Origin of the sequence: Pseudoalteromonas obscura, assembly GCF_030135505.1 — a bacterium.
GTDB classification, from domain to species: domain Bacteria; phylum Pseudomonadota; class Gammaproteobacteria; order Enterobacterales; family Alteromonadaceae; genus Pseudoalteromonas; species Pseudoalteromonas obscura.
Genome location: NZ_JASJUT010000008.1, coordinates 230687 through 286624 on the forward strand (window position 1 = coordinate 230687; position 55938 = coordinate 286624).

At 42.3% G+C, this 55938-nt stretch carries 28 protein-coding genes; 15 read left to right on the forward strand and 13 right to left on the reverse strand.

Annotated elements, in window-relative coordinates; all coding sequences use genetic code 11:
- Window positions 1–19: 19 nt before the first annotated feature.
- The 3 genes from QNM18_RS18155 to QNM18_RS18165 all read right to left on the reverse strand — a co-directional run bounded on the left by QNM18_RS18155 (window position 20) and on the right by QNM18_RS18165 (window position 10306).
- Complete coding sequence (locus QNM18_RS18155; RefSeq protein ID WP_284138060.1) at window positions 20–6817, reverse strand: non-ribosomal peptide synthetase; 6798 nt, start codon at window positions 6815–6817, stop codon at window positions 20–22.
- Window positions 6818–7124: 307 nt separating this feature from the next.
- On the reverse strand, window positions 7125–9659 hold the full coding sequence (locus QNM18_RS18160; protein ID WP_284138061.1) for an ABC transporter permease: 2535 nt from the start codon (window positions 9657–9659) through the stop codon (window positions 7125–7127).
- On the reverse strand, window positions 9656–10306 hold the full coding sequence (locus QNM18_RS18165) for an ABC transporter ATP-binding protein (protein ID WP_284138062.1): 651 nt from the start codon (window positions 10304–10306) through the stop codon (window positions 9656–9658). Before QNM18_RS18165 ends, QNM18_RS18160 begins: the two co-directional genes overlap by 4 nt.
- A gap of 380 nt (window positions 10307–10686) precedes the next feature.
- Between QNM18_RS18165 and QNM18_RS18170 the strand changes: the two genes are divergently transcribed.
- The 4 genes from QNM18_RS18170 (at window position 10687) to QNM18_RS18185 (ending at window position 15209) form a co-directional block, all read left to right on the forward strand.
- Window positions 10687–11046: a DUF805 domain-containing protein gene (locus QNM18_RS18170; RefSeq protein WP_211008355.1), complete on the forward strand. Its 360-nt coding sequence runs from the start codon at window positions 10687–10689 to the stop codon at window positions 11044–11046.
- 286 nt (window positions 11047–11332) lie between these two features.
- Window positions 11333–12352: a hypothetical protein gene (locus tag QNM18_RS18175; RefSeq protein WP_284138063.1), complete on the forward strand. Its 1020-nt coding sequence runs from the start codon at window positions 11333–11335 to the stop codon at window positions 12350–12352.
- 171 nt (window positions 12353–12523) lie between these two features.
- Complete coding sequence (gene dbpA, locus QNM18_RS18180) at window positions 12524–13924, forward strand: ATP-dependent RNA helicase DbpA (RefSeq protein WP_211008353.1); 1401 nt, start codon at window positions 12524–12526, stop codon at window positions 13922–13924.
- A 397-nt stretch (window positions 13925–14321) separates the two neighbouring features.
- Window positions 14322–15209 carry a helix-turn-helix domain-containing protein gene (locus QNM18_RS18185; protein ID WP_284138064.1) on the forward strand — a complete coding sequence of 296 codons (888 nt, stop codon included), beginning with the start codon at window positions 14322–14324 and terminating at the stop codon, window positions 15207–15209.
- 34 nt (window positions 15210–15243) lie between these two features.
- On the opposite strand, the gene QNM18_RS18190 is transcribed toward QNM18_RS18185, so the two are convergent.
- Window positions 15244–16140 carry a response regulator gene (locus QNM18_RS18190; protein ID WP_284138065.1) on the reverse strand — a complete coding sequence of 299 codons (897 nt, stop codon included), beginning with the start codon at window positions 16138–16140 and terminating at the stop codon, window positions 15244–15246.
- A gap of 220 nt (window positions 16141–16360) precedes the next feature.
- On the opposite strand from QNM18_RS18190, the gene QNM18_RS18195 reads away from it, so the two are divergent.
- Complete coding sequence (locus tag QNM18_RS18195; RefSeq protein WP_284138066.1) at window positions 16361–17023, forward strand: chromosome partitioning protein ParA; 663 nt, start codon at window positions 16361–16363, stop codon at window positions 17021–17023.
- 90 nt (window positions 17024–17113) lie between these two features.
- Here QNM18_RS18195 and QNM18_RS18200 read toward each other — a convergent pair whose 3' ends face one another.
- From QNM18_RS18200 to QNM18_RS18215, 4 genes are all read right to left on the reverse strand, one after another.
- Window positions 17114–17995 carry a DUF2306 domain-containing protein gene (locus QNM18_RS18200; RefSeq protein WP_211008349.1) on the reverse strand — a complete coding sequence of 294 codons (882 nt, stop codon included), beginning with the start codon at window positions 17993–17995 and terminating at the stop codon, window positions 17114–17116.
- A gap of 665 nt (window positions 17996–18660) precedes the next feature.
- Window positions 18661–21783: an efflux RND transporter permease subunit gene (locus QNM18_RS18205; protein ID WP_211008348.1), complete on the reverse strand. Its 3123-nt coding sequence runs from the start codon at window positions 21781–21783 to the stop codon at window positions 18661–18663.
- A gap of 5 nt (window positions 21784–21788) precedes the next feature.
- Entirely contained in the window at window positions 21789–22868 is a 1080-nt protein-coding gene (locus tag QNM18_RS18210) for an efflux RND transporter periplasmic adaptor subunit (RefSeq protein WP_284138067.1), read from the reverse strand.
- 307 nt (window positions 22869–23175) lie between these two features.
- A complete protein-coding gene (locus QNM18_RS18215; protein WP_284138068.1) occupies window positions 23176–24207 on the reverse strand; it encodes a S66 family peptidase in 1032 nt (343 codons plus the stop codon).
- A 340-nt stretch (window positions 24208–24547) separates the two neighbouring features.
- Between QNM18_RS18215 and QNM18_RS18220 the strand changes: the two genes are divergently transcribed.
- Window positions 24548–27988 carry a PKD domain-containing protein gene (locus QNM18_RS18220; RefSeq protein WP_284138069.1) on the forward strand — a complete coding sequence of 1147 codons (3441 nt, stop codon included), beginning with the start codon at window positions 24548–24550 and terminating at the stop codon, window positions 27986–27988.
- 109 nt (window positions 27989–28097) lie between these two features.
- Window positions 28098–28733: a hypothetical protein gene (locus tag QNM18_RS18225; protein ID WP_284138070.1), complete on the forward strand. Its 636-nt coding sequence runs from the start codon at window positions 28098–28100 to the stop codon at window positions 28731–28733.
- Between the two features lie 49 nt (window positions 28734–28782).
- On the opposite strand, the gene QNM18_RS18230 is transcribed toward QNM18_RS18225, so the two are convergent.
- Window positions 28783–29409 carry a LysE family translocator gene (locus QNM18_RS18230; RefSeq protein ID WP_211008343.1) on the reverse strand — a complete coding sequence of 209 codons (627 nt, stop codon included), beginning with the start codon at window positions 29407–29409 and terminating at the stop codon, window positions 28783–28785.
- Between the two features lie 276 nt (window positions 29410–29685).
- On the opposite strand from QNM18_RS18230, the gene QNM18_RS18235 reads away from it, so the two are divergent.
- The 8 genes from QNM18_RS18235 to QNM18_RS18270 all read left to right on the forward strand — a co-directional run bounded on the left by QNM18_RS18235 (window position 29686) and on the right by QNM18_RS18270 (window position 39697).
- Window positions 29686–29970, forward strand: a complete 285-nt coding sequence (locus tag QNM18_RS18235; protein ID WP_211008342.1) for a hypothetical protein — start codon at window positions 29686–29688, stop codon at window positions 29968–29970.
- Between the two features lie 733 nt (window positions 29971–30703).
- Entirely contained in the window at window positions 30704–31000 is a 297-nt protein-coding gene (locus tag QNM18_RS18240) for a hypothetical protein (RefSeq protein ID WP_284138071.1), read from the forward strand.
- Between the two features lie 329 nt (window positions 31001–31329).
- Window positions 31330–31647, forward strand: a complete 318-nt coding sequence (locus QNM18_RS18245; RefSeq protein ID WP_023398189.1) for a hypothetical protein — start codon at window positions 31330–31332, stop codon at window positions 31645–31647.
- Window positions 31648–31666: 19 nt separating this feature from the next.
- Window positions 31667–32359, forward strand: coding sequence for a helix-turn-helix transcriptional regulator (locus QNM18_RS18250; RefSeq protein ID WP_211008340.1), 693 nt, complete (start codon window positions 31667–31669; stop codon window positions 32357–32359).
- A 277-nt stretch (window positions 32360–32636) separates the two neighbouring features.
- A complete protein-coding gene (locus tag QNM18_RS18255; protein ID WP_284138072.1) occupies window positions 32637–35090 on the forward strand; it encodes a TonB-dependent receptor in 2454 nt (817 codons plus the stop codon).
- A gap of 248 nt (window positions 35091–35338) precedes the next feature.
- Window positions 35339–35965 (forward strand): hypothetical protein, encoded by a 627-nt coding sequence (locus tag QNM18_RS18260; RefSeq protein ID WP_284138073.1) that lies wholly within the window; start codon window positions 35339–35341, stop codon window positions 35963–35965.
- A gap of 261 nt (window positions 35966–36226) precedes the next feature.
- The gene (locus QNM18_RS18265; protein ID WP_284138074.1) at window positions 36227–38446 is read left to right on the forward strand and encodes a DUF6351 family protein; all 2220 of its coding nucleotides are present in this window, start codon (window positions 36227–36229) and stop codon (window positions 38444–38446) included.
- A gap of 498 nt (window positions 38447–38944) precedes the next feature.
- Window positions 38945–39697, forward strand: coding sequence for a hypothetical protein (locus QNM18_RS18270; RefSeq protein WP_284138075.1), 753 nt, complete (start codon window positions 38945–38947; stop codon window positions 39695–39697).
- 574 nt (window positions 39698–40271) lie between these two features.
- Here QNM18_RS18270 and QNM18_RS18275 read toward each other — a convergent pair.
- The 4 genes from QNM18_RS18275 to QNM18_RS18290 form a co-directional block, all read right to left on the reverse strand.
- On the reverse strand, window positions 40272–44513 hold the full coding sequence (locus QNM18_RS18275) for a collagen-like domain-containing protein (RefSeq protein ID WP_284138076.1): 4242 nt from the start codon (window positions 44511–44513) through the stop codon (window positions 40272–40274).
- A gap of 29 nt (window positions 44514–44542) precedes the next feature.
- A complete protein-coding gene (locus QNM18_RS18280) occupies window positions 44543–44857 on the reverse strand; it encodes a hypothetical protein (protein WP_211008335.1) in 315 nt (104 codons plus the stop codon).
- An 81-nt stretch (window positions 44858–44938) separates the two neighbouring features.
- Entirely contained in the window at window positions 44939–46600 is a 1662-nt protein-coding gene (locus QNM18_RS18285) for a DUF5957 family protein (RefSeq protein WP_284138077.1), read from the reverse strand.
- Between the two features lie 525 nt (window positions 46601–47125).
- Complete coding sequence (locus tag QNM18_RS18290) at window positions 47126–55816, reverse strand: tandem-95 repeat protein (RefSeq protein WP_284138078.1); 8691 nt, start codon at window positions 55814–55816, stop codon at window positions 47126–47128.
- Window positions 55817–55938 lie beyond the last annotated feature (122 nt).

Genomic DNA, 55938 nt, shown 5'->3' on the forward strand with positions numbered 1-55938 from the left:
AGGACCCGAAGGTCCTTTTTTATTCGATGCTTTCAATGGCATCGAAATATTGCGCTATCATCACGTCCGTCAACGCAGGCATTGGCAAATTGAGCTTTTCCAACGACTGCCAAGTTTTAGTAGCATCAATTGGCGCGAAAACACTCGACTCATCTTTATGATGCTCAGCTGATACTTGCCGCATATCATCAGTAAACAAGTACTCTCCGGTGATTGCTTTTCCTGTTTCTTTGAGTGCAACCAATGCCGCAATAAAGTCCTTATAACTGGTCAATGATATGGGCGCTTCAAGCACTTTGTTGCGCGCGCGTACCAAATCGACAAAATAGAGCTCTCGAGAGTTTGATAGATGATACACCGGTAATAGCTTTGATTGGTATATCAAGGTACCAATGGCTTGTGCAACGTAGTTCACAGGTATAATACTCGTTTGAAAACGCTTATCATCAAAACACAGCCCAAGGTGTGAGGTTAATTTCATCAACATGGTTAGCCACTGTTCGTGGTCGCTTAAGCCCGTATTAACACATCCAGATATTAACCCCAATCGAATCACACTGATGTCAAAACCACGTTGCTGGGCTTGCTTAATCAGCAACTCTGATGCCCATTTAGTGGATACATATCCCTCACACGCTGTGTGACTTTGTAGCTCCAAAGGTGTTAGTTCATCTGCAACTTCTCGCTGTTTAAGTACCGCGGTCGTTGAAATGTGCAGTAAGCGCTTAGCCTTTCGGTGCTGCTGCAAGGTGATCAGTTCTATCGTACTATCAACGTTAGCTGGTTTCATTTGCTCAAATTGTGCTAGGTGATCCATGTACGTCGCCGCATGGATAATTAAATCAACTTGTTCGGCAACACGAGTATAACTTTGCTCGCTCATACCCAGCTTTGCTTGTGATAAATCACCCTCAACCGCATTGATCCGACCTGTAAATTCGTCGCGCCACAAATGAGCCTGCTTTAAGCTCTGCTCTATTCTCGCTTTGCCATGTATGCTATCTGATGCTCTCACTAGACAGTAAATTATTGCATCGGGAGCAGTGAGTAACTGTGCCAATAAATAACGTCCAACAAATCCAGTGGCACCCGTTAAGAATATCGTTTGTACACACTCTATATTGCGCTTGAGCGGAGATAAATGTACAGGCAATGCAAATTGCGAAGGCTCAACAAAACGCTTCGTTTTGGGTTTGAACTCTGACAGCTGGCGCACGGTTCTGTGGCTATATAATGACCGTAATGAAAAGGCTTGTCCGGTTAAGTGTTCAATCTTGTGTGCCAATTGCATCGCCAACATAGAGTGTCCACCCAGTTCAAAAAAGTCATCATCTATGCCTACTTTAGGCGCTCCCAATAGCTGCCTAAATAAAGCGCATAGCTGTAATTCAAATTGATCTCTTGGTGCTACGTAATTGCGTTGCGATTCAAAATGGACCTTGGGTAAGCGGTTTTTGTCCAACTTTCCATTTAATGTATAGGGGAGATTATCAATTTGAATATATTCACTGGGGTGCATAAACCTCGGAAGCTGCTGCTCCGCATTGCTGCGAACACCTGTGAGTGAGAGCTGTTGATTAGTGCTACAGATATAAGCGACCAAATATGTGTGACCGTGGTGCTCTACATCAACAACCGCAACACTGTTGATGTCCGAATTTTGCAATAAAACGTTTTCTATTTCGCCAAGCTCTATTCTATAACCGTTGATTTTAACTTGATTGTCATTGCGTCCTAAGTATTCAAGGTTTCCATCTAATCGCCAACGTACCAAATCCCCAGTTCTATACATTTTGCCATCTTCACTGTCACTAAACGGATCAGGCAAAAAACGTTCATTTGTAAGTTCAAGGCGATTTAAATACCCGTCAGAAACACCTTCCCCCGCCACATAGAGCTCTCCGATCACCCCTATTGGTACTGGTCTTTTATGCCTATCCAGCACATAGACGTTGCGCGAATTAGCAGGTTTTCCAATAGGTACATTAGTCCCCGTAAACCCATGACAACAGTGCGTCGTCACTATGGTACTTTCAGATGGACCATATCCATTTATTAAGTATTCAGGGCAACTCTCAGATGCCTGCAATTTAGCGACAGTATCACAATTAGCTGCTTCCCCGCCAAAAATCAGATACTTTAGGTTCGCAAAACAACTGGGATCATAGCTATGTAGTCCATCAAATAACGACGTAGTTAGCCACAATATCGTTATTGATTCACGCCGCAATAATGCGCGGATATCCTCGAAACTGGGTTGCTGCTGCTCGGGAATAACCAAAGTTGCACCATGACATAGCGCGCCCCAAGTCTCAAATAAAGCCATATCAAAATTCGGATTGGCTAGCTGAACTAGTCGATCTTGAGAGGAGAATTCAACATATCCATTATTTTGGATCAGAGACACCACACCACGATGAGATGTTTTCACTCCCTTCGGAGTCCCCGTTGTGCCAGACGTGTAAATCACATAAGCCATGGTATCAAGGTTTACAACTGACGCTAGATTATGAGCTAAGTTTTGCTTGCTCATAACTTGCTGGAAAATAACGCAACCGCAACCCAAATCGCGGATCTTATCTACATGATGTTCGTCGGTGATTACACAAAGAGGCTGACAGTCCTGCAACATAGTGTCAATCCTATGTTGTGGGTAGTCTGGTGACACCATAACCACAGCCGCACCTAATTTAAGGACCGCAAGCGCACTGACAACCATGTCGATACCGCGAGTTTTAAATACCGCAATATGTGCCTGCTGTGGTAAATAGCTACGGTTAAAACAAGCCAGTAAGCCGTGTGCAAGCTGGTTTGCCCGGCTATTTAACTGATGATAACTCAGTGACTCACCTTTATACCTCAGTGCCGTTTGTTCTGGATGAATATTGGTTTGTTCTTCAAATAAAGCTGGCAACGATAAATCGCGCAGAGGCTTTGAGTTCTGTGGCCTGCCCCATACATCTAAAAGCAACCTCTGTTCTTTTTCATCTATGACATTTAATTCGCTGAGCTTGGTGCTCGACTGCTCTGTAAACTGCGTCAATACACGCTTATACATTTGTGCAAAACGTGTCACCGATTCACACTTAAACAAGGCACTTGCGTAGTTCCAATCTATTTCGATCTCTGTTTTGCTGTCATCGATAAGAATGGTCATGTCGTACTTAGCGGCCGTATAAGCACGCACATGTTCAAGCGTCATTCCAGAGGGCAGGTCTTTTTGAGCTAAAAATGCTTGTACACTAAATAACACTTGAAATAAGGGCGCGCGCGATGCGTCAAACTCAGTGCCTGTCGCCTGTACAATATCATTGAGTGGCAACGCCTGGTGTTCACGCACTTCAGAAACACTGTTAATTGTCAGTTGAAGCAACTCTCGTAATGAGACATCGTCATTTTGCAATACAACTCGAATTGGTAAGGAGTTAACAAAGAAGCCAATTAATGACTGTGTTTCAGGTTCATATCTATTTTCAAATGGCGTACCAAGGATCAAATCATGTTGCTGAGAAAGTTTGTGGCTCAGAGCAAAAAAGGTGCTTAACATCACATGATACAGCGTTGTGCTATGGGCTTTTGCACTTTGCCGAAGGGCTTGAGAAAGTGACTTATCTAACTTGATGTATTGACTCTTACCTTTGTAATCAAAGCTTTTCCCTCTTGGTGCATCATAGGGCAATAACAAGGTATCATTTCCAGCCAAATACCTTTGCCAAAAAGCGGTTAAATCCGCTTTTGTCGTTCCTTTAAGCTCTTCACGTTGCCAACTGGCATAATCTCTATAGCTGATCTTAAGTGGTAATACCTCCCCTTTACCCGCATAAAAATATGTCAACTCATTGAACAGAATGTTCAACGACCAGCCGTCAATCACAACATGGTGAATATTGAGCAGTAATTGTCGGCTGTCAGTTTTTTCCAATAGCACGAACTTAACAGGTAATTCCTCGCTCAAGTCAAAAGGTTCATTGGCAAAATACTTGAGACGCATTTGCAGCGCTTGTTCTGAATCCACTTTTTCATGGTGCAACGCATACTTAGATTCTGATATTTTCGGGTATACTTGCCGCGCGTCATTCCAACGATATTGGGTTTTTAAAATAGTGTGTCGCGCAGCGACTTGCTCAAACGCAGACAGGAATTTATCACAATCAAACTCGGGGCTTAGTTCAAACAAAAAAGGCGCATTGTAAGCACATTCGGCTTCCTTTATTCCTTGAATAAAAAGCAAACGCTCCTCGGCAAATGACAGCTGTTGCTCACTTGCTTTTGTGATAGCAAGCGTATTTTTACGACGTGCCAAGTGCGAGATCGCTGCAATATTTGGGTTGAGTAATAGCTCATTTAGGGTGATCTCCAGTTGCAACGTTTCTCTGCAAATTGCCAAAATGCGAAGAAACATCAACGAGTTTCCCCCCAGTTGAATCAGATCGTCCGCGATACCGAGGCGTTTGACATGTAATACTTGCGCAAATAACTTGCACAGCTCAATTTGCAAAGGCGTGGTTGGTGCCACGTATTGTGATTGGCTTTGTTGGGTAAACAGCTCAATGAGAGACTGTTTATCCAATTTACCATTTAAGGTCAGTGGAATGTGAGTTATAAAACAAAGACTGCTCGGTACCATATGCGCAGGTAGCTCTGCTTCAAGGTAATGCACCAGCACACTTTCACAATTTGCGTCGTTTTGATGGTGAGGCTCATTAAGCTGAATAAAACTTACCAGCTTATGTCCATTTGCAGCCGCAATGGCAAGTGTATGTGCATGCTTTATTTCTGGAAGTGCCTCTAGCGTTTGGTCTATCGCCTGCAACTCTACTCGATACCCGTTAATTTTCACTTGCGCATCTCGTCGGCCAATAAACCGTATATCCCCTTGGCTATCAATAAAGCCCAAATCGCCAGTTTTATACACCCGCAGTGGCTTGTCTCCACAGTCCATCGAGACAAACCGCCCCGACTCTTGTGATTTGTTCAAGTATCCTAAAGCCAGCCCAGAACCTGCTGTAACGATCTCACCTACACAACCATGTGGTAAGTACGCCCCTTTGTCAGACACGATGGCTACCGCAGTGCCATTAATCGGTAGTCCAATGGGCAATGGCTGGTTGCTCGACCAAGTTTTTGGAATTAAAAAGGTGCTTGTAAATACGGTATTTTCTGTAGGGCCATAGGCATTTACAATCTGTATATCTGAATTGTTTTGGTACACCAGTTTTACCTTTGAGGGTAATACTACGTCCCCCCCGACCAGCAATTGCTCTAATCCAGAAAACAGACAAGGGTCAATATCGACTAGGGTATGAAATAATGCGGCCGTTAAAAAGCTGGTATTAACCTGCGTGCTAAACAATGTGCCTAGATTTTCAGGTGTTACACATGCCTCTTCCAGCATATAAAGGCAACCACCGTTTAGCAGAGCCCCCCATATTTCAAACGCAAACGCATCAAAACTTTGGTTGGCAATACACAGCATATTGGTGTTCTCATCGAGCACAGTAAAGTTTGGATTAATGACTAACCTCGTGATCCCTTGATGTGAACACACGATCCCTTTAGGCTTTCCTGTCGAGCCCGAAGAAAAGTTGATATAAAAAGGGCTGTCAGCAGCTAACTCTGCACCTTGATAAGCTTTATCCGAACGCGAACGCAATTGCTCTAAGGTAAACTGCCGACAAGCCAATGTCGAATTGAAATCAAGACAGATCACTGCCTTGGCGCCACTTTGTTCAACAACAGTGTTTACTCTTTCTTCAGACTCTTTTGGAGAAACAGGGATATACACAGCCCCCGTAAATAATATCCCCACTATTGCCAGTAAAAGGTCTATATTGCGGGGCAGGATCACTACAATACGGTCCCCAGCGAGCATTCCAGCTGATTGCAATGAAGCCGCAATACTTTCTGCCTGCTGCTTTAGCTCCCGATATGTTAGCTGCCGCTCTTGGCAGCGCACAGCCACTTTATCGGAATAAAGCGAGGAAACCTGAGCAAATAACTGCAAAGCACTTTTATCTTCTTGATAGCTGTGTTTTATTGCTGAAAATTCCGGGATGCTGGCAGGCGTTCCCACTAGATAAGACGCAAAGATTTCTGAGATAACTTTAACGGACCGTTCACTTATTAGCTGGCCATTCCAGCGCCACGTGAAAACAACTTTTCGATCTAAAAGCCGAATATCAATACCTATTTTTTGTTTTTCTGTGAGGCTCGGTGAGTGATTTTCCGCTTCCTGCAAACCCTGCCATACCACCTCACATTCAGATTCTAGATTGTAGGAATTCAAAGCGCTTGTATCTAAGTATCCAACTTCAATATCTTGACGATATAATTTGGTAAATTGCTCAAGCGTTAATGACTTTCCCTGTGCGGTACTTCGGACAGGACATACTTGAAAGCCATCGGCTGAGTCCTCTGGTAAAAACACTTTAACTAGGTTATCAGCTTGGCCTGAATATGTTGAAAGTGCCTGATTTAACGCGTAAAGAACCCGGCTTTGTAATAGAAACTGTGCTTGTTTTGTGCTGACTTTCGGCTGTTTTAACTCACTATATTGCCAGTATTGAGTAAACACTCCTCGCTGCTCACAAGGCAAGCACATGCTATGCAGAATCATAGGTTCATACCCAGACAACCGCGTTCGCCAATGCGTATCTTGCAACTTAATGTAATCGATTAGCCGCTGTTCATATTGATTTATCAATGTAGCTTGTTTGTCGGTGGGAGGGGTGTTTGACTTAGTGACAAGTCGCTCGTTTTCAAGAATCAAATCAATGCCTGATGCATAGAGTTGCTTTAACACATTTTTAGCTTTCATAATTAATCACTACGTTTTTTCCTTGTTAATTTCTGTCCATTGCCGATTAAGGAATGAACACCTCAATATGCCAACACATTAAAATAATAAAATTTTTGCAACAAAATAATAACTGTAAGATTTCAATTCAATGGAGCAGGTCACTCGATGATTTGCGGATAAATGACTAGTTGATGAGTAAACAAAGCATGTTTAAAGAAGCGAGCATAGACTTACTCTTATGCTGGATTGGCGAGGCAGTGGCTAATTTTGAGGGAGAAAAGAAGATTTGCAATGTAGCGTGCTTGCTACATTGCAAAATTTGTATTTAACCGCGCTGCTCTAACAGGGTAACAACGCTTTGCTTGAGCTGCTTTCGGCTAAGACATATTCCACCCAAAGCAATTGTCATCACTATCGCAACTGACTCAAGGAATAACATAAAGTCGTTAGGTCGATATGCGAGGCCGAAACCCTGCTGATAAATTTGACCAATGAACAGATAAACTGAAGCCAATGCACATGCTACAGGTATCACGGTTAATATTGCCCACTCCGTGATCAGCATGTTTCGCCCCTGCTTTTCTGTCAGGCCAAAACTTAGCAGTAAGCCGTTTTTCAGTTTGTCGCGCTGCAAATGTGTCTGTATGGAAGCAACCACCAGCAAGTTGCTCATTATTGCGATGAATATTCCGTATGCTAGCGTCAAGTACATAAATGTCTGAACAGTATTACGTACTCTTGAGATCAATTCTTCGACCCGCAACATACGAATACTAGGATGCGCTTGCCAGATCTCACCTAAGCTATCTAAACCTGATTGAGGTAAATCTACACTGCCCATATATAGAGTCGGCTCACTCGCAACCGGCACAGCATCCTGATGAACCACAAACCAAAACGTGATCATGTCGGAGCCAGAGCGGTAGTGATGCACTGATGCTATATTAAACTTTTGGCTTTGTGTGCCCACTTGCAAGGTCAACACATCTCCTAACGCAAGATTTAACTCATCGAATACCTCTTGCTCCATTGAAATTGACGGTAAACCTTGTTCATTCGATGGTTGCCACTCCCCACTGACAACATTGATATTGTCAGGCTGACTTACTTGCCAATGTAAATTGATATCACGCTCGAGACGCGTTTTAGAGTCACTTGATGGCGCATCTATTTGTGCCAGCAATACGTCATTCACATGGGTTACTCTCGCACTTTGAAATGCTTTAAATTGCTTAACTTCACCACCATGTTGTATAGAGAATTGAGAAATTGCTTGTTTTTGAGTGAAATTAGCTTGTGTGACAAATACATTACCTTGATCTTCAAACAGCGCTCGATCTAGCACCCGATTTACATCTTGACCGACCCTCAGACACAATAGTAAGAGTGTTGCGCTGAGTCCCAGAGCCAGAATTTGGATGATTTTTACACTCATTCGCTGTTTCATCAAAAGCAATACAAATGCAAACACGCCACCCCTACCAACCAGGCAGCGATTTGCAAGACTTAGTATTCCCCAAGTTAGGGTGAGTAACAACACTAAGCAGACCCCAAGCCCAGCCAATAACAAGCCAGTCAAAATCCAATTGTCGGTATTGAGCAAAACAACAGCCAACAGTGATAGCAAAGGACACAAGCCGCTAACAACAAAAGCAACAGCACCATCTTCTCGTTTTTCCAATAGGTCCCGCACAGTGCTTTTAAGTAATTTAATCCAATTGGGAATTGTCAGCAGGCAGTAGAGTAATACACTCATTAGCAGCGCATGACCTATTCCTGTCACTCCCCACATCAGCTCAAAAGTCTCAAATACATTCTGTTGGATTAACTGCTCAATAAAAGTTGCACCAATCATTGCGACCAATAGGGCTGGTACAAAACTGAGCAACAAAATTCCAATCATTAAGACCATCACTAACAGAGGTACGTGCTGGCGTTTCACGCCATTGGCCAACATAACCGCTAACACGCCTTGTATTGGCTCTATATGACTTCTTTGGCTCAACCACAGACACAAACATGTCAGCAACACGATAACAAAGCTAATAAGACCCATGAAGTTTTGTACTCTTTGCCACGCATGTGCCATTGGATAGTTATTCAGCAGCTTGCTGGTAACCTTTAAGTCGGCGCTACTTGTCTGCAGTTGTTTGAGATGAGTTGATTTAAAATCGCTATCGTGATTGACCAAAACCTGACGCTCTTCTGGCTGCATGTTGAGTGCGACCAAGCTCCGCTCGGACACCAATGCTCGCCTGTCGCTACTATAACCTTGAATGATCCTATCAGGCTCATTCAGTAAAAGTGCGCTCACAATCAAGGTTTCACTTCCTAAACGGATCTCATCGCCAATGCGTACATCAAGCGCTCGCGCTAAATGCGGTTCTAGCCAGATCTCCCCGAGCTCCGGCCCTTTAGATATCTGTGACGTAGTAAGTTGCTCATTGGTTGAGATAGTCACTTGTCCAGTTAATGGGTAAGCACTATCGACCGCTTTTAATTTCGCATGACTATAAGCACCGCCTTGGCTTAGTGTCACTTGGTAACTTTGTATAAATGTTTTTGAGCTAGCATGATTAGTCACCCATTGCGTTTCAGAATCGTGCCAATCACGAGTTACTGAGAGCTGAGTATCTGCACCCAACATGGTTTGCAGATTGTGATTAAGATATTTGTCTACACCTTGTCCAAGCAAACTTGTCAGACTTAGATATAAAAAGAGCAAAGCCAAACTCAATAAAGTAACAAGGTGCTTGCCTTGGCGAACCTGCAAAAGAAATATTTTGATAAGCATTATGCTAGAGCGACTCAGGCTAAGTTTGGACTCGCGCTCAGCATTTATGGTATGCGCGTCAATCATAGCTTTAAATCTCCACTTTCAAGATGATAGATTTTGTCTAACTTTGCTGCCAAATTCAGATCATGAGTAACCACGACCATGGTGGTGCCTGTCGACCTTGCTCCATTTTGCATATGTGAAAAAACCTGCTCAGCCGTGTTTTTATCTAAGTTGCCAGTCGGCTCATCTGCAAAAATAATTTGAGGCTCGCTGCAAAGTGCACGCGCTATCGCCACGCGCTGTTGCTCTCCGCCACTGAGCTTGGTAACTGGCTGATGTGCTTGCGCTTCCATTTGTACGAGCTTCAATTTCTCAAGAGCTTGTTGCTGTGCACTTTTTTCACCGCGTAATAATAAGGGCAACGCCACATTTTGCAGTGCATTCAACTCTGGTAATAAGTGAAAGTGCTGAAACACAAAGCCCGAAACGCTATTAATTTCAGCCACATCCTGATTTCTTTCTTGATAGCAGATCTCCCCAGTTTGCAGCGTCTCAAGCCCTGCCAGTAAAGAGAGCAATGTTGACTTCCCTGAGCCAGAAGCTCCCACAATAGCAATCTGCTCTCCTGCTTCTACAGACATTGAAACCGCTTTTAGCAAGTGTAATGGCTCACCGTTTACCAACTTAATGGTGTGATCTAATTGACGTACGTCTAACTTAACACCCATGCCCACTCCTTAAATACATTCGTTGTAATTTTGATAAGTGGAGTTTGCGTCAGGACATGTGAAATGCCTGTGAAATAACCGTGGCCTTTTTTATCGTCCACACTTTGAAAATGAACAGTCAAGGCATTGAGCTGGCAATATAAAAGCACCTAGTAAAACATTTCTATAACCGCCAAATTAAAATAAATAATTTCATATAGTAATAATTATTTATTATTACCTCTTGTTACAATTCATTATTTGATTTACTTTCTCTACCTGAGAGAGCTAGAAGCTTGAATTGTAAGCCCAGAAAAAACCGCTGCATTCAATGAAATGTGATTGGATATGCCACATTTCACTCTCTTAAATACAAATAAAATATAATTAAGGAACCAAAAATGGAATGGTATATATCCGTGTTGAAGAATTACGTGGTATTTAATGGACGAGCGAGAAGAAAAGAGTATTGGATGTTCTTTTTATTCAACTTTATTTTTTCTATCGTATTTGGCTTTTTAGATGGCGTGCTCGGCACATCATTTCTAAGTATTATTTATGCTCTAGCAGTACTTGTACCTAGTATAGCAGTCTCCATTCGTCGTTTACATGACACAGGTCGCTCGGGATGGTGGATTCTGATAACTCTATTACCACTGATAGGTGCCATTGTGCTAATTATTTTTGCGATTCAAGAAGGCGATCAAGATAGCAACGATTACGGCCCCAACCCTAAAGGTGTTGACCAAGCCTTAGCCTAAAGCTAGGCCGCGCCGTTTGCTAAATAGATGCAAGTGGCGCAGTAAAATCGCGCCATGAATAATTTAAGCTAAGTATAAAACGACCTCAGTTCCAACTCATGCCAATACACCTGCCTAAAACTCCAGATAATAAGTTTTCTTCCCCAATTAAAAAATGGCACTCATAGCGCAAATTAAATATTGCGTAAATAAGGACTTTTAGTACTTTCTTGCTATCATGTTGCGTATAAAAATTTGCGTCATACCACTGCGTAAATAATGTCACTTGGAGTTTGGAGCAATACTAGTGTCCTACGATGTAACTTTTCATTGCATTTCGAAAAAAGAAATACAGAGGTATGTTTTTGATATTCTTGAACACCCTGGGTTGCTGCAATCTAGAGCGACAGAAGTGAGTTCAGATAGCAAAGTTCAAGAGCAGTTTCTTGAACTCTTTAATGAGTTCATTATTCCTTGGTATATGGATGAATCGACTCCCTCCGGTGAACCAATAACGGCTGAAAACTTTGCGGCTTATTTCTCATTTGCTATTGCCAGTGTCGCAGGTTTTCTGCATCCATATTGGTATGCTCGAAATTCAGCGATTTGCTTCTTGGCCGAGGAAATACCTTCTATACACACACTTTTCCAAAGCTTTTCTTCTCTCGAAGACTCTCCGCTAGCGAAATTCGATGCCGATACATCGATGCTTATGTCAGGTAATTACAGTGCAAGTGGGGTACTACAAAATGTCGGCGCATTTAAAGGGTGGCTGCTGGAAAATCAGAGCAATATTGCAGAGCTAATTGATGAAGACGGTTTAGACTCTTTATTGAGAACGCTAAATTATTGTATCGACAATGGCTTATATCTTATTGAAGCAGCAGAAATAATCGAGCCAATATCTGGAGAGTGTCAATCAAACTATGGTAATTTGAGAGCACATTTTTTAAAGAATATAGATTTGCCAGCAGCGCCCAGAACAACTCGCTCAGATGAGCATTCAACGAACACTTGCAAAAAATGTGGCAGTAACATTGGTTTCATCGATGTATTTAAGGCTGGTTTACCCACAATGATTACATGTGGTAAATGTGGAAATTATGTAAAATTCAATATCAATCCGTATATTGATTACCCTATTATCATTTGTCTACTTATTGCTTTCGCAGCCATCACTTTTGTTAGCGGAGACTATTTAATCACCAACCAAGTGCTGCCATTCAAAGAAAAATATATCTTCGCTGGCACAGGCATCACTTTTGCGGTCATTTTTGAGATATTGTTTGGCGTTTGGCTATTGAAGTTCAAAAAAGTTATTGGGTAAACATCACTCATACAGCTGCAAATTTTTTACTAAACACAAACAGGCTAAGGCTAGTAGGGTTTCTCTTATCGCAAACCCCATTGTTTCACCTTGACTGAAAAACAAACGCCACCATGTAAAGATTCTATCGGCACATAGTGCGTGGTATAATTCGCCTTTATTTCTAAATAGATGATACTTGTTTTGTCTCAGCCTCTTTTTTCTAGTTTGTCACTTTCAAACGCCCTATTAGATAACCTAACCTCTCTTGGCTATACAGCCATGACGGAAATTCAAGCTCAAACACTGCCTAAGATCTTGGCAGGCAAAGATCTTATCGGACAAGGAAAGACAGGCTCGGGGAAAACAGCTGCGTTTTCGCTTGGCTTGCTGCATAACCTCAACGTAAAACGTTTTCGTGTACAAGCGCTCGTTGTTTGTCCTACTCGCGAACTGGCAGACCAAGTTGCGGTCGAAATTCGCAAACTCGCCAGAGCTATCCATAACATTAAAGTACTCGCCTTATGCGGTGGTGCACCTATGGGTCCTCAAATAGGTTCATTGGAACATGGCGCTCATATCGTTGTTGGCACTCCAGGTAGAATTGAAGAACATTTACGAAAAGGCAGGCTATCTCTAGAAGAGGTAAATACTTTCGTCTTGGATGAAGCTGATAGAATGCTCGAAATGGGCTTCGAAGATGCCATTAAATGTATCCTAGAGCACTGCCCTACAAAACGACAAAACTTGCTATTTAGTGCGACCTACCCACCTAGAATAGAGCAGCTAGCAAAGCATATTATGCAAAACGCTGAAAAGGTCACTGTTGAAGCAACCCATGATCACAGTTCAATTGAGCAATACTTTTACGAAGTACAAGATAATGATGCACGACTGGTTGCTGCGCAAAAGTTACTACTGCAATTTCAACCAAGTTCTGCTGTCATTTTTTGTAATACTAAGGCCGAATGCCAATCTGTTTGCGATAACCTCAAACAAATAGGGTTTGATAGTGCAGCTCTTCACGGTGACCTTGAGCAAAAAGACCGAGACCGTACCCTAGTACGATTTGCAAACAAAAGCCTGACGATCTTGGTTGCCACAGATGTCGCAGCCCGCGGAATTGACGTTGATCATGTCGACATGGTGCTTAACTATCATATTGCACACGATCCAGAAGTGCATGTTCACCGAGTCGGTCGTACTGGACGCGCAGGGAATTCAGGTGTGGCATGCTCTATAATGAGTTACAAAGAGTCTCACAAAGTCAACGCATTGGAAGACTACTTAGCGCAAACCATTGATCCGATTAATCTACCCAATGACGATGTATTTGGTAATCAAATCGCACGAGCTCCGATGGTTACATTACAGATTGACGGTGGAAAAAAAGCCAAATTACGACCTGGAGATATCTTAGGGGCTTTGACAGCGGACAAATCAATACAAGGCTCTCAAATCGGTAAAATTAAGGTAACAGCAATCACCTCGTATGTCGCCATTGAGCGTAAACTCGCCAATAAAGCCTTGAAGATTATTTCAGAAGGGAAAATGAAAGGTCGTCAATTTAGAGCAAGGAAAGTGACTCAATAACTCTCATTACTAATAGCGATACGCCGCGGTAATAATACCCATATCGCGCCGTATCTCTATTATTCATAAGTATTTACCACTCAAACTCTTTTATTTATTGCTGATTATTTACTGGGATAAACTGATATTAAACAGAAAATTGAACAAATAAATTATTAAAATCAACCCCTTTTCTTATGCAAGTTTTGCAATTGAAACCAGCTACTCCCAGTCATAAAATAAAAACAAATATGTAGTAGAGAGTTTCATGGTTTTAGATGCCACCACTTTTTTGTTCTTCTTGAGTGCCATCGGCGCAGTCAATTCGTTGTCTTTAAGCATTTACTTATTCAGGTTAAAACCCCTTAATCTAGTTAATAAATTATTGGTCGGTGTGTCCCTCATGGTTTGTATTCGGATGAGCCAACCTTTATTCTTTTATCTAGAGCAAAGCAAAACATTCTTGCAACTGGGCTTAACGAGCTATTTTTTAGCAGCTCCCTTATTGTTTGCGTACATAAAGCAAACTTTCAAGCTAAAAACGTCAAAAAATATTAACTGGAAAATTCATCTACTTCCCCCAACTAGCCTTGCTCTTATTATTGGCATCACTTGGCCGTATGACTATTACACCTTGTTATGGAGTGCACACATTTCCACTGTTATTGGGTATATCTGGTTTGGCTATTTATTTGCCTCTCTACTGGCTATTACTCCTGTAGTTATAAATAAATCTTTAGATATCACGGCAGATCAAAATGGTCGAGTTGCAATCGTTGTTTTGTGCTGCACTACTGCACTTTGGCTAGCGTATATTTTTAGCACTTACACATCCATTTTTGTAGCCATCGTATGCTTTTTACTCTCTACTTACCTCAGCCTTGAAGTTTTGATGGCAAGAAAACTCAACACAACAAAAGAAAAATACGCCAGTAAAAAAATACCGCATGATTTGGCAGCCCCTATATTATTGCGGCTAGAAAAAATGATGGAAGAAGACGAATTGTATAAATGCCCAAACCTTAGTTTGTCTCAAGTTGCAAATAGACTAAAGGTCTCTGTGCCGCACCTTTCGCAAGTTTTAAATGATAACTTGGGTGTTTCATTTACATCCTATATTAATCAGTATCGAATAACACTGGCAAAACAACTTTTACGTAAAGACACGAGCATGAGTTTAAAACAAATATCTGAATTGTGTGGCTATAATAATCAGTCAACATTTTATATCGCATTTAAAAAGTTTTCAGATACAACCCCTGCTAAATACCGAAAAAAAGCCAAACAATCGAGTCCTATCGAATAAATGCTAGGTAGGTTGTTTAAAAACACAATTGAAGTCAGACACCCACAATCAACATTTTACCTTGTGCCATTCCCTCTCTTTCACAACATAGGTCAATACGGCTATCAAGTGGGTAGTTGTAGAGCATTTCAAGTTTTGGATGAAGGCTATTGACACACTTACAACTCCTCACAAACAAACTCATTTTGCTTTGATTATCTAAAAATGCGTAGGCAGTTTTTGCTAACGCCTCTTTGCAGGCATTCATAATTGACTCGTTTATTTGATTCATATGAATCGCTTTTTGCGCTTCCTCTTCTGGGATCACTTCAACACTACTGGCCAAAACACACGTGGCATATACATCAAGCACGCAGATCACACGTACTTTCTGGCTACCTCGCTCTGCATATACAACCATAACACAAGGTAATTTACTTTCATCCAAAGACTGAGAACGTATGGGTTTCAGTGTCAATGATGCATTGATATTTTTTTGCATCAATCGCTCCAAGAAATCCGTTTTAGGTAAAGCAAGCCCCTCTCGCAGCGGGGTCTCTTGCTCTACCATTAACTCTCGAACTTCAAGTTCCTGGACTATTGGCAGCAAAATTTCCCGCAGCTCACTATCAGCAAAAGGCTTAGATAAGAAAAATGCACAGCCCATCGACTTGGCATAATTAATTTGCTCTTCGTCATCAACCGTTGAGATCATACCCACAGGCAATTCAGGATACGTTGCGCTAACCACCTTAAGTAACTCAATACCTGACTTATCTGGCATATGCCAATCAGTTAAAATAATATGAGGTTGCCACAACTCTATGCGTTCAAGTGCATCATCAACACTATTTTCGCAAGAAATAAATAATTTCCGATACGTAAACTGCTGAAGTGCGCGCCTGATAATTTCGCATGTCGCGTGGCTATCATCAACTATCAGAACTTTCACATTCACCTCAAACTTAAAATTTCCTATTCAGTATAGGCAGAATTTCACAGTAAAACTAAACTTATCTTATTGATAATCAATGAAGCGATGAATAGCTGCCATGCTGCCGATAGAAGTTTACCAATATATAGCCTTAAATTTTGGTCTGCTAATTTTAGCGGCTTGGTTTTATATTTTGTTGTTGATTTTAAGAGAGTTTAGACAATTCGCAGCGGTATTTATGAGCGCTAACTCAAATAACCCAGGATCTGAAGAGGTGGTCGCACTGTGCAAAGATTCAGTGGAGCGCGCCACGCAGTTCAATCAACAACATGAACAAACCATTTCTGAGCTTTTACACGTACAAGCAAATCTAGAGCAGCAGCTTGCACAAATTCGCGCCTCTACCGCCGATCATATAACCAAAGAAGAGCAAGCTTCTATCAATGAACTCAATAAAAAACTCTCACGCTCTCACAAACTGATCAAGCGCCTTAAAGGTGACTTAACCATCAGTGGTAAAAAACTAAAATACGCCAAAACAAAATTGGAAGACCAATTCCAGTCTGTGGGTAGCTTGAAGGAAGAGAACAGCAACTTACATAAAGAAATCGCTCAATTGAAAACAGATATGAAATCGGCTCAAGTCAGTGGAGAATCGCCAAATGAACTAGAGATCCAAGCGTTAGTACAACAGTATGAACGCCAAATTGCCGAACAGAATCAGCTTATTGACCAACTTTCTGTCGATTTACCAGAGCAAAGCGACGGGGTTGACGCCAAGGCCATTGAAGCTGAACTACAACAAGCCAAACAAAAAATTAAACACCTGACTAAGGAAAATAAATTCATTGAAAGTCGTTATCTAGAAGCGGTTAAAAAAGTCGACGACATCAACAATTAATCAAACAGACAAACCGAAAAATACGCATAAGGCAAGCCTACGCTTGCCTAAACTTAGTTATGGTAACATCAAGTACGATTGATGTTACCTCTATATAGAGATCGCATCACCTGACATTACTTTTAATAAGAAAGGTGTAAAGCCCACGATCCCAACCAACATCAATAGTGTCAGCACACATAAACAACCCGCAGCCAACCATTTTACCTTTTGATTTTGCGTCTCACTGGCAAAGAAATACAATTCAGCCATTGCTAACGGGACCACAAAACAACCAAAAGTCCACATAGGGAAAAACGGGTCGCCAAACGCCGGGGCAAGGCCCATAGTTGTACCAGTGATTAAGTAGCTAAAGACACCGATCCTTAAAATCCACTGCGCATTTGACACCAAAAATAAACGAATTGCCCATTTCTTGTGATTTCGAATATCTTTTTTAATCGCTGTTTTGGCGCAAAAATAAGTAAAAGTAAGAATCAATATACCATTGATACTGGTCCCAATGCCGTCAAGAGTGATTGGGTGCTGATCTCTGATCCATACCAAATAGAATCCTGATATAGACAAAGCAAACACGGTTAACAAATATAGATAACCATTTATTTTGTGAAATTTTGGAAAGTAACGACGCATTTGCGGCATCAATTGCAATGCCCCACCAAACGCCACAACCCCGGCTCCAATAGCATGTGCTGCAAAAGCTGCGTTGCCAGCAAAGTCACCCGCTTTGTATGGTGTTTTACCAAACACTTCCCACACGTTCCATATCTCCATATTGTTGTTGATAACTGAAAACCCGTAAAACGCGATAATGTAGTAAAAGAAAAACCACTGACCCGCTAACACAGCAAGAAACCAAAAAGTCGTTGAGTATTTCAGCCATTGATTAGCCCGTTTTGAGCTTGCTTTACTGCCCTGTACAGTCGGAGATTGCGACGCGTTGCTTGATATATTTAAAGACGTATTTTCCATTGTGTTTGCCCTCATAACGTTGGAACTGAGTGCAATTTTGCACTGGCCATCACGTGAGTGCGCCCAAATGGGCCGATTAATACGTTTTTGTAAAAAAACATCGGAAGCCAAAAATTATAAGCTTTAAAAACAAACAGATAAAATTTTATAAATAGAAAGACATACGACGACCATACTCAATTAAAACTTTTTAATCGCCAAAGTTAATCACTAAAAACCATGAAAAGTACAACAATATTGGGGGTACAAGTGGCGTTTTGTAATTAGGGCAAGGTACGAAATTGACTAAAAGAAACAGAGCCAATAAAGCCTCGCCACTAATGTATCCATTATTTTCCAAACGCCTTGTTTGCCACGCCATAAGAGACGCTTAGATTTACGGGAAAAAATGTGTAGTTAGTAAAGTACTAGAGATAACTTGGTCTAATTAAACACCAAAACAATAAAGCACAGTGTCGAGATACCCTATCAAGACTCAAAAACCGGCTTGCTATTGTTTAAGCTTCTTTATAAGGAGGCAGCTTCACGCTGCGCTGTGAAGTTTATAAAGTGCTATCGCGACTCTATATCCATAGCACTGGCGTTTAAGAGGCATACTCAGGTAACTGAACTATCTTAGTTTTCAATTGCTCATAAAAAAGGAGCCGAAGCTCCTTTTTTAGTGTTTATCGCACCCGCTTGTTACTCAGCACACTGACCAGCAGCGCCGGTAAAAACGTCAGGCTAAGCAACATCGAGAACACTATGCCGCACAATACGATAATACCAACACCCCGGTATAATTCAGTGCCATCTCCTGGTATAAACACCAAAGGTGCAAGACCAAATAATGTGGTCGCAGTCGACATTAATATCGGTTTAAGTCGCGTTGCAACCGCCTGTTTGACTGCTGCAACAACTTCCATCCCCTGATCTACAATCAACTTTCGAGTTTGATCTACTATCAAAATAGGGTTATTTACCACAGTCCCCAATAAAATAAGGAAGCCCAACATGGTGATCATATCAAAGGGTTGGTGGAATGGTGTCATTCCAAAATTTGCCAGCAACACATTAACGCCATTTACGGAAATCAACCCCAGTAAGCCCCCTGCCATACCTAATGGCACAGTGGCTAAAATAAACAATGGGTAACTCCAATGCGTAAATATCGCCACTAACAACAAATAACTCAGTACTAAGGCCACAATAAAGTTGCTCGACAACGAGGCTTGTGTCGCTTCCAATTGGTCGGCCGCACCACTGATAGAAACTTTAGTACCTTGCGCAATTTTCCCTTGTTGCCAAAGAGTTGGTAGTAACTCGGTACGCACAATCTCTTCGGCGGTTTCCAATGCCACATCTCGAGGTGGAATGATATATACAGTCACCGTTCGCTTGCCATCTACACGGCGCAAGCTATCACTGTTTTTACTTTCCACTAAATCAGCCAATGCGCTCAGTGGCAACACATCCCCAGATGGCGTAACAATGGGTGAAGTGGCCAGTTGCTCAATGGTTTGCTTTTCCTTTTGATGACTGAAAATAAACATATCTATTTTGTCATCGTTCAAAATAAACTCATCAACATACGCACCGTCACTCAATGACGAAATTGTATAACCAAATTCATTTGGACTGATCCCAAGCTCAGCAAGCCTTTGCCATTTGGGTTTAATCTCAATAAGCGGTTGATCTAGGCTCAGTGCCCGAGGGTCTGAGTTAATTTGTGGGTTTTCAAATGTTACTTGAGCTTGCTCGTATACTGCTTCAGCTGCGCGGTACAAGTCCGTTAAATTGCTCCCAGCAATATCAACCGCTACTGCACGGGTGCCACCATCATTACTTGAAATAATTGACCCCCTAGCAGAGAAAGCACGCATATTTTCATAACTTCTGAACTTAGCCGTGATTGCATCCATCATAGCCTGGATATTATTTGGGTCCGTCGGAGCACTTAAAAACCAAATACGGCCAATAGATACTGACATCGAGTAGTAAGCCAGTGGCGGCATGTCCGTCTCGCCTTTATCAAATGCGTCACTCGATGCATTGATATGGCCATTAAAATAAACACGCAGCTCATCACCTATCTCTTTCATTTCTGACAGGTTATAACTTGGCGGTGCAATCATCATTGAAAACGCTTTAGGTTCTTCACCTTCAGGTAAATATTCAGCAGCGGGCATTAAGGCATATGCAGCACCAAGTGTCACAACCACAAAACTTGCAGTGATGGCTGTTGCTCTGGCTTTTGATGCCACGCAAAACGACACCAGTGCAAGCCAACGCTTTGAAAGTGTGACAGTTTTCATCTCATCTTTACGATTAGGTAAATTTGCCAATGTTGTCGGTACAATAAAAATAGCCACCAGCATAGAGGCAATAATTGCAGACGATACGGCAATCGCAATGTCGGAGTAGAGCTGACCAGCTTCTTGTTGAACAAATAAGATTGGCGCAAATACTAACACCGTTGTCGCAGTCGAAGCCAAAACCGCAGGCCAAACTTCTTTTACACCTTTAATTGCAGCGTGTAGTTTACTCGTGCCGCGCCTGTTTGCTTGCACTATGGCTTCAAGTACTACGATGGTATTGTCGACGGTCATACCAATTGCAAAGGCCACTCCGGCAAGCGAAATAACATTAATGGTACGGTCAAATAGCGTTAAGCCTAGGAAGGCTGCAACAGTACAAATTGGTATGCCCATCACGCCAACCAATGTGGCACGCCCTGAGCGTAAAAATAAAAACATCACCAAGGTTGCGAGCAATGCACCTAATGCCAAATTAGTCCACACATTTTTAAGTGAGCTTTCAACATATTGAACATCGTCACTCATTAGGATCAGCTCTAAGCCATTTTGCGCTAACAATTCTTGGTTAATTTGCTCAATCACTGGCAGCATTTGCTGCTTAATATCAATAACATTTGAGCCACTTTCACGACGTACTGACAACCTTAAAGTACGCTCACCATCTGAGTATGAAATACCACGTAATTCAAAATGGTCTAGCGACACAACGGCAACATCTCGGAGCTTGGTGATCACACCATCGCGCTCAGAAATAATCAAATCATCAAGCTCATTCAGCTGCTCAAAACGTCCAACCATACGTAATAAATAACGACTTGGGCCGCTTTCAATGTCGCCTGCCGATGCATCGCGATTGCGTGAACGGATGGCATTTCTTAAATCTGTTACACTTAACCCACGTTGGGCCAAGCGACTAGGATCAACATTAATCTGTACTTGTCTAGCTGCACCACCACCAACACCTACCTCTGACACACCGGGTATACTCTCCATTCGTGGCCTTACGAAATCTTCGGCAAAATCTCTGAGCATATCGACATCTAAATCAAGCGGATTTCCAGTTTGCGGCTTTAGCACAAAATGCATAAAAGCATTGGACGAAAAAGAGCTCGAATACAACCTTGGTTGATCAACGTTTTCCGGATAGCTGGGAACTTGGCTAAGGGCATTGTTGACACGAATCAAGGCGTCATTGACATCAACACCAAACGGAAACTCCAGTTGGATCCGTGCAGATCCCATTTGAGAATAGGACACCATGCGTTTGAGGTTTGGCAAACTGCGCAGATATCGCTCTTGCTCAACGAGGATTTCTTTTTCAACATCTTGTGGCGTTGCACCTGGCCAGCCTGTTTGAACCGTTATGGTTCTGACTTCAAGGTCGGGGATCATCTGTACTGGAATTTTTAACGCTGTCACCAGCCCCAAAATACAGATAATCAAAGAGATAACGGCAACTAAGGTACCGCGTTTAACGGCGCTTTCAATCATATCTGCTAGTCCTTACTCACCGAGATCTCACTGCCATTTTTTAGCAGTTGAACAGCAGTTATAATAATTGGTCCGCTTAGTACAGTGCTATCGCCTGACACAACTGAAATAAGTACTTGTTCACCGCGCTGCTCTAGTACTCTAACCGTATGGCGAGTAGCGGAGTTTCCATTGGCAACAAAGACACTCAATGCGCCATCTGGATGATACTTAAGTGCCGACTTTGGCACCCATACTGCTTGCGTACCTGTACTAGGCAATTCAAATTGCGCTTGCGCCGACATACCCGCAATAAACGATTCTTGCTTAGGTACTTCAACATGAACAACAAAACTACGAGTTTGCTCATTAATAACCGGCACAATTGCTTGCACTTTTGCCGCTATAAATTTGCTTTGATCGTGATCTGGCTGAATAACTAATTCATTTATATTATTGTTTGAAAAAGCATTTATATATTCTTGAGGTACCGCGACTTTGAGTCGTAAATCGCCTACAGAAACCAGTGTTAAAGTATGCGTCTGCGTTGTAACCCATTCACCTAAATCGACATTACGCTTCATCACAACACCGTCAAAAGGCGCAAACAGAGTTTGCCTTCTTAGCGTTTCCTTATCCATTGCTAAAGCAGCTTTTGCTTTTGCTAATGCTGCTTTTGATGCAGCGACATCAGCACGACGCTCTGCAAGTAAAGTCGGTGCTACAAATTGCTTTTTGGAGAGAGACTCAACCTCATCAAGTTGACGTTTAGACTCTAAAAGCGCAACATCAGCGGATTCAACTGACGCTTCACTTTGCTCCAATCTCAACTTTGCCAATGTCGGATCTAGTTTTAAAAGGGCTTGACCGCGTTTAACTACATCGCCTACTTCCACCAGCAACTCGTTGACAACGCCGGCCTCTAAACTCGCAAGTGTGGCATTTTGTTTCGCTTCAACGGTTCCGCTCAAAGTCAGTTTATTTTTATACTGAAGATCCTTGGCTTGAAAAACCGCAACTTCTACTGGCGTGCTCCATGTTGATGTTGACCAAGCCGCAAGAACGGATAAAGCAACAACGGATATAAACGCAGGAATACAACGCATTTTTGCACCTCAAATGATAATTGTTTTTAAAGAAGATACTATGAAAGCGTTTTACAAACGCTTAAATTGCGACAAACCCACTAATCTAGCAGATGATAGCCTTCAATTTATCCAATCATCGGTATATTAGTGCGCTCACCAATATAGTTGCTCGATGTGTCAATTTCCGTGTCTAAAAGAAAACAATTAAGTTTTAGAAGTGCGATATATCGTAAGATGGTTAGCTATTTTCACCACAAAAATAGCTAACTTGCATTTAAAAACACATAGAGAAATGAGGCGAGGACTTGAGGTGCCTGAGGCGCGGTTAAATCAACTTTTGGCTAATTTCTCCCAACCCATTTTTCAATTTAACATTTGCCAAAGCGCCATTAACCATAGTGAGATTGGGCGCTTGGTGGCTGACATCAACATCATACAGTACAGGAATTTCAAGCTCGCCCAATGATTGCTGCAAAGCGATTAAATCGTCGTACCCTTCTCCACGTGTCACTTGTGCTGCATTTCGGCCGACTAAAATACCCGAGGCATTGTCAAATGCACCTTTGAGTTTCAAACTTTGAAATGCCCTAAAATACTGTGTCGGGGTTAGCTCCCCATTCTCAAAATAGTATATAACTTTATCTTCTCTACTGATTAGATTTTTGTGAGGCAAGAAATAATCAGAGCCATACAACACCATATGCGTATCTATGCACCCACCGATTAATCGACCTGTAAATTCAACTTCATCATGGTGCGCTTGATTTAAAATTTTCCACTGGCTTGGTTCTGATAGATTAAAAGCAGCTGTCGGATCCTTACTATAGTCTGCATGGCGTCGTTCAAAAAATTGCGCAGCCGCTTGCTTGAATTCACCGCCAATGGGGGTGGCCAAATGCTCGAATACTTTAGCTGTTAATTCGTCAGTTTGATTCAGTCCCAACTGCATTAAGTTAGTGCAGTGGCACGTTGCCCAGCCTAGTTTGCAACTGATTGATGTTAGAACTGTACTGATATCTGAAAAGCCCATAAGCCACTTTGGTTTAGCGCTTTTCAATCGTTGCCAATCTAACCTGGGTAATATATCCATCGCAATTTCTCCACCCCAAGGCGCCATAATTGCGTCGTTACTATCGTCGCATAAAAATGCCATAAGCTCCGCTACCCGCGCTTCAAGTGGTGCACTGACATGCAGTTTATCTTCTCGCAAACATTGGCCTTCCAGCACTTCAAACCCACGATTTTTCAGATCTTGTAAGACGATATTTAACCTCGGGTGACAAGGTGCAGCAACACCCGACGAAAATGCGGTGACAGCAATTTTGCTGCCTGAAGATAACGGAGATGGATACAACATTTGAATTCCTATTGCTTGTTATTAAAAATGAACACCTAGCTCAAGCTACTTAATAGAGCCAACATACTGAGTTTTAAGAATATACGCAACTTGATATTGTATGTTTCGGCGGCTTTGTGGTCCCCTCCAATTCAACGCTCATTAAAAAGCGTCCTGACAGCCAAGTCGGGTCTGCAACTTCTCACCTGACTTTTGTAAATTAGCGAAACACCGACAACTTTTTCTCCTCATTTTAGCAATTCAACTGTACGAATTTCACCCATTTACTATGCTTATTGAACCCAATACTGATTCAGAAAACCTGCACAGTTTGTATCGTGTGTTTCGGAGGAACAAGAACATGTTTTATTCACGTAAACGGATGCACCTTATACTCACTTGGGTGTTAGGTATATCGATCACCGGATGCGGAGGGGGTGGTTCTGATAGCTCCCCTTCCACACCTTCTACACCAAGTACCCCGCAAAATAGTGCACCAACAGTCACTATCAGTGGTGAAAGTTCTGTACAAGAAAAAAAAGAAGTTACGCTCACAGCCCAAGCCTCTGACAGCGATGGCACAGTAAACACATTTGCATGGCAAATTGTTGCTGGACCAACAACAACGTTATCGAATGCTGCCACCAATACTGTCACTTTTACAACCCCTGATATTTCTGAAGACTCCACAATGACGTTGCGTGTTACCGTTACCGATGATGACAACGCATCGACAAGCGCGGACTTCAACCTAAGCGTCGCTAGAATTGTGAAGTCCGTAACCATCACTGGACTTGTTACAGATGAACCGATCCCCAACGCGGCACTGACAGTATACGTGGGAGATCAAAGTTTTGAACTCGCAGCAGATGCAACTGGTGCCTATACCTATCAACTCGATGTTGACGAGTCTATGGTAAATGATTTGGTGAGGATCCGAGCCAAAGGCGGTAGCACACAATCAGACGTCGAATTTTACTCGCAACTGCCGAGTTTTTCGGCGATTGAAAGCCAAGCTGGTGAAGATGGAGTCTTAAATAAAGATGAAAATTTCGGTGTCAATATCACCAACGTCACCACTTCTGAATATGCGTTAATTACCCGAGAAATCGGCACGCCTGAAACCGAATCAGCACTCAATAACGTATTGGTTGGGATTGATGCGGATGAAAAGCTCACACTCGCCGCACTGATAAAAATTGTGGTAGACGGAGAAGGTGAAAACCAATTTAGCCTACCTTCAGGCGTAAACTCTACTTTTGAGCTGGTGTCTTCGCCAACCGCCGTCACCGAATTAACAGACACCATAAATGATAAAAATCCAACACTAATTGAAAGCACTAAAAATGACATAAAACAAGATGGTGATTTAGTTGATAACAGCCAGTCAGACTTTAATGGCGACTACTTACTTGGCTCTACCAAAACGTTCAGTGAGCTATTTTTTGAAGCCACGTTTAACCAAGACAATACAGGTACATTCGCCGATTATTCCAGTGGTGATATGACATGGAGCCAAGATGACAATGGTCTTGTTTCCCTCACATTCGCGCCGGGTGTGATGAGTAAAACCTACTCATGCAAAGACAGCAATGGCAGCTACTTCTCTTGCCAATACAAATACAAAAGCGCCTCGTTCACTGTGTATGATGAAAGCCCGGTTGCAAAAGCCATCAGCATCACCTTTATTGGCGATGAATATTCCACTGATAGTACTGGTAACGAGGTCTTGGTAAACAGCGATGTAAGTCGCGCTATGGATCTCTCAATGATAGGGAAAAACCAGACCATCACACCAGTTGCAACTAACTTTAGCGGCAACTGGTATATCAACATGATGTACATTCTTGATAATGGAAGCTTCGCCAGTAAAGTGACCTTTAATCAAGATGGTACTGGCAGTGCACAAATGCCAGCAGATACTAGTCGAGCATTCACTTGGTCAATTACGGATAATATATTGACAATTACCCTAACAGCAACGGATGAGCTTACCGCAAAAACTTTCAAGTATTGGCTAATCAAAAATATTGAGTCTGGATTCCAATTTTGGGCGACCACGGACAAAACCGACACAGAAAAGTACAGACGGCGCTCTGGCTTGATGATGCCTGAGCAAGAGGTGACATTAGCTGAGAATGACATTTTAGGCCGTATTAGGCCCTACTACGGCGTAGCTTATGCTCAAGACTACTTTTTCGATAATTATATAAATGGCATTTCATATTCATTTCTACAAAAAGGTTCACACACTTGGAGTGTATCTGGTAGGTCACTAAATATAATGAATTATCAATATGGTATGAGTTACAGCTTTGTGCGTCAATGCCCTGAAAATGCCACTAGCGATATGTGCAGCGTGTATGACCATCAAAGGTATGAAGTGATCAGCGTACACGGTGATACTTGGTATGTACGTCAACACTTTGAGGTTGCCTTTGGTAATTCATATGAAAATTCAACTATTTTAAAATACAAAAAGTCCGCCTCTACGCTCGATAAATTTGAGTATTATTGGATGAACCAACGTTACTTATATTTCATTGAAAATCAGCAGGTACTTTCCAACTGGTTTTATACCACGACAAATGAAGACGGCTCCACTAGCCGCAAAGTACAGCTTGGTACGGGAGATCAGGCAGATTACTCCATTGCTGATGGCAAGTTACGCATCGACCAAATGGGCTCAGTGGGTGTTACTGAAATCCAAGAATTTGATAGGGATTACATAAAAGTATGTGCTTACTTCGAAGGTACCAATTGCGAACTAGGCGAAGTGAGAAACCTCTATTTTGAGCAAGCAAAGGCATCGCAAAATAATCAGATCCCACCGCCGGCGAGCATGCAATACGCCATAGATGGTGCTTGGTACCAGCCTAGCTCACCAAACTTCGTCATAATCATCAGAGATGGCGTTTGGGTACATATGGAAATAGATACAACCGATGATCCAAGCGGTTCTACCGGAATGGAAATAGGGTCACTCAGCTGGGATGAAACCAGTAAGGATCTCTCTGTTGATCTAATCATCGACCAGAACGGCGAGTTTGGTTATGACCCAAATTTATCGCACAAAGCCAGCGTTGAAGGTAATACAATGACCTTGGAGATCTCCGGTGAGTCACCCGTTGTGTTTGAGCGGTTGCTTGATGAAAATGAACCCAGAGTCGGTGGATTTGTTGAGTACCCACTTACCACCAGTAAAATTTGGGTATCGGTGTTTATGCCAGACAACAAGTTTTTTGAAGCCGAGTATGACCCAGCGAACTCTGACGGCCCGGGTATCAACTACGGCTCTTATACCTACAATACCGATACAGGCTTGGCAGAGCTAACCTTTGAGGTGAATCAACTCGATACCGATGACGTGTCATTCTTTATGCATCAGGCGGGCCCAGATGTCATCCATTGGAAAGACAATGAAGAGTTAGGTGCCGTGGTTCGCACCAAATCGAGTAGCGACCAACCTTACTTTGACAGCATGAAAATTAGCTATGAACGCTTTGCCTTAATTAATGGCAATACCACCAGCTATCTCGACTTTAAAAATGACGGAACACTGGACTTTGTGAGCCAAGGTAAAAACAGGGCATTTACGTGGAAAATTATCCTTGGGCAATTGCATTTACAAGCCGTCACGCCAAGTGCCGGGTTGGATGTGGAGGCGTATGTGATCACACCCACAAGCATGCTCGACGATGGTTGGAATGTTGACGTCATAAAACTTGAGCATCCAACTGACTTTACTGACTCAACGAGCCCTGAACATCATTCAAGATTTAGTGGCAGTATGCGCAGATAACAGCGCAACATATGTTTGGCGCGGTACTTGTGCCGCGCCAACTTAAAGCGATACACAAAGGTATATATATTGCTTAATTTTTCATAGTTGCGTAGTCGGGTTGTTTACTATGAAATTGACACAGGATGAGTTAAAACTACTTCATGAAGTTGTCGAAAGTCACAAAATCAGTGAAGATGAATTAATAGACAGTAATGAATCTTTACCTGCATCTGAAGTCAAACGACGTCTTTATCAATTGTGGTTAGTTGAGCCGCTTGCTTTATACCTCGCCCATAACCAATACGCAGCAATAAAAGCGCTCAATATTCAAAGTGTTTTACAGGGTGATTTGGAGGATGAAAACGCTGTCAAAAATCAAAAAGTGACTACGCTGTTGGCGCTTATAAACAAGTTGCCCGAAATTATTGATACCGGGAAATGCCCAAGAAATTGGCGGTTTTTCCCATCGCCCACCATTACTTTGGCACTCACGTATCCGAAAATTGTCTGTCCAATCCAAAGCTTGTCTTTGTCAGGAGCTTGCATTGCCTCTTTTCCACTGAGTGGCAGTGAACATTTGCAGCACTTTACCAACAAACACGCTTATTTAGAGCTTGCGGATAATTTACATATTCATGTGTTTTTGGAACGCGCAATCGCCAGAGATGAGCACTATATTGCCCTACAATTTAACCAGCACACTCGCGACAATCCTATGTTGAAGCTACTGGTTATCAGCCACTTTTTGCAATCTCAAATCTAAATAAGATTGCGGCATATTTATGCCGCAATCAACAAGCTCGGTTGAAGTCTTAGAGCGTCTGGTACAGTACTCTGGCAGCCAGCAAAATAAACGCTGCGCCGAGGATCTTCGATATAACACCTTGCTTTGAGTTTAAATTAAAGCGGTCATTGGCAGATGATGCAGCAATCGAAACAAAAATAAACCAGATAGCGTCTATGATAAACACGGTAAAGCACATTAAAAATGCCACGGTAAAAGTCATCGCCTCTGGGTCTATAAACTGAGAAAACAAAGCAACAAAAAAGATAGCCGTTTTTGGGTTAACAAATGCAACCGTAAACCCTTCTTTTGCCGCAATATACCACTCAGTTTTGGTCGCAGTTCTGGTCTCTGTACCGTTACTCGCAGAGGGTTTGCTGGTCAAAATCATATAACCCAGATACGCTAAATAGGCTGCACCCACATATAACAGCGCTGTATATAACGCAGGAAACTGCGCAATCAAACTTGCCAATCCCAACACCGACAATGCCGCGTAGCTGCCAACACCCAACGCATGCGCCACACTCGCAGATATTCCTGCGCTTGGTCCACTATTTATGCTGTGTTTCAGTACAACAGCCAAACTTGGTCCAGGTGACATAGCGCCTAATGTGCAGATCAGAGCCAAACTGAGCCATGCTGATAATTCCATACTTACCTCCAATAAATGCTGGCGGCGAGTTTACCTAAATTAGCGGCTAGGTGTTAATAAAAAATTGCCAAACTCCACTGTTTTTCAGATAAATCTAACGTTCTTCATCATCAACGCAGGGAATTAGGTTGCATGCAAGACTGAGCTAGGTCCACTTTTGCAACTAAATTATTAAATGTGCATGACGAAGTCCATATACATTTTGGTACATTTTTTAGCTCCTTATTTTTTTGAAAGCTGTGTACGATAAAACCTCCATAACACGGAGGAAAACACATGTCTGACAATTTAGAAACCTTTAAAAGTCACGCAGTACCACTAGGTAAATTATTACTCCAAAGCTTTCCTAACGGAGCAACCCCTACATTTAGTAACGTACACCCCGACGCAAATGCGCCCACTGAGCAACAAGAAAACGCACTTAAAGAAGTCGTACACTTCTTTGTCAACGAAAAGCTTGCTCGTCAAAGTACGGTACAAATCACACAAATCGTCCTAACCAAAGCCGGACTCAAGTTTCTTGGCCAAGAACTAGAAGCGTTAGATCTTAACGATAACTAATGAAAAGGCAGCTCTGTTACCTGCCACACTAAAAACAAAGGCGCAGCTTACTAGCTATTTGGCTGCGCTATTTATTCGCCATATCAGTCAATTAATACAATCTTTTAAAAACTTTATGTGTTACCGCTATCTTAAGGCCTGTTACATTTCACACTTGTAGTTTTAGCTTCTAGGTCCATGAGTTAAAGCGTGTATTTATTTTTACCGAAACTCTTCTGCTTCCCCCGGCTAAAACCTGCATCAGCTAGCCTCTTCCATACTCAATAGTTAACTTGTCGCCTGTACGGTGATTTGGATGCTTTCAGAGACCTTCCTGCTTTTTGAGCTGCTCTATTAAATTCATGACCATGCTTTTATCTTTTATTAGGCAATAAAAAATCCCGCATTTACGGGGCTTGTTTGATTAGATTCTAAATCGGTTCCTTAGGCCTAGACCTATAAGAAATATAAATATAAATGAGAGGAAGGCGTGCAAGTAGCTTAGTAAATTAAACCACCTTATTCGTTTGTCTTGAAAAAGTAACTCAAGCCCAACTTCTCTGGCGCTTTTTGATATTGATAAAAAGGGAGTGACGGTAGCGATGGATTGCTCTGTAGCTAGAGTATATTTGTCTACAGTTGTGAAAGACTCATTATTTGAGCTGTTTTATATGTAATAAGATGTAATAGAACCACAAAATTATACAAACTAAAGTTAGACAACTTATGAACTGGTTTCTTAAAGGATTCAAAAATGTCTAAAGAATATAAAGCCATTATTTCGAACAGATCTTTTCAACAAGAGCAATTTGTACTTTCCGATGGCAACGAGCCACCAGTGGTTTATGATAAAACCCAAAACGCAGTGCCAAGTGAGGCGACGTGTATTCTAAAAGCCCCCTGTCCTAATTTTGTTGTCAGCGTAACAAACTACAAAGGCGATCCAGACTTGGGAGATAGCATCAAAGTAGATGCGGAAAAAGGCCCTGTTGAAGTGATATTTGATGAAACACGAACCTTCACACTGTTTCCCTCATACAACCTTGCTTAAAAAAGTGTGGTGCACCGCTGTGGTGCGCCGCACTAACAACGTAGTTAGCGAATCAACTATAAAGGATCTATTTTTCTGACCGCAATAACCAAAGCTTTCTAACATTTAACGTTGGAAATCAGGCCTACTCTTTAAGCATGCCCAGACTGATATATTACAGTCATCAGATCTTATTCCTTGAGTTATTGCTGGGTTTAAACTGCGTGCACCTGTCACATTTATGGAGCAGTTACAGTATTCCCTTATTAAAACTCCAATGACACACTCCTGACAATAGCTGACACTCCTTTTTGCTTTAATTACTGCATCAACAACAAGGAGCAACTACCATGACTCAAAATATCATTGAAATTGTCACATTTAAGTTAAACTCAGGCGTCACTATCGAGCAGCTGTTAGAAAAGAGCGCGGCATTTGAGGAATTTGCCGAAAAGCAAAAGGGGTTTATTTATCGTTCGTTGGCCCAACAAGCAAATACTGATACATTCATCGATATTAGCTATTGGGAATGTATGGAAGACAACCAGCACATGCAACGTGCATTTGAAGAAGTTGAAGTGTGCAAAGCATTTTGTGCGCTGGTCGATAAAGAGTCTGTTGGCATTAGCCATCATGGGATACTACAGCAAAGTGAGTGTACTGCTTAATTAAACGAAGAGGTAAATTGTGCATAAATCAGAGCGACTATTTCAGCTGGTTAACCATTTAAAAGGACGTAAAGTGGCTGTCACAGCCAAGCAACTGGCTGACAGGTTAGCCGTGTCTGAGCGCACAATTTACCGCGATATTCAAAATCTACAAACATCAGGTGTACCCGTCGAGGGGGAAGCCGGGATTGGCTATCTTATCAAAGATTGTGATCTGCCGCCGATGATGTTCTCTCCTCAAGAGTTGCAAGCTTTACTCATCGGTAGCCGAATGCTGCAAGCTTGGACGGATCCACAACTAGCACAACAAGCGCACTCGGCCATCGCAAAAATCGAAGCGGTGTTGCCACCTCACTTAAAGCAACTAAGTGACAACCTGCCGTTTCTTGCAGTCGGTTTTACCCATGCTGAAAAAGATCAACATCACAGTCAAATGATACGCTCTGCCATCGAATCTAAGCACCAGCTTTGTTTGAGTTATCAAGATGCGAAAGGCCAGCCGAGTAACAGAACCATCGAGCCATTGGGCCTTGTTTACTGGGGCGGAAAATGGACAATCATTGCTTTTTGTTTATTGCGACAAGCGTATCGAGAATTCAGATTGGACAGAATAGATAGTCTTGAACAAATCGATGTGCAATTTGAGTTTGAGCAAACCAAAAGTATGGCTCATTACATTGAAATCGTCCGTTCAGAGCAATGCAAAACTTAAGTTGCTTAGTTTTTCTTCTTATAAGACCTGTCGCTGCCCCATTAAACAATGCAACAAAATTCACATCAAACACCAAAAACAAAACCATAAAAACACAATTTAAAACAATAAAAAAACCCAAAAACCACACAAAAAAAACAAATAAATAAATCGATAACAAACATTAACTTTAGCAACTTTTATTAAACGCAAATGAGAGTTGTTATCATTTGCCATCGCTGTTAGTATGCGCGCTCTCTGCGAATAAACAATCATATTGCGAAGTTTGGAGTGTAATATGCAATTCTCTCGTTCACTGAATTCAAAAAGTGTTCTGGCAACAGCTGTTAAAGTTGCTTTACTAGGTGGTGTTGTTGCATCAGCGCATGCTGCTGACAAAGCCCAAGACGATATTGAGCGCATCAGCGTTTATAACAAACATAACGCACTGATCTTAGAATCAGGTACTGCGACCAAATCAAACATGGCATTAATGCAAACACCTGCTGCTGTGGTTATTGTTGATAAGGATTTACTTGACTCTCAAACAGCAAATACGCTGCAAGATGCAATCAGAAACGTCAGTGGTTTTACTCAAGCTGGTAATAACTATGGTATCGGTGACAACCTTGCGATCCGTGGTCTAGGCGTAAACTACACTTATGACGGCATGTACGGCGGTGCAAGCCTTGGTAACAATTACAACCCAACTCGCTCTATGACAAACATTGAAAGCATGGAAGTACTTAAAGGTCCTGCAACAGGTCTTTACGGTATTGGTGCGGCAGGTGGTGTTGTCAACTTGATTGAGAAAAAGCCACAGTTTGAAGAAGCTTACGAAATCAGCACAAAAGTAGGCAGCTGGAACACATATGGCTTGATGCTTGATGCAACCAATGCCATTACTGACGACTTAGCATACCGTGTGGTCCTTAACCACGAGCGCAGTGATGGCTACCGTGATCTGCAACAGAACCGCGATGAAGTCTATGCGAGCCTTAAGTTTGAAGCGTCAAACGACCACTCTCTACTATTTTCAGCAGCCTATATAGATGATGCAGTTCAAGTAGACTCTGTTGGCGACCCTGTTCGTATCGTAAACTGGGATAGCATCAGTGGCGATCCAAGAAAGCTAACAGGTGCTGACTTACCAAATGAAAGTAAGTTTACTGACGAAAATGGTATTGTTGAATATTTAGGGATCCAACTTACCGACGCACAGCGTGAACAACTTGCTGCTTCTATTTCTACAAGTGATGGCCTTAGACCAATTGATTTAGGTGATACGAGTTTAGTGTCTCCGCTTTCAACGCCTAATGAAGGTAAAGAGTTGCGCTTTAAGCTTCGTCATGATTGGCACTTAGGTGAAGAGTCAACACTGACCCAGCAAGTGTTATGGCGTCAATATGATTCTGACTTAGTGCGTCAAACAGGTTCATACAACTATGTTTACTGGGAACGCTCAGGTAACATCAATGCAACACCACGAGCGCCGTTAGTCACAGAAGATGGTCAGTTGCATCCTTTTGCAGCACGTCGTCAAGAGTACCGCCGTGCAGTATCTGACGAACAAACTTGGCAGTATTTTGGTGATCTGCAAATTGGTTGGAACTTTGGTGATATCAGTGGTGAACATCTCATCAGTGCTAACTATGAAAACCGAGATATGTCATTCAAACAATGGTCTGCTTATGATGCCGATGGTAACAAATCAGGCAATGCCATTCCTTACATTTTAGATATCCGTAACCCTAACTGGGGTACTGGCGAATTTATGGATTACGATCCTATCGTAAGAAGTAATTATGATAAGTCACTGACTGCTTACGGTATTGGTGCACAGGAAGTTCTATATTTAACGGACGCATTAACTATGCGCGCCGGGGTCGCATACACCAAAATTGAGCAAAAATACCAGCATTTAGGTACGGCTCGCGCACAAGGAGTAGAGCCAGAAAACGATACAGATGACTCAGGTATGACTTACACATTTGGCGTTAACTACCAAGTAATCCCTGAGCTATCAGCGTTTATTAATGTCGGTAAAGGCCGTACTGCATTTGGTGTGCTTTCATCTATCAGTAACAATGTATCTGTACCAAATCCACCTGATTCAGAGTCAGAAACACTCGATATCGGTATTCGCTTTACCGCATTTGATGAAGACTTACTAGGTTCAATTGTCGTATTTGATACCAAACGTACAAACTTACGTTATGCAAATCCTGAATATGACGAGCAAAAAGGTCCTGAATTCAATGCCGGGATCCCTCGCTACAAATATGACAACAATGAAACAACCAAAGGTGTTGAGTTTGACTTAAACCTAGCGCTGGCTGAAGCATGGAAATTGAATGTCAATGCAACGTACCAAGATGCAGTGTCAATTCGTCATCAAGAGATAGATCCGGATAAAAGGGAAGCCCCCAAAAAAGGGATCCCTGAAAAAATGGCTGGCACATGGTTAACGCATACACTTCCTCAAGTGATGGGCGGAGAGCTAGAACTAAGCTTAGGCATGCAATACGTTGGAGAACGCACGGTAAACCACCCTTCTTTTGGTTTGCCGACAGCAAAAATCGACAGCTTCACACGTTGGGACATGTCTGCTGCATATTATTTAGACAGCGTCCACGTACAGCTTAACATTGAAAACTTAGCTGATGAAACTTACTACAGCAAAGCGCTGTTCTTAGGTGGTTTACCTGGTAACGAGCGCAACGCTAAATTGACTGTTAACTATCAGTTCTAATTAGCGACAATAAAAGGCGGTAAATTGCCGCCTTTTAACATTCCAGAAATCATAAAGTAATTTCGACTCACCTATAGCCTCTAAATAACGCTGTCTAAATTCCATTTTTCAATATTAATACCTTAATTACCAAGCCCCTGCTCAGCGCTAGCTACTTTTGGTCTATAAGTTGCTTAACTTACATCGTATTAATCCCGTCTTTGCCGCCTATCGGTAAAGTTTCTATTTCGCTTTCTAAAGGCACGGAAATGAATAGCATCTCAACGTTAAATCAAAATCGGATCTTTCAAACCCAGCAAAATACAGATCAGCAAAGCATTGATAAACACTCGAAATTTGCATCACTAATGCAAGACGTACTCAACCCCAAACCAACTACCACCGACCCCGACCATGTGATGCCTGTATCACTTAATACCAGTAATGAGGAAATATCGGAACAAGCCAAAGCCTACTACGAACGCGCACTTGAAAACGCTAAAAATAAGGTTGATCCAGATTTAGACGAACGCTCATACGCAATTCAGCTTTATCAAGAGGCGACAATCGGGATCATGGAGATGCCCATTGAAGTTGAGATAGAGCAGCATGAGATTAACGAAGCATTACTTTTCGGCAGTTTGGGCATCAACTTTTTGCAATATAAAGAGCTTGGTGTACGAATTGAAATGCTTGATCTGATGGAGCAAGACATAAACAACGCCACCGATCTGCGTGCTTCAGACAAAGAAAAGCTCACAGCAGTAATTGACGATAAACGCAGTATGCTTGAAATGCAGCGTGAAGAGATGCTGTCCGGCACCTATATTGAGGAAGAACAGGAGCACAGAAAATCACTTCAAAAACGATTTGATTCCATTGACTTTAGCAAATAGTCGCCTCATAAAAAGTTGCCACAGCCCGGCTGTAAAGTGGCAATTGCACAACCCAGTGACTCGCTGATCTGTTGTTAATTTTTATTGCACATCCAATTATTAGCTTCCACTTTATTGCCACTTTTATATTCATCCATGTTTAATAATACGCTGTTTTATATATTAATGTTTTCCGGTTTACCTTAAATAACAAACATATAACAACACATGTGACGGAGCAATTCTAAACTTATAAGTAGTGGTATGATCATAGAGGTGCGTATGATTAAAAAGTTCGTGTTGGCCGTCACTATTCTTGTCTTTGCAAGTTTTGCTTTTTGGCTATATCAGGACCTAACCAATGAAGACCGTAAATTTGCGGTGCAAAATAGTGCGCAAGCACACGCAAACCACTTACTGGACTTTAAAAGCCATATTTCTCAAATTAAAAGACCCAAAGAGTATTATCAGTTTCCAATACCTATCAACGGTATTGGGCCTAATACCAACTTATACTCTGGTCCCAATCAATACCCATTTTACTGTATGTCCCGAGACTCCTTACTTGGCCAGCCTGAAATAGACAATCATCAGGCACTCGGTATACCTGTATATAAAGATGATAAGATTATCGGATACAGTAAAGATTGTGGCGTCAAAACAAGAATTAAATACTACACATTGGTCAAAAACAACAATGTTTTTAAAGCTGTAAAAATAAACGATGTGAATACTGCAAAACAAACTAAAACGCCTTTATTCAGAGTCGAACAAGGAACCATTAATCGCTTTATCTATACGATTGTCATGCCCATTAAAAGCGTTGAAGTCGGTGATCGGCTCGCCAAAAGTAAATGGAATAAGCGCCTAGTTTATCAATTTAATGGTGGCTCAGGGATCGGGTTTAGACAAGGCCGACAAAAAGCGTCTCGAGTCATGACACGACAAGCGCAACAGTTGCTGGATGGCTATGCAGTTATTAGTTCAAGTGGCAATAAAACCAGTTATACCTATAACATGCTATTGGCAGAAGACACCGCGCGAAGAGTAAAAAAACAATTTACAAGCTTATATGGCAACCCCCTTTACACTGTTGGTGTAGGCGGTTCTGGCGGTGGATTAGCACAATACTTAATTGCGCAAAATAGCACAGGTATTCTGGATGGTTTAATTCCACTATACAGCTATCCAGACATGATCACCCAAACCGTTTACGCACTGGATTGCGATCTACTTAATAATTACTTCACCTTCAGAGCACAAGACAAAAAGGCTTGGCGCAACTGGGAGAGGCGCCGACTTATTGAGGGTATGAATGCCATCAACGGGTTCCCGCAAAAGGGCGGTTTTTTGCAGCCGATTAATCAGCTCATGTCTGGATTTGTGCCAAGCTTCCCCAAAGGCAGTAGTGAATGCATTAATGGCTACTTTGGCCTTTCCGCCTTTATAAACAATCCCAGACAAGGTTTTATTAGAGAACACTTTACACAATACGTTGTAGATCAGACTAACTGGAGTTATTGGCAAGACATGTCACATGTATTTGGTGTCGATGAGCATGGGCTTGGCCTCAGCACTTGGGACAATATTGGCGTTCAATATGGGTTAAATGCACTTAAGGACAAAAAAATTACGATTGATGAATTTTTACACCTCAATGCCAATATTGGTGCATGGAAGCCCCAACACCAAATGCAACAAGAAGAAATTGTCTTGCCACTCGGTCACAAGCTGCCAATCTGGCTCACTTTATGGGGTAACCACAATATTACCACTCCTATTAATGACATCGCACCGAGACATAGCGGTTCAATTGAAGCCATGCAACAGGCCTATCATTCCGGACAAGTGTTTATTGGCCAAATTGACATTCCTGTGATCGATGCGAGGCACTATCTGGAAAACGAATTAGATATGCACCATATGTCTGCCTCTTTCTATAGTCGTTTACGCATTGAGCAAGCACGCGGCCACAGCAAAAATCACATTATCTGGGTCGCGCACAAAGACTATAATCCGACTAAGCAAGCGTTCGATATGATGGACACTTGGTTAACCAAATTACAATCGTCGAGTAGTCAGGACGTGCTTGATGCGAAGCCAGATAATTTGGAAGACAGCTGCTTTGACCAAGATGGTTCTGTATTTGCTTCTGGCCAGGGCGTTTTTAATGGCAAATGGAATAATAATTTGGAAGGTGCGTGCCAAGCCCGTTTTCCTATGTTTAGTACAAGCAGAATTGAAGCTGGGGGTCATTGGGATGGTGCAATGTTCAAATGCCCACTTATGCCAGTGAAAAAAGCCATTGAAAGCGGTGTATACGGAGTCATTGATATGTCCTTATATATCGACGAATTACAGCGTATTTTTCCTCAAGGAGTATGTGACTACAATGGCGTTGATATGGGCATACCACGAGAATACATTTCGAGAAAAAACAATACCATGGAAGATAATGAGTTAGAGTCAAGTACAGTGTTATTGACACAAACAAGGAATTAGAATCTAGCCAGAAATACACGGAAAATGTGGAAACAATTGGTAAGGCGTGCAGATAGTAAATTATGAGTCAGGCAGGAACTTTTGTTTGTTCATCTATTTATCAACATCCATCATAAGTGGTGATCTCATCAAGATTGCCACAACGTGAGTAGCTGGTCACAAAAAATACAGAAACGCATTTATTGGTTGAGATCTGCAACAAAATTACCTAACCGATAAACCTAAAGTACCAATATGGTTTTATAACCATATGTAAATTCGCATGTTTTATGCTTTTAATATTGCTAAATGCAAAAATCCATTTTATATTCATATTGTTCCAATAAAGTGAACTAGATTTTTACCTGAACATGGAAGTTCAACTTAACTTCTCTGCATAACATCTCAAAAGCGATTAAATACACAACACATTTAATTTGTTTAAAATTGTTATATTGTATTTTAGTTTAATTAAAAGAATACTAATATTAGGTACACTTTTTTATCGCGGGTACCAAAATGAAAATAAAATCGTACGCAGCTATACCTCTTCTACTTTTAGCAGGATGCTCCACTGATACCACAGAATCTAAGAATGTCGAAACAGAATCCATCTGGGCCGATATATATGTTACATCACAAGGCAACGATAGCCGTGTTATTGCTGAGCTCAATGTCAGCAGCAGACATGGCAGTAATATTAAGCTGACTGGCAGAGACAGGCTAGAGGCCAATGCCGCAGGTGTTACCAAGGAATTAAAAAGAGACGATGATTTTTTTGATATTGATTATCGTGCTGTGTTCAATATTTCCGAAGAAGGCACTAGATATGTAGTGACCCTGACGAGAGATTCATTTGGCGACGCGCTAAAGACCACGCTGATTATGCCAAAGCCATTTACGATTATTACCCCTCAAGAAAACCAATCTTTTCATAAAACAGATACACTTGAAGTTAGTTGGTCAGATAACAAACAAAATAATACCCAACTTGATGCAAAACTTACAATAAGATGCAAAAAGAATGATGGTAATGAGGCCAGTGTTGTTGAAAATTATATTGATACCAATGATGACGGCAGCTTAAGTATAGACTTAGCGTCGCTTGAAGGTCTAAATGACTCTGTGCTCAATACTAAAAAGTCATGTGAAGGTGAAGTATTCATGGAGCGCTTTAACCACGGTACTCTAGATAGTCGATTCGCTGACAGCAGTCGAGCGCGAGCAATTCAACAACGTTATTCTAAAAAGTTTGAAGTTCGCATAAATTAGGAATGGCTATGACCATAAACAGCCTGATCTGACATTTTACTTTTCAAATAAAGTTACCAGTTTAATTAAAGTCTCTTATACAAACCAAACTGGTAACTCCAATGGCTCTTGCTATCCGCCTGTGATTAAACACAAAATCTGCTTACTCAACTTCACCTCAGTATAAAGACGTATGACTGAGTTTATTTAACTGTTGCTTGCAAGTAAAAAAACCTGCCGTGATAAAGCTGCACTCAATCAAAGCCATAGAGTAACCAAGGTAAGAAATCGAGTTAGTCATTGTTGCATATGCTATGCAACTCCAAAGAGGTCAGGCTTCAAAGCAGATTTGGATGGTTCACAAGAATAATGAATAAATGAGCGACTCCATCAAGGTAAAACCTGCTGTCGCAGAACACCGATGGAAACGCTCTTTATTAGTAAAGCAGTTTGGACTGAAAAGAACCTAAGTTAGAACTGACCTTACAACTACCCATTTTAAAACTGGTTATCGTTAGTTCAGTTCTAACTATCGACCAATTCCCACCAGTCCAAAAAGCCTATTCAATGAATAAGCTTTTACTGTTAATGGTATTTAATATTGAACGCAGTACAATCTCGCCTGTTGGTCACAAGTTTGATTCGAATGGGATCTCCACGTTGAGTCTGTGCTATCCACATTACCAATCATAGCACCATCTCGAACATACATATCCCAAGCGCCATATCTTGAAGAAAACCCGCCACATGCTTGCCAGTTATGTCTCGCGCCTGACGAGACCATGTTTGTCCACGCATAACCACTAACTTGATTACCATTTTCATCAAGGTTAATTGGAACGTCCAGGCTAGTCATTTGTGAAAACGAAGTCAAATTCGCTGCGGCTACTTTAAGATCAGGGCGGTAATAAGTAACCCCACTGTTGAAAAAGTATCCACTACTTGAATAGTTTCCAAGTATTATCGCTCGATAATTCCCTTTCGGTAGCAAATTACTCGCATTAGCGGCCGCTTTACACTTAGAATCTGCACCCAAGGTACCTCCCAAATCGGCGGTGTATGTCTGACTAGTAGCAAATATGAACTTCAAATCAGCCGGAGCGGTCCCTTCTAAAAATACAGTCCAATAATCTGTATGTGAATTTGGTCTGATCCCCTGATCATTAGGTACATCTTTCAATGCAATATACATGTGACCAGTAAATGGGAACCTTGTTAACTCACCCGCTTCATATGAATGCGATTCTGTCCATGTGATTTTCGCTGGGTTGTACTTCATGACATGTAAAACGGCATTATCAACATCAGTTTGGTTAGCTTTTCCTGCCAATGCGGTATCCATATCCGCCTTGTTAGCTTTCAGGCCAAGCGCTGTATCTACCGTTGTTTGATTTGCTTTACCCGCCAAAGCCGAATCCACATCCGCCTTATTTGCTTTCAACGCAAGTGCATTATTTACAGCTGTTTGATTGGCTTTACCTGCCAAAGCTGAATCCATATCTGCCTTATTAGCTTTCAACGCAAGTGCATTATTTACAGCTGTTTGATTGGCTTTTCCTGCTAATGCTGTATTTACGTCCACTTTATTGGCTTTCAGACCAAGTGCTGTATCTACTGCTGTTTGATTGGCTTTGCCTGCTAATGCCGTATCCATGTCCGATTTGTTGGCTTTCAGACCAAGCGCTGTATCTACTGCTGTTTGATTGGCTTTGCCTGCCAATGCCGTATCCATGTCCGCTTTGTTGGCTTTCAGACCAAGCGCTGTATCTACTGCTGTTTGATTGGCTTTGCCTGCCAATGCCGTATCAAAGGTCGCTTTGTCCACTTTAGTTTCAAGTAAGCCTGTTACCGTAATGCTGTCTGCTTTTGATTCTAAGCCAGAAGTGAATTCAGCTTTTGTCACATACACGGTCATATCTGGTAAATCAGCTTTTAGTGCAAACTGAGACTCATCATAACTTGCGCCTTTCGCAAGTAACTGCCACGGCTGCTGCAGATTACCCTGAGGGTCTGTCGGAGGTACAGCTACTGTGTTTTGCGTTGCAATATATGCACTTCCCATATATGTGATCACATCGCCTGCAACAAACTCTGTAACTAAATTATAACCGCCAGCAATAAACTGAATACCAGTATCACCTTTAGATGCAAATAACACCCATTGTGCTGATCCGTCTTTCGGTGATAAGTTTGCTTGCTCACCAGCTGGGATAGCAACTTTTGCAATGTAAGCACTACCTTCAAAGGTAACAACGTCATCAACTGAATAAGCGGCAGTTGAAGACCAAGCACCTACGACTTGTAGGCCTTTATCACCCTTTTGGCCTTTTTCACCAGGTTCGCCCTTTTCACCTTTTTCGCCATCTTTACCATTGGCACCATCTTTACCATTTAGGCCGTTAGCTCCATCTTGGCCTTTTTCACCAGGTTCGCCCTTTTCACCTTTTTCGCCCGGTGCACCTGGAGCTCCCGGTGTTCCTGGTTCACCTTTTTCACCTGGTGCACCCTTTTCACCATCTAGACCATCTTTACCGGCTAAACCCGAGCCAACGCCATTAAACAATAGCAGCCAACTGTTGTTAGTATTTGATGGTGGAAGGTTTGGCTCGTCACCCTCAACTACAGCCGCGATGACTAGTCGAGCAACATAAGCGTTATTTTCATGAACAACAACATCGTCAACTTGATAGCCTTCTGTCGCACTCCAGCTTCCTTTGATACTTAAGCCGCGATCACCTTTATCGCCTTTGTCCCCTTTGTCCCCTTTTTCACCTTGAATACCCTGAATACCTTGGTCACCTTTTTCTCCTTGAATACCCTGAATACCTTGTGCACCAGGATCTCCTTTGTCACCCTTCAGGCCTTGTAGACCTTGGTCACCTTTTTCACCTTGGATACCTTGCGCACCAGGAAGACCTTGAATACCTTGAATACCTTGCTCACCTTTGTCACCTTTTTCACCAGCAGCACCAGGTTCACCAGGAAGGCCTTGAATACCCTGTTCACCCTTAGCTCCGTCTAGGCCATCTTTACCTGCCAGACCTGAACCCACACCATTAAATAATAACAACCAACTATTATTGGTGTTAGAAGGTGGTAAATTAGGTTCATTTCCTTCAACCACCGCAGAAACTGCGATTCTGGCGACATAGGCATTGTTCGCGTGTACAACAATATCATCTACGTTATAAGCCTCTGTTGCACTCCAATTGCCTTTGATGACAAGACCACGATCACCCTTATCACCTTTGTCACCCTTATCACCTTTATCGCCTTGAATACCCTGAGTACCCTGAATACCCTGCTCGCCTTGTTCACCTTTCTCACCGCGAAGACCTTGGATACCTTGAATACCTTGAATACCTTGAAGACCGGTATCACCTTTGTCACCTTTTAAGCCTTGTAAGCCTTGGTCACCTTTCTCACCAGAGATACCTTGAGCACCTGCTTCGCCTTTGTCACCCTTGTCGCCTTTATCACCTTGCAGACCTTTTTCACCTTGGGAACCAGCGTCGCCTTTTTCACCTTGCAGGCCTCTTTCACCTTGAAGTCCTTGCTCACCTTTAGCGATAAGCAAAGTCCAAACTCCTGGTGAGGCGATCGGTGCTAAATTGATGCCTCCTTCAGCTGGTGCAGCTACCTCAACAATAGAAATATATACACTGCCTTCAAAAGAAACTACATCGTCGATAGCATATGCTGCACTGCCACTCCACTCACCTCTGACTTGCAAGCCTCGGTCACCTTTTTCGCCTTGGACACCTTGAACGCCTTGTTCACCTTGAATACCTTGCTCGCCTTTTTCACCGGGCACACCTTGGATACCTTGTTCACCTTGGATCCCCTGAATACCTTGAATACCCTGGATGCCCTGCTCACCTTTTTCGCCCTTTTCGCCTTTCTCACCAGCAGTGCCAGGCGCACCCTGTTCACCAGGCAGACCTTGAATACCTTGCTCACCTTGCTCGCCCTGAGCGCCTTGCTCACCTTTAGCGACTAATAAACTCCACACATTTGGCGCTGATACCGGGTCTAGATTTGTCTGTTCATCTTCTGGCGCACTTATCGCAGCTACCGCAATATAGATACTCCCACCAAAAGAAACGACGTCATCCACTGCATATGCCGAAGTGTCACTCCACGCACCTTTTACCTGAAGGCCTTTATCACCCTTTTCCCCTTGGGCCCCGGTATCACCTTTTTCACCCTTTTCACCTGGGGCGCCTGTGTCACCTTTTTCGCCAGGTGCACCAGTATCACCTTTTTCACCTTGCGCACCAGGTTGCCCATCAGCACCATCTTTACCATCAGCACCATCTTTACCATCAACGCCGTCTTTACCATTAATGCCGTCAATACCATCCGCACCGCGCAGCCCTGTTGTGTCTCCTTTCCATTGACCATTTTCGTCAATAATCACGTTACCACCGACTGAGACCGATGTAGCATCAACTTCACCTTCAACTTTACTGGCGATATCTGCGTAATAAGCACTTGGCGCTGTATCAATGCTCAAACGCGGTGACATTTCTGAATCATCACCGACTGTGATCCCAAGCTCTAGGTCTTTGTTTTTAAATACTGCTGCATCAATCGCATTGTTTTGGCCAAGTCTGATTGAGTATGCACCGTCGACTACTTCAACATTTTCTGTCGACTCCCAAACAACCTGATCTTGTGAGTACAACTTAAACGTCATTGAAACCGTGCCGTTCACAGCTTCCTGAGTATTTGAATTAGTTAATGTACCTTGATGGTTAAGCTGAGCGGCAATTGCAGGCGCAGACATAGCGCTCACAGCTGCAAGGGCAACTGCTATCGCATTTTTAGTAAACATATATTCCCTTTATTTATTCTTTAATTTAATTAGTTCGTTGCGGCATTCGACAAGCTATAGTTTTCAGAGCTTGCTTTTTTAGTAACAATAGAGACTGTCGCGGCTAAATCATGTGCACCTGAAGTTGTTTCCTGGATGCGGCTGCTACCTAATTTAGATTGCTTCACAGTATGATCTGCGACTCCTTTATCGGGGTCTGGATTCGGTTTTGGATCCGGTTTTGGGTCCGGTTGAACAACAGGTTGGTTGCCTGCGTCATTTGACGCTTTATCACCACTACCGCCACATCCTGAAACGCTAAGACAAGCGAGTAGCGTCAGGGCGAGATAATGTAATTTATTCATTTTCGTTGTTTTCCTTTAATAAAATAACGTTCATCAATGAACTCGGTACTTTTGAAAGTGAGGGTGTATTAGTTTTGCTATTTATTCTCGTACCTTCCCTCCCGTGTTTACTGATAAAGCTTGATTATTGTGTGGGTTTATCTCTAAAGCGCGCGCTTTATACGCTTCAGCTTTATCATTAAGCCCAATTTGAGCAGCAACCTCGGCAGCTCGAATTAACATATATAAATTGTAAGGATATAGTTCTATTGCATGCTCTAAGCTTTTTAACGCTTTTTCTTCGTTACGCTCCATTATCAAATACAGTTCAAACAATCTTAGTGCCGCAAAATAATCATAAGGATTCACTTCAAGTGCATGCTTCACCCTATCTGTTTCACCTAGGCGGTACCCTGTAGTCGACAAATTTCCTGATATTGTTTTTAAGGTAGACAAATAGCCTAAAATTATGATTATCGGTAGATATAGAAGAACGGGTTTTATTTCCAAACTAACAGTTCTGGAAAAGTAGTTATTTCCTCTCAAAAGCATAAGCGAGAATAAAAAAATCGAAAAAAACAAACTTGCAGGAGTTAAAAATACAGAGCTAAACATAGAATGGAAGTACAAGGAGAATACAGCCATAAAGATCCAAGCATCTACGTAATCCCCTTTCAACAAATTTACAAACGCCTGAACGAAAATAAAGCCAAAAATTACTAAAAATAGAGAGCCACCTATAAACCCAAGTTCACTGTAGAATTTTAACAATATGTTATAAGGTGTTTTCAATATACTTAGCTCAGTAATATAAGGAGAAGAGTTTTCTGTGCCCGCTTTTGCGTATTTCTGGTGAATTAATTCAAAGCTGTTTACGCCGACTCCATGCGGATTGTCCTTGATCATATCTAATGTATTCAAAAACAAATCCTCTCTTCCAGTGTCCAATGACTGAATCGATTTAAACTGCCTTTCCAGTTTTGATAAACCCAACTCATCAATAGCGTTAAAACTCACTATCGCGCACAAAAATGCAACTGAAATTGAAAAATACTTAATAGGTATTTTTTTTGTTTTGAGCAAAATAGTACATATGACCACTATTTCTCCCAGCAACAGCCCTAGGATAGTGCCCCGAATGTTTGACTCAACCAACAAGTGCATTAGAAATGCCAAACTGATAAGGCCACACAGCAAATGAGGGAAAGATTTACGCTTACTGTAAATAGATAAAACCAGTATTGGGATCCAGATATTTAATACATGACCTAGGTAATTCACAAACCCTATTGGAGAGAAGTTTTGGCTTGAATAAGGAATGTCTAACCAATATCTTTCGTAAATCGTAGCAGCGCTAAAAAATATAGAAGTATATAGAACGCTATCAGTTAGTATGCCAAATAGCTTTTCTTTAGAGAAAGAAGAAACGATTATATGTATCGATAAGGTATAAGCTAAAAACCTGCAGATAAACAACAGGGATTCAAACGTGTTTGGAGCCCAAGCTAAAGAAACAAGCATGTATAAAACTAACATGCTAATTGTTACACCTATTAAATTAAGCTTAACAGCGTTGCAAGAGCGGATAGCATATATAAAAACAAGAGTACAAAAAACGTCAAAAGCCATCCATTTAGGATGATTATATTGGTAGTAAAAACCCTCATAATACGCAACCGAAATTACACATGAAAATATAATTACGAGGGTTTTTAAAGCTACTGAATTCGATAAGTATGAACTATCAAAAAGAGCAGAACTCATATATCGGCGCATTAATTCCATTTAAAAACATCAGACCACTTTAAATTAAGTGAGTTTATACACTTTAGTGAAATTAAGATCAACAAAAAACAAATTAATCGTCGTTTATATTAATCTTTTCATTGCCAATATAAGATGTGAAAAATACTACCCAAGACATACTACAAATAATAAAAGAACAAAAACCGCACACCGCCCACAAAAACACCCCAAAAAATTTACACCGATAACAAAATCAACACATAATATTAGATTATTCTTATTGATGCTTATTCAACAACCTAGAGAAAGAACTCAAACTCTTAGATACTTAAGTGAGCCGATGCAAACGATTAAACTAATACTGGGGCTGTAACCTTTAACAATTTTATGTAACATTAATTACATATAAGCACCGTCATTGATCGATTTTAAACAAGAGGTAGGAGAAATTCTGACACTCAGAATTAGCATGATACTTAAGCTGGAAAATGCAATTAAAATTAGACTGTCAGTGAGCGATTGCTCTCTGACAGTCTAGTTAACTTAAAATTGTACTCCGACAAACAACGAAAAATCACTGATGTTGTTTTCACTAATATCAAAGTAACGATATTGAACTCCTACCTCAAGGCGTTGATTGAACTTATATCCCAACTCAGCCCCCATAAAAGCATTTGTTTCACCCGCTTCATAACTTTGCAAAAAACGATTATCTCGCGTGCTGTTTATCTTGTATTCCCAGTCAAATGCACCAACAAATACTTCGCTTGAAATATTATTCCAGGTAAACAAATCGTAGTTGACCTGCACAGTAAACCCTTCAGGTAAAACGGGTGCTATGCGCGACACCGCAATATGAGCCTCGGCTGGAGACAAACTCGTTCCTTCAAAATCAACTCGCCCTTGTCCTAAATCAACATACCCAATACCAACATGCCAACTCGGTAATAGCTCGTAATAGCTACTAACTGACCACGATTCACTTGTATCGTCCACATTCTTTATTTGTAAACCGGAGTTATTATTATCAACTCTATCACTGGCTCTCGCTTCGCCTAAAGTCCCCTTTAAAGTCCAGCTATCTGCATACGCAGTGTTAGAAAGTAAACAACTCATTGAAACCAAAGCAAAGCTAGGTAATATTGCTTTTCGTCTTCGTATTATTAACGCAGAAAGTATCACTATTAGGCCTCCTCCTAGGCTACCTGACGATTTATTTTCAATATTGACAGCTTTGTACGCAGTTACCGTCACCTGCGCCATCCCTTGAGATATTGCCCCTTTGCTATCCACAACTGTGTAAGTAACGATATCGACACCTTCAAAACCGGATCTGGGTGTATAGGTTAATGTCCCATCATCATTGATGCTTACGGCGCCATTTTGCGCAATCGCTTCTATGATAGAAAACGTATCACCATCTACGTCAAAGTCATTGTCAAGTACATTGATGGTTATTGCAGCCCTATCTGTTGTCGAAGCTTGGTCAAGCTGAGTCCTTGGTGCTGAATTCACCGCTAAATTAACTGTAACTGTGCTACTTGCTGTACCTCCTTGGCCGTCAGTAATACTGTATTGAATTGTGGCTAATCCCACAAATGTCAGTGGCGGAGTATAAATCAGCTTATTGTCTTCAATTGTAACCACGCCAAAATCGACTGAGGCACTCGTAATAGTCAGAGCATCTCCATCGCCATCTGAATCATTCGCCAACACATCAATTTGAATTGATTGACCAGCCCCTACTGTTAACTCATCAGATATCGCAACTGGTAGATTATTGCCGTTGCTGATCACCGCGACACCTCCTGGATCAATAATACTACCATTGGCAATGCCATCATCGTCATTTGGGCCACCATCCACAATTTGTAGTTTTACGCACCAATGCCCCTCAGTTAAGCCAGCTTGCCACACATCACTACCCGGAGGAGCACAATAGCCAGGCTCTCCTAATGACGAAAATATTTTATTTTGCTCATCAACTGCAAAATCAACCCACTGGGTGCCTTTCAACTTGCGGTATACAGCATTGACTGGTATCGGATTGCGCTGCGGAATAACAATGCTATAACTGTCTCCAGCTTGAGGAAGGCCAACAGCGATAAAATCAAATAGGCCACCTATATTTGTTGCCACATCATCCGCTTGAACTTCTTCTGGTAGCAACTGCACTCCACCGGTACTATTTTGCGCAATAGTCACTCCTTTTCGAATACATACGCCCGGCTCGCCTTCAATTAAAAATTGCGAAGACTCAGTCACCTGCTCTTGCATAACGTTACAATCGGTGATTGCATCTTGGTAATCGGGAATACCATCATTATCAGAATCTGTGTGACCTTCTTCGTTGTCTGGGATCAGGTCTCCATCTGTATCTTGGCCAGTCAAAACTGCCAATTCGGGGACCACTTCTAGATATATTTGAGCGGTGCTTGAAAGACTTGGCTGCCCATTATCCAATGCCGTAATCGAAACACCATAAACACCTGTTGTCAGCGCCTGTGGGGAAAATACAAATTCATTTTCGACAGTGCTGATATTTTGTAGTTCGGTATTTAACGGTACCCACTGCAATGAAACTGTATCGCCTAAGTTAGGATCTGTAACCTGTGCGGAAATAGTTACTAACTGTTCATTGGCAGTCACAGTGGTACGTCGCTCATTATTTTGAGAGGCACTTAATTCGATATCAGGTGCGACATTATCTTCAACAATGGTAATTTGCGTGGTGAATTTGGCTCCTCTATTTAACGTTTCATCCAACGTCACAATAATGGATTCGTTACCTTCGCTTTGCCCGTCTTCAAAAATATTGAATGTGATATGTCCTTCGATGCCCGAATTGATGGTGATTGAACCATCGGATAATGTATGGTCTGCGCTCGTTGCAGATCCAGAAATTGTATAAGGCACTTCCACAGGGTATTGAGCAGCCTCTCCATTTAAATAAACGCCTAAAGTAAAGCTCTGGCCTTCTGAAAGCTGAACATCTTTAGCCAAAGAAATTAACGGGTTGACGAATACATTCTGAGTTGCAAATGTACTCAAGCCATTGCCGTCCTCAGCTCTCCAAGTGGCAAGGTGCCGGCCAGGAGGGAACAACACGTTATTGTCGACGAGTGACACACCAATCACGTTGCCATTGCTGTCGGTAGCAGTGGCGTTCCCCAGGTTCACTTTGGTAAACAATGCGGTTGCGTCTACATTCACATCAGCCGGTACGGTGATTGAGGGTGGCGTGCCCTGTGCATCATTTCTATTTACCGTAAGCTCAGCTATCGCGCGACTTATCTCCCCCACTTCATCTTTAACAACATACTCGATAATAACGACACCATTGAAAGAAGCTTCTGGTGTATAAATAAGCTCACTTCCTTGGACCTGCACATTGCCCACTGAAGCCTGTGCACTCAACAGGGTAAGTGAATCGCCAATATCAACATCACTGTCGTTATTCAAAACAGCCAAGCGGTAAGTTCCAGTAGCCTCATCAAAGGTTTCTTCAGAATAGCGGTCATCTTGCGCCTGAGGTGCGTCATTGACATTGTCTATCGTCATCACAACAGTCGCAATATTAGACAACGCCCCAGCTTTATCCCTGACAGTGTAAGTGAAGCTATCATTGCCCACTTCATTTGTGCTGGCACTGTAGACGATACGGCCTAAGCTATCGATGGTCGTTTGCCCTTTTGTCGGCGACGTGACTACGGTCACAGTTGATACATCAAGTTCATTGTTACCATCTACATCTAGGTCATTACCTAAGACATTGACGGCAAAAACCCCCTCTTCATCAAGCGATGCAGTATCGTCAGTGGCTACTGGAGCATCGTTGACCGCGTCTATTGTGAGTGTGACAGTGGCTGGTAAAGAGCTTAACCCTTCACTGTCAGTTAAAGTATATGTGAAATTAAACTGACCATTTTGATCTTGTACAGGGTCGATTTGCAAGCGGCCATCAGCCAATATTGATACGATTGCAAAATCAAACGTTCCGTCATTTTGCAATGTGATATTCGCGCCATTGAAACCCGCATCTTCGACATCATTATCATTACTCAATACGCTTAGAGTGACTTGTGTATCTTCTAGTGTATTAATACTGTCATCAGTCGCAATTGGCGCATCGTTCACTTGACCAATATTGATAGAAACACTGCCCAATTCAGATACTGTGCCATTGCTATCAGCTATGGTGTAAGTAAAACTGTCAGCCCCTTCTTCATTTTCAAACGGCGTATAATTTATGGCTCCTGCTGCGTTGTTAACTACTGCACTTCCTTTGACGGGCTGTGCTACCAGTGCTATCGCGCCGGTGGGAATGCCATCTTCAACATCTGTTGCAAATGCTCTTACATTGATACTTGTTTGCTGTGCATCTTCTTCAATATTTGCATTGATCGCTTGTACCTGAGGCCTATCATTTACGGGGGAAATGACGATCGATACCGTCGCTTTCTCCGAGTTATTTGACGTTTGATCAGATACAATATAGGTAAATAGGTCAGAGCCATTTACATCTAAGTTGGGCGTGTAAGTCGCTACACCATTTTCAATTGAAACAGCACCAATTGTTGGCTGATCAACTACGATTGCCGAAGAGGCCACGATATCCCCTTCAGGATCCGAGTCATTGTCCAGCAAGTTGATGGTAACTGCCGTGTCTTCATTCGTTTGCGCATTGTCGTCTTGCACGATAGGTGCTTCAGAAACTGGCGCAATTGAAATACTTGCGGTGACAACATTTGACAATGTCCCAAAGCTGTCTTGAATTCGGTAAGTGAAGTTATCGTTTTGTGTTTCGCTATCATCGTGCTGATATGTGAAACTACCATCAGCATTGATAGTAAGTGTGCCGAATGACGGCTGACTGATATCAACAATTGATAGAAAATCGGCGCTATCAAGGTCATCGTCAAATACAAAGTTACTGCTGAGTAAGCCATTGCTAGCATCAACACCTAATGATCCACCTTCATTGACGTTGAAACTACGGTTAAGACCGACAGGTGAGTCATTGGTATTATTGACCGCAATGTCAAAGGCCGCCAATGTCGCTGACGCTTGGCCATCACTCACTGACACCGTAATGTTTGTATAATTACCGACATCAGGATCTTGTGGTGTACCTGTGAGTGCGCCTGTTGAAGGGTTAAAGCTAGCCCAAGCAGGCGCATTTTGAACACTGAAACTCAACGTATCGCCATCAACATCGGCCGCTACAGGCGTAAAGCTATACGCACTGTCTTCGTCCACAGATGTTAATGGAACACCGCCAATAGTCGGCGCATCGTTGGTATTATTTACTGTAATTGAAAACGCAGTTAGTGAAGTCGAAAGCTCCCCATCAGATACGCTGATCACAATATTGTTATACACTCCAACATGGCTATTCTCTGGAATGCCTGTTAACGCCCCTGTTGCGGTATTAAAACTAAGCCAGTTTGGCCTATTTTCAATCGTGAACGACAGAGCATCACCATCTTTATCGCCTGCGGTTGGCACAAAATTATATGTGCTGTCTTCGTTTACCTGCTCACTCGGCGTACCCGATATTTCCGGTGCGTCATTGATGTTATTAATGGTGATATTGACCGTCGCAAGGTCGGAGTCAATTTGTCCATCATTGACTTTAAACGTAAAGCTATCCTCGCCAAAGTCGTTTAGATTACCCGTGTAGGTCACAACATTATTACTGAGTAGGTAAGTCCCCCTATTTGGTTCACCTACAATTTGATAGGTCAGGCTGTCATTATCGATATCCTGAGCACTCAAAGTAATAGCAATGGCAGTTTCTTCATCCACATTAACTTGTTGACTTGTCACCGTTGGTTGGTCATTAATGGGATTTACGGTCAAGGTTACACTGGCAGCTTCAGAGTCGTCAGTGCCATCATTAGCTACAAAGGTGAAATTATCGCCACCATTAAAATCTGACGTTGGGGTATATAACCAAGTTGTACCTGACTGCTGTACTAATGTACCGTTGGAGACACCCGTTAAAATTCGGTAACTCAGTGAATCATTTTCTTGGTCCGTGGCATTTAACGTCACAACTATGCTGGCATCTTCATCTAAACTAAGGGCTTGCGCTTGTGCCACTGGAGCGTCGTTGACAGGGGTCACTGTCATAGTGACTATTGCTTTGTTCGATGTTGCTCCCGCTGTATCTTGAACTGTGTAAGTAAATGAATCGTCACCAAAGTAATGCTCATTAGGTGTATAGACGATAGCGCCTTGTGCGTTTGCAACTGCCTGACCGAATTGAGGTTGGTCAATAACCGTAACACTTGATAGATTAAAGCTGTCATTATCATCAACATCAGTATCGTTACCCAGAACATTGACTTCAAAAGACCCTTCTTCTTGCAAGCTCGCCGTATTGTCGTTCGCCACTGGCGCATCATTGACCGGTGTAAGCGTCACGTTGACTGTCGCCGGATCTGACACTAACCCTTCGCTATCGGTCAGTGTATAGTTAAACGTAAGCACACCGTTTTGATCTGCAACAGGTGCAATACTTAACTGCCCATCGGCTTGAATCGTGACCACCGCTTTTGCGTAATTTCCTGCGCCATTTCCTTGATCTTCAAGTGTAATGTTGGCGCCATTAAAGCCTTGATCTTCAACATCGCTATCGTTGGATAGAATTGATAACGTAGTGCTGACATCCTCGTTGGTCGTCACGCTATCTCCAACAGCTACTGGTTTATCATTTATTGCACCTATGTTGACCGTAACGGTCATTGGTGCAGACACGTCGCCAGCACTATCTGCCACGGTATACGTAAAGCTGTCTGCGCCCGTTTGATTTGCGCTTGGTTGATAAGTAAATGTCCCTTGCAGTTGATCAATTGCCACCGAACCTTTGGCAGGCTGTGAAGCTATTGCTAAATCTCCCGTAGGAATGCCATCTTCAATATCCGTGGTTTGAGCACGCACCTGAAGCGGATCTGAATCGGTATCTTCGGAAGTATTGATCACCAACTCTTTTGCCACTGGAAGGTCATTTTGAGCAGTAATAGTCACCGATACTGTTGCAGTGTTAGAAGTGTTTTGTTGTGCATCTTTTACCGCATAGGTAAACGAATCACTTCCATTCTCATCGCTATTTGGCGAATATGTTGCAACGCCGTTTAATATGGTGACTGTGCCTTTTGTTGGGGCTGTGATCACAGTTGCTGACGATGCTACGATATCCTGCTCAGGGTCGCTATCATTGGCCAGCAGATCTAAAGTTCCTGAATTGTCCTCTGTCACTGTAAGTACGTCATTAACAGCCGTAGGCGCATCTGCGACAGGCGTTACCGTAATGGATACCGTGTAGGTTTCAGAAACTGAATTGGATGCGTCTTTGACTCGGAAAGTAAACTGATCTGCGTGGTTTTCACTTCCATCATGTTGATAGGTAAAGCTACCGTCTGTGTTCAGCGTTAACTGACCAAATGACGGGGCTGAAACCTGCTCTACTATTAATGTATCGCCACTATCAGTATCGTCATCGGTTGCCGTACTCAACAAGCCCGCCTGTGCGCTAATACTTAGCAGCCCCGCTTCTTCTGTAGAAAAACTAAAGGCTGTGCCATTCGGTGCATCATTGACATTGGTTACTTCAAGATTAAAGCTCGTCAAGGAGGCTGTATCCGTTCCATCACTCACGGAGATCAAAATACCATTGTATTGACCTACATCTGAATCCGCTGGGGTACCAGAAAGGCTTCCTGTGCCCGAATTGAAGGTTAGCCAATTGGGTAAATTTGTAACGCTATAGGTATGTGTGTCTTGTTCATCAGGGTCAACCAGAGTTGGGGTAAAGCTATATGCTTGTCCTTGCGCAATGGAATTCGCAGGATCCCCACTAAGTGTTGGTGCCACATTGTATTTTTTGGTAACTGTATCAGAGATAAGGCTAGCACTGTTCCCAGCCGCATCAGTGATAATCACCGCTAACGTCAAAGTACCTTCTGCTAAGTTACTGACATTAACCGCAGACACCTGAGCCGTAGCAGCATTAATATTCCCATTACCCGTAACAGACTGATTATTTGAGTCTGTTACGCTGTAGGTAAACGTGCCTGCCCCCTCTAAACCAGTTAACGTAAAACTCAATGCAGATTCATTGTCACGGTTGATCAATGTCTGATCGATATCTACTGCATGCCCACTAGGAATGCTGGTATCAACACTCAAGATCAACTGTTGTGCAGCTGTATTGGCATTACCTGCACTATCTGTAAATTTACTCGCATTAATGTCTAAAGTAGCATTGGCTTCTGTATTTTCGTTAGGCGTAAACACAACACTATATTGCGTACCAGAACTTGCCGAAAAATTACTTAGGGTGCCACCGGATACACTGATGTCTTCGACAGAAAAATCATTGCTGGTTTCGCTTAATGTAATTGAAACAGTCGCCGTTTCTCCGACTTTAAGCGTAGGATCAGAGGCGCTGAACGTCGTTACCATTGGGCTTGTAGTATCTAACGTGCTGCTGGCGGTCACTGCTGTGGCGGCATTGCCCGCGGTGTCCGTTAAAGTTACGGATAAAGTCAGCGTACCGTCGTTTAGGGCGCTTAAATCCAAGTTGGATAACTGCTGACTGGCTGACGTCACGGTACCATTGCCCGTCACCGCTGTGCCACCATTGCTGCTCGAAATGGTGTAGCTGTATGTTGCGCCCACTTCTGCGCTACTAAAGGTAAAGGACGCCGCTGTTTTTTCGGTGTTTGAATACAAGCTATCGTCGAATGCCACACCGTGACCGCTCGGTGCTTTGGTATCTACCGTGATTGGCAACTGGGTCGCGGCCGTATTGTTATTGCCCGCTGCATCGGTGAATGTATCGGCTGCAATGTCCAAGGTGGCATTGCTTTGTGAGTCCGCTGTTGGAGTAAATAACACGCTATATTGGGTGCTGGACGTCGCGCTAAAGTTACTCAGTGTGCCCCCTGACACACTGATATCCGACTCACTAAAGGTGGTACTGGCTTCACTCAGCACAATACTGATGGTCGCCGTTTCGCCCGCTTTTAAATTGCTATCTGAGGCACTAAATGTCGTTACCGTTGGCTTGGTTGTATCCAAACTGGCCGTATCCGTTACAGCAGTGGCCACATTACTCGCACTGTCAGTCACCGTCACCGATAAGGTTAATGTCCCGTCATTTAAGCCACTGATATCCGCGATATTCACCGTTTGGCTGGCACTGGTAATATTGCCATTGCCCGTCACAGCCGTTCCACCATTGCTGCTATTGAGGGTATAACTGTAGGTTGCACCGACCTCTGCACTGCTGAAACTAAAGCTGGCAGATCCCGTTTCCGTACTGTTATAGCTGGTGTCATTCAGGGTCA

What these genes read in the sequence shown, in the direction of transcription:
- QNM18_RS18235 (WP_211008342.1), top strand. Translation starts at nt 29,686, where the DNA reads ATGTCTGACAATTTAGAAACCTTTAAAAGTCACGCAGTACCACTAGGT.
- QNM18_RS18265 (WP_284138074.1), top strand. Translation starts at nt 36,227, where the DNA reads ATGATTAAAAAGTTCGTGTTGGCCGTCACTATTCTTGTCTTTGCAAGT.
- QNM18_RS18260 (WP_284138073.1), top strand. Translation starts at nt 35,339, where the DNA reads ATGAATAGCATCTCAACGTTAAATCAAAATCGGATCTTTCAAACCCAG.
- QNM18_RS18245 (WP_023398189.1), top strand. Translation starts at nt 31,330, where the DNA reads ATGACTCAAAATATCATTGAAATTGTCACATTTAAGTTAAACTCAGGC.
- QNM18_RS18205 (WP_211008348.1), bottom strand. Translation starts at nt 21,783, where the DNA reads ATGATTGAAAGCGCCGTTAAACGCGGTACCTTAGTTGCCGTTATCTCT.
- QNM18_RS18285 (WP_284138077.1), bottom strand. Translation starts at nt 46,600, where the DNA reads ATGAGTTCTGCTCTTTTTGATAGTTCATACTTATCGAATTCAGTAGCT.
- QNM18_RS18155 (WP_284138060.1), bottom strand. Translation starts at nt 6,817, where the DNA reads ATGAAAGCTAAAAATGTGTTAAAGCAACTCTATGCATCAGGCATTGAT.
- QNM18_RS18275 (WP_284138076.1), bottom strand. Translation starts at nt 44,513, where the DNA reads ATGTTTACTAAAAATGCGATAGCAGTTGCCCTTGCAGCTGTGAGCGCT.
- QNM18_RS18215 (WP_284138068.1), bottom strand. Translation starts at nt 24,207, where the DNA reads ATGTTGTATCCATCTCCGTTATCTTCAGGCAGCAAAATTGCTGTCACC.
- QNM18_RS18200 (WP_211008349.1), bottom strand. Translation starts at nt 17,995, where the DNA reads ATGGAAAATACGTCTTTAAATATATCAAGCAACGCGTCGCAATCTCCG.
- QNM18_RS18210 (WP_284138067.1), bottom strand. Translation starts at nt 22,868, where the DNA reads ATGCGTTGTATTCCTGCGTTTATATCCGTTGTTGCTTTATCCGTTCTT.
- QNM18_RS18280 (WP_211008335.1), bottom strand. Translation starts at nt 44,857, where the DNA reads ATGAATAAATTACATTATCTCGCCCTGACGCTACTCGCTTGTCTTAGC.
- QNM18_RS18185 (WP_284138064.1), top strand. Translation starts at nt 14,322, where the DNA reads ATGAGCCAACCTTTATTCTTTTATCTAGAGCAAAGCAAAACATTCTTG.
- QNM18_RS18230 (WP_211008343.1), bottom strand. Translation starts at nt 29,409, where the DNA reads ATGGAATTATCAGCATGGCTCAGTTTGGCTCTGATCTGCACATTAGGC.
- QNM18_RS18170 (WP_211008355.1), top strand. Translation starts at nt 10,687, where the DNA reads ATGGAATGGTATATATCCGTGTTGAAGAATTACGTGGTATTTAATGGA.
- QNM18_RS18255 (WP_284138072.1), top strand. Translation starts at nt 32,637, where the DNA reads ATGCAATTCTCTCGTTCACTGAATTCAAAAAGTGTTCTGGCAACAGCT.
- QNM18_RS18270 (WP_284138075.1), top strand. Translation starts at nt 38,945, where the DNA reads ATGAAAATAAAATCGTACGCAGCTATACCTCTTCTACTTTTAGCAGGA.
- QNM18_RS18225 (WP_284138070.1), top strand. Translation starts at nt 28,098, where the DNA reads ATGAAATTGACACAGGATGAGTTAAAACTACTTCATGAAGTTGTCGAA.
- QNM18_RS18240 (WP_284138071.1), top strand. Translation starts at nt 30,704, where the DNA reads ATGTCTAAAGAATATAAAGCCATTATTTCGAACAGATCTTTTCAACAA.
- QNM18_RS18160 (WP_284138061.1), bottom strand. Translation starts at nt 9,659, where the DNA reads ATGATTGACGCGCATACCATAAATGCTGAGCGCGAGTCCAAACTTAGC.
- QNM18_RS18195 (WP_284138066.1), top strand. Translation starts at nt 16,361, where the DNA reads ATGAGCGCTAACTCAAATAACCCAGGATCTGAAGAGGTGGTCGCACTG.
- QNM18_RS18220 (WP_284138069.1), top strand. Translation starts at nt 24,548, where the DNA reads ATGTTTTATTCACGTAAACGGATGCACCTTATACTCACTTGGGTGTTA.
- QNM18_RS18165 (WP_284138062.1), bottom strand. Translation starts at nt 10,306, where the DNA reads ATGGGTGTTAAGTTAGACGTACGTCAATTAGATCACACCATTAAGTTG.
- dbpA (WP_211008353.1), top strand. Translation starts at nt 12,524, where the DNA reads ATGATACTTGTTTTGTCTCAGCCTCTTTTTTCTAGTTTGTCACTTTCA.